Source organism: Pelagimonas varians (assembly GCF_003208435.1).
In the GTDB taxonomy this organism is placed as follows: Bacteria; Pseudomonadota; Alphaproteobacteria; order Rhodobacterales; family Rhodobacteraceae; genus Pelagimonas; species Pelagimonas varians.
In genome coordinates, this window is sequence record NZ_QKMF01000019.1 from 1 (window position 1) to 57,671 (window position 57,671).

Sequence of the window (57,671 nt, forward strand, 5' to 3'; positions counted from 1 at the left end):
TTTACATAGATTTGGTGCAAATCCCCAGTCGCTCAGCCACGCTCAACGACCTGCGCCACAGCGTCCTGCTAAAACTCATCTGTAGACCGAATTCCCTTGCTCATCTCCGCCTGTCCTTGGTTTCAAAATTACCAAGAAAACCGTATGCAGATCTAGGGGCACTTCACACAGATTTAGGTTTCCCTTAGGAACCAGCGCCGCCTGCCCCTCTTTTCACCGGTAGGTTCAGGGGAGCTGGTTAATTCACGTTCCCAGATTTAATCATGATGTTTGCTCTTGGTGTTCGTGTGTTCATTTTGAACTTTTCCTTAAAGAGGGTGAGCCTGTCCGCCATGTCTGAGTATAAAGTGCTTCCAAAGAGCTAGCCTTTACTGGGCTTCGGGTGCTGGGATTCCATACGTATGCAATCCCAGCTGCAGCTTGCAGTGTTTTTACACGAATTATTGCGTTTACCGCTAGGAGGAATGCCCTGTCCTTGATTCATTCCCGCATTACTTTGGATGGGGTGTAGCCTCCTCGCGAAATGGCACCTTTTGCAAGTAGATTCAGCAATCAGGCCAGATGGTCCGGCCATCTGTTTGGCAATATTAAGGGGCATCGTCCAGAAAAGGCAAAATTTCGAGTTTTGTTCCACTGAGAAGCCAAGTGTTGCAGTGTGTGGCCCTACGCGGCTTTTGCTATGTCGTGAGGCGTGCCGGTTGCTTCTGTTAACCAATCGCGAAGATTGGACCCGAACCCGTGCGGGCGTCCATACCGCATCTCTTCATGAGGTTGCTCATTGTCATGTCATAAATAACGCCTTTGCGGTTGCGGGGGAACTGGTATCCGACACGGACAATGGGATTGGCTTGTTCGATCACCGTTAGGGCCTCAGCGCTCAAGGGAACACGAAAATCCGAAGCCGGATCTTTGCGCTCCTTCCTCGCCTCGCCAGGAATGGTCCAAACATCGCCTTCAATTGGATCCATATGCGGGAAGCGAAATGGACATGACCGAACGGCTGTCAGAATTAGCAAGCGCAGGGCCAAGTGCGTCACGTTACTTTCACTCAAGCCCTGATTAAACTCGGGCACGTTTTGCCACAGTAGGGCGCAGGCAGATTGCCGGTTCATGGTCTTGCGGGTTGTATCGGAATTGTCGTGCCAAATCGGGCCAAGGTGTCGCGGATGTCGCGTTGGTCAATTTCGGAAACAGGAATTTTTCCCGGTTTGGGAAGGACATGCAGTTCCAGCTGCGAAAACCATCGGCCAGCCTTTCTGCCGTCCTTCAATTCGGCGATGCGCGGAAATCGTTGTAAGAATGGCAACAGGAACACAAATTCGCAGACCATATTCAGCATTGGGCACCCCCTTGCCCATGCAATTCTTGCATAGAAGGACGATAGGAAAATTGGCCGCCCTAGGTCGCAGGTTGTAAACTGACAGTCTCGGTTCAAGTCAGGAAGGAACTTTGACTAGGGTCAAATGTAGAAGCCTGAAAAATCGTTTCGCTTATTGGATTGTTGGTTGGCTCATGAGTTGCATGGTACAATGCCGGGAAGGTTGCGAACAAGGACGAGACTAATTTATTGAGATTAAACCGAAAAAGTCTGGTCATCAAATTCAAGAATTTCAACGCTGATCAATGTATCAATATGGCCAGTTGCCGTTTCGGTTATAGTCCAATTGGAATTAGCCGTCCGGACAATGGAGAATTTGTTGCTGTCAAACCCGGTCAGCTGATAGATGTCCGTACCGGTTTCTCCATTTATTCGATCGCTGCCATCGCCGCCGGCGAAGACAAATGTGTCCGCGCCCGCACCGCCGCGCAGGTGATCATCACCGTCGCCGCCGACAAGCGTGTCCTCACCGTCTCTGCCGATCAGAACGTTGTTCTGGTCGTTGCCGGTCAGGCGATCGGCGTGATCAGATCCATTGATACGCTCGAAACCCGAAATGACGTCGCCGGTTGCGTCTCCGCCATCGGCGGCCTGAAAGCCAAAGCTGTCGAAGTTGAGGTCAACGGTCACGCCTGTTGCGGATCCGGTGTATTGCAGCCAATCGACCCCAAGACCGCCGGATAGAGAATCCCCGCCCGCACCGCCGTGTAGGCGGTCACTGCCGCCTTTGCCAACAAGCGTGTCAAAGCCCGCGCCACCGACTAAGATATCGTTGGTGTCGTCTCCGATCAAGGTGACCCCGTCATTTTCTTCCGTCACCCCAAGGCTAATCCTTACGGTTGCTTGAATGTTTCCAACAAACCGAAGAGTGCCATCTTGGGCTCCAACAACAAGATCAAGATCACCGTCCCCGTCAATATCCGCAACTGTTGGCGTGTTGCGTCCGCCAATCGTTATCCCGTCAAACGGGTTGGTCCAGTCGACGGTGGTGTATACACCGTCGTCGTTTCGCCAACTAAGAAGCGTGTCACCATCGGCTACAATTAGGTCAAGATCGCCATCGCCATCGAGATCTGCAAAAGCAAGCGCGCTTTCAAAACCGGGGTCGATTCCATCAAAAGGGTTCGACCCAATCGGAAGGCTGGTGTAGATGCCGTTCCCGTCGTTCCGCCAACTCAAAAGCGTGCCAAAGTATTCGCCAACAACCAAGTCAAGATCGCCGTCGCCATCAAAATCCGTGAACACAGGTTTACTACGGTAGCCGACGTCAAAGCTTCCGAATGGATTCACCAACTCGGTTTGATTGTAAACACCATTGTCGTTGCGCCAGCTGCGCAGCTTGCCTAAATCGTCACCCACGACAAGATCAAGATCGCCGTCCCCATCAATGTCCGTAAACGTCGGGGCGCTTTCGCTGCCAACACCAATACCCGAGAATGGCGCGGCGTCGGCCTCATGGAATTTGAACCCGCCTGAGTTGTCTGTCACAGTGATAGTCAGGTCGCGGCTGGGCGTTGGAGTGTCGCTGACATTGGCATAGCCGAGCGCGCGGGCAGTGGCCTGCACTGCTGCAGTGGTAGCATTTGCGTTAAAGGTCACGGTAAAACCCGCGCCAGTTCCGCCCGATGTTTCGCCAATAACCAAGCCGTTGTAGCTAACTGTTTCGCTTGCAACCGATATGCCGCCTGTTTCAATCAGGGAAATCCGATCTTCGGCCAGCAGGCCCCGCACGGCGACGGTGCCGCCGTCAAAATTTCCTTCTGCATCGGTCACAACGATGGCAGCAGCCAGCGCAACCGGCGCGACGTTGACAGTATTTTCCGCGACCGTCAAAGACAGGGCGGGCGCACTGCTAATCTCAGCCGCGTCGTTTTGCGGGGTCACGTTGAGCGTTAGGTTTGTAACGGCCTCGGCTGCGTGGCCATCCCGCACTGTGACTGTCAAACTGCGGTTTGGCGTCGGGGTATCGCTGATATTAGAGTAACCGATGGCGCGGGCCACGGCCTGCACCCCAGCGGTCGAGGCGTTTTCGAAGAACGTCACCGCAAAACGCGCGCCGATGCCACCTGATGTTTGACCAATCTGAATTCCGTTAAAGCTGACGGTTTGGCCTGCGACCGATATGCCGCCCGTATCAATCAGGGAAATCCGGTCCTCGGCAAGCAAGCCTTCAACCGTAAATGTTCCGGCTATAAAGAAATCCTCAGCGTCCGTAATCACGATGTCTGAAATCAGCGCTACGGGCGCGGCGTTTACGGTGTTTTCTGTCACGGTAACGGCGGCTGGTGCGCCTGAAATGACCGGTGCTTCTTGTTGCTCTGTTACGCCAACTGTGATGACCACAGAGGATTCCAGATTCTCAATCAGGGGTAGGGTGCCGTCCTCTAGCCCTACCACGACATCAAGGTCGCCATCATTGTCGATATCGATGAAAACGGGTGCGTTGGCTTCGTCTAGCTCAACAGAGTCAAACGGGTTTGACCAATTTAACTGAGTGAATCTAAGTCCAGTGTGGATGCCTCTTTCATCGTCATATGCGTTTAGAAAGCTCTCAATACGGTTATCCGAAGAGACGTTCCCGCCGCCAATCACCAAATCGTCAAGTCCATCACCATTTAGGTCGGCAAAGGCAGGCATTGCCGCCTGATTTCCGGTTCGGGATTCGGCAACTACGCTTGTGAAGCCAGAGATGGTTTTGAACGGGTCCAGAAATCCGATTGTACGGTATTCGCCTTGATCAGGGAAATTTAGCCAGGTTTGCAGATGGCCGCTGTCTGACCCCACGATAAGATCAAGGTCACCATCACCGTCGATGTCGCCAAACGTAGGCGCACTGTTTGAGCCAACATCGATGCTGTTAAACGGGTTAATATACCAAACGGGTTCAGTGTAGACGTTGTTGTCATTTAGCCAAACGCGCAGTGTCCCATCAGCCGAACCCACAACAAGATCAATATCACCGTCATCGTCGATGTCTGCAAAGGCAGGGGTGCTGTTGCTGCCAACGTCGATGCCCTCGAACGGGTTCTCCAGATCAACTGATTTATAGTATAATGCTTCAAGTGCGTCTTTGAGACCAAGCAGGAAATCCAACGTGTCAGGAAGGTATTCGGTCCTGGTGTGGAACGGCTGCCCGATGACATCTTCGATCATTTCCTGCGGTAACGCTTCACCGGTTAGTGTTTGATACACGGTTAAATAAGTTAAGGCTGCCTTTCGATCGGAAAATATGACTTCGTTGATATCGGCATAAGGGCTGGGTGGATCAACCAGCAAGCTGAAGACGCCGTTGTTGTTTTCGTAGCTGTCGAGTGTGCCATCGCTGTTTCCTACCACAAGGTCAAGATCGCCATCACCATCAATGTCGGCAAAGGCTGGTATGCTCAGATTGCCGACATCAATACCAGAAAATGGTGAATCGTCTGCGTCCTAAGGAACAAGGAAAGGCCATCGCCGTCCGTTACTGTGATAGTCAGATCGCGCAGGGCGGTCGGCTGTCGCTTACATTGCCATATCCCAGCGCCGGCGTCGTGGCCTGCAAGGCAGCAGATGTGGCAGATCCGTTAAACGTCACAGAAAAATCCGCGCCAACGCCGCCCGAAGCCCTACCGATGTTCACACCATTGTAGAGGACTGTGTTGTCTACGACTGTGATACCGCCTGCGTCGCGCAACGACACGCGGTCTTCGGATAGCAAACCAGACACAGTCAATGTCCCGTCCGAAATGTTCCCTTCTGCATCCGTTACCAAAATATCTGCAGCCAGCGCCACGGGCGCTGCGTTTGCTGCATTTTCCTCTACAGTGATGGACGTTGGGGCATTTGCGAACTGAGGGCTATCGTTTTGGGGCGTTATATCCAGCGTGACCGTCGTGGTTGCGTGAAGCTGAGTTTTCTCAGTCACCCTAACCGTAAAATCCCGGCTTAGTGTAGGTGTGTCGCTGGAGTTGGAATACCCCAGCGCACGGGCTGTGGCCTGTACTGCCGCAGTACTGGCGTAGCTGCCAAAGGTCACCTGAAGGTCCGTGCCATTCCCGCCCGTGAAAGTTCCGATTTCCACTCCATTGAACTTGATTCTACTGCCCGAGACAGTGATGCCGCCTATTTCAAGCACCGACACCCGGTCTTCTACCAGCAGGCCCGACACGACCAAACCGCCGGTGGTGAAGTTGCCTTCTACATCAAGGACAATGGCGTCCGCGAAAATGGTTTCTGTTCTGGCGTTAACTTGGTTTTCTTCGACTGTTACGTTGCGAGTGGCGTAGATTTGCGGTGTGTTGACGTCGTAGGGGGGGAATGCACCTTGGGTGTTTTCGACCCAAAACGTTGGACTGTTCACCGAGCCGGCCGACGCAGCGACCACAAGGTCAAGATCGCCGTCACCATCTATATCCATGAACTGCGGCCGGCTGGCATACCCGACATCAATTTCGGAGAACGGGTTGGTCAGCTCTGCCAATTCATCCTGAATACGCTGAATTTCATCCGCCAGCCCGAAGGGGTCAGAAAGATCGAGCGAGGTATCCACATGCGGAGTGGGGTCTGCGTATGTTCTTAGGTAGCCGCCGTTTCCGTCATTCCGCCAAGTCGCCAGCGCCCCGGTTTGGTCCCCAACCACAAGATCAAGGTCGCCGTCCCCGTCAATATCCGCGAACACAGGCTTGCTGTTTGTACCGACATCAATACCGGCAAAGGGGTTAGATACGCCTGTCGAATTGTAGATGCCATTGTCATTTCGCCAACTAAGAATCGTGCCATCGGCTGACCCCATGACAAGATCAAGATCACCGTCTCCATCAATGTCCGCAAATGCGGGTGAACCTCCGTAGCCAACATTGATATGTGACAGCGAGGATCCGGTCGAATTATGTACTATGTAGGGGCTTGAAACGGATGTCGGTGATGTGGGCTCTTTAATGGCAATATACCCGAGTACCGGAAATATCTGGTTGAATGTCGGTAGCAATAAAATGGAAGAAATCTGTGGAGTGCACCTAAACCTAAACGGCGTCAAAAGTCATTCGAATTCGACCATTCAAGACCTTGCGGTCCATGATTGGTACAAACGCTGAGATGGCCCGGCACAAATGGACGGCGAGCCAAGATGTATCTGATGTTGAAGATAAAACTGTCAAATGAAGAAGAAATGCACCTTTTGGTCGCCAGCCGCATTAACGCGGCGCAGCGTCGCCTTGATCAGATCGCGCATGCGCGGATTGCCGTGTGATGTCGCCGACATATGCAAAGTTGGATACGTGGGATCGAAGAGGGTATCAACCACTGCACAAAACAACAGCGTTGAACAGATGACCATGCCAAAGATCCGAACGATGCAGGCACTTGCGGAGGCAATCTCGATCTCGCGTCCGACAATGGCGCGTTACTTTAAAGATGAAGACTATGCCCTTCTGTCTATGCAAAGAAGATCAAACAGGGTTTGGCCGAGGTCGGCTAATTCTATAATTTTCTGGCGGCAAGGCGGAATGGAAAATCGACAGGTCTGATTGGGGCGGTGATCCCGCATTTCTAAGATTTGTTCGATGCTAGCCTGCTACAAACAGTCGAAGTTGCGGCGCACGCTTCAGCTCTTGGGGCCGCTGGTGAGGATTCTCCTATTGGTTTTCGGATTCCTGTCCAGGCGACCACCAGCACAACGTGACGTTGTTGTGGCGGGCAATGCAAAAAGCGTCGGGGTCATGGTTGAGTATCCGTGTCCAAGCGGCGCGCTGTGATACACTCAACTCGGTGAAAATGGCTGCCGCTGCACATCATCCCGAAAAGGCACCTAAGGAACTTGCCAGCGCGGTAAAGCTGCCTGGGGCGAGAACATAGCCTTTCTTGGGATTGTCGCAAACGCATTGGTGCGGACTGGTTTGACATGAATTGGAACCCACAGCTTGATTCCCCTGAGTGGCACTCTGCGGTCATCTATTGCGCCGACCTGATGACTGCTTCGGGCACCTTGCGGTGCATCTGCAAATGGTCACAACGAGAACTGTGCGCTGTTCAATGGTGGCAGGCGCGCAACTTGGGGTGACGCAACATTAGCGACTTGCGCAATCCCGAAACATCTTCTGTTGCGGATGTGACTGGCTTCTTCAAGGCTCGATGCAAGTGACCAACAAGGGCATGGGCTGGGTCTGTTCCTTGGCACTTGCCTTTACTGCAAGCTCCAAGCAAGTCGACACTGCCAAGGGGTTTTTGAAATGGGCCAAGTCAAAGGAACACTTCGAAATGGTAAGTAACCCGAACAAAAAAAGGCGGCAGTCGAAACCGAGGTGCCCGCAGGCCGATCGGCGACCGATCTGGAACACCCAAGGCATTGTGCATATAGGTCTGAGCAATTTCAATGAGTTGGACCGAATTGTTGGTCTGCCGAAGTCATGGGCCCGATGATTGGTTTTGTCCCTGTAGAAGAGGTCAAAGCCTTTGATGCCGACCATACGGACACCTAGCACGATGCGCCCCGCACAGCATTCGGAGCCACGACCCCAGCCGTGAAACCGCGCCGCGCGGCGGGTTCAGGCCATTCACTGGGCAAACCTGTGACACCTTCCAATGAAACGGGGGGATCCTACGTCAGACGCTGCTGAGGCTTGCGCGCCTATCTGATCCTGATCGTGCCGGCTGGATCGAGAACAACTGCACATTCCCCAATTGGGTGGTCGATGCATCTTGGCAGCCACCGGACCCATGGAGTTCGAGCGTGGCAAAACTTTTGGCATCGATGATGCGGCCCCTGTGATCCGCGGAAATTTTCGCCGGTGAGTGATCGAGGAGGTGTTGTGCGACGACCTTGCCATCGAAGCCTCGGGTGCTCCCTCGGCGGGCTTGGGGCTTGCCGACTATATCGCCAGCGACGGCAAGGGATCGTTCTTTGGTGCGCGCCCAAAGGATGCGAAGACCGACGTTTCGCCCTTTGGGGAACCTGACTGCTGCAAACCGCACTGCGCGACACGTGAATAAAGTGCATCTTAGACGTGACCGATAGGTCTTGCGATCATTCCCATGTCAGGGGCATTTCCTCAATCCGTAATGATCATCGCAATGTTTTGAGTGGCGTGATATCCATGATGTCGGAAACGAAGGAAAAACCTATGACCAAACTCACCGGCGAATGCCTCTGTGGTGCCATCTCATTCGAAGCCGAAGGCGAGGTTCCCGTCATGGCAAATTGCCATTGCACAGCGTGCCGCCAGTCTACAGGCAGTGCCTATGCCTCCTTGATGTTCATGAAACAGGACGATGTGAAGATCACAGGCACACCGAAAACGTACCAACACAAATCGGATGCCGGAACAGTAATGACCAAACATTTCTGCGAAAACTGCGGCACACCGCTTTTCACGCAGAACTCAGCGCGTGAAGGTATGCTCGGTTTGCGCGCGGGTGTCATCAATGAACAACAAGAATTCACTCCCAAGGTGAATGTGTATGTTTCAAGTAAATTGGACTCGACCGTTTTGGACGAAGCGCTTCCTGCCTTCGAGAAAATGCCGGGCTAAACTCAAGGTGCCTCCTGAGACGTTTTGCTCCGGGGGCATTATCACTGCTGAAGACTGGTTGGGCCTTTTGGCCGTCATCGCAGGGGCACCACTGCACAGAGGCGTCTGTTGATTGGGCTGCATCGGGCGGATCAAATGCGGCGGTTTCTCCTCAAAAATCAAACAATTTGGCAATGCCGCTTATATTGAAGGGCAGCGTTATCTGCTTTCACAAAGTCCGCATACGCACTAGGCATCCCTATCTTCGTTTTGTCTGGAAAAATCATGGCGCAAAAAGCCACCATTTATAGAGTTGAACTTTCCGTTTCCGATATGGATCGTCACTATTATGAAACCCATAAACTGACCGTTGCCAAACATCCCTCGGAGACGGATGAGCGGTTGATGGTGCGCATTCTCGCTTTTGCGCTGAATGCACATGAGCATCTGGAGATGACAAAGGGCCTTTCTACAGATGACGAACCAGACATTTGGCAAAAGAGCCTGAGCGGCGAACTTGAGTTGTGGGTCGCCTTGGGGCTTCCAAGCGAGAAGGTGATGCGTCAGTCCTGCGGTAAAGCCAGCGAAGTGATTGTTTATCCCTACGGTGGCAGAACGGCCGAGGTGTGGTGGGACAAGATCAAAAACAGTACCACCCGGTTTGACAATCTTCAGGTGATAAACCTTCCCGAGAATGAAACCAGAGAGCTGGCAAAACTGGCAAGCCGTTCAATGAAGCTTCAGGTAAATATTCAGGACGGCGAAGTGATGGTCAGTGTCGACGACCGCATCGTTTACGTGACACCGGTCAAATGGAAAGACGCCGGGCATTGACGCTCGTCGCAATCGGGTATGGTTTGTGATCACGTGCGTCAGGTGTGCATAGCTTCGCTTTCGCCCAATGATTTGCAATCTTTGGCCAAGCAAAATCGATAGGTCGCCTTCTACGTCAAATTGTTCAACTTGGCGCTGGGCTTTTGGCTGGGTGAAGCACGTGCAAAGGGTCACTGCATCAGCAGACGTTCAGTGAGGCCTGTCTGTATCCGGATGGGACCAATGCTTTGGACCATGGGGATAAACTGTGTTGGCGCGCTCGCTTTATAACAGCGAGCCAAGACCGATCATCAAATACGATTGGCGGCACCTTGCAGCAGGCGCAGCGCTGTCTTGTCCGCAAAAATAAATCCTGCGGTCTTTCTAAGGTTCGGAAATCCACGTAACAATACCTCAGATGATCAACTCTGTCGTTTAAGGTGACCTCTTTCCATGAAACTAGATTTTAAAACGATCATTCGTGAACCGATGCTGCATTTTTTGGTTGTTGGGGCTGGTCTTTTTGCCTTGTTTGGCGCGCTCAATTCGGAAGAAGAGGCCCCGCCCAATCGGATCCTTATAACTTCGGGGCAAATAGAACAGCTCGAATCGGCCTTTACGCGGACATGGACACGCGCCCCAACCGCTCAGGAACGTGACCTGTTGATTTCCGAGCATATCCGTGACGAAGTCTTCTACCGCGAGGCACTGAATTTGGGGTTGGACATGGGCGACAGCGTGATCCGGCGCCGTTTGCGTCAGAAAATGGAATTTGTTCTGGAAGACGTTTCAGCAGCCACGCCGCCGCGAGAAGAAGACCTGAAAACTTTTTTGGATCAAAACCCGGAGCGGTTTCAGCTTGAGCCTCAAATCGCTTTTGAGCACGTTTATTTGAACCCGGACAAGCATTCGGACATTGAAACAGATGCCGCCGATATACTGGCGCGCCTGAATGCTGGCGAAGATGCCACCCAACTGGGCGATGTTCTTATGCTGCCTGCCAGCTATGATTTGCAGTCGGTTTCAATCTTTGACCGGGCGTTTGGAAATGGATTTTCAAACGGGCTTATGTCTGTATCGGAAGGGGCATGGGCAGGGCCTGTCCGGTCGGGATTCGGTTGGCATTTGGTTTTTGTGCGCAAAAAGGTCGAGGGGCGTTTGCCTGACTTGGCCGACATGCGCGAAAAGGTCGTGCAGGAATGGCAACATGACCGAAAGATAGCTTTGGAAGAAGAAACGTACCAAGCCTTGCTATCGCGGTATGAGGTTGTTTTCGAACCTTCTGTCGAGGCTTCTGATCCATGATATTGCGCCGGATTTTTCTATTCATTACGGTTTTAGGGGTTTGCGGTGCACTGCTAAGTGGCATGGCGCAGGCGGACGATTCACAACCCGGCTACCTCGAGTTTGCCGAGGTTTCCGAGGGCAGGTTCAATGTGATTTGGCGCAGCCCAAAGCTGTCGGCCAAGATGCCTGTGTTGCAGCTGGTTCTGCCGGAAAACATCGAAACCTTGACTCCTCCGGTGACCACAGATTTCCCAACGTCGGTGTTAGAGCGCCGCTTGGTCAAGGCCGAACCTGAGACGTTCTTGGGCAGCCGGATCGAGATCAGCGGGTTGCGTGACAGCAGAACAGACGTGCTTGTGCGGATCGCTTTTGCTAATGGGGTGGCAACGACGACGCTGCTACAACCATCTCAGCCGTGGATGATCGTTGAAGGCCCCAAGACAGCGGTCCAAATCACTTGGGACTATGCCGTCTTGGGGTTTGAACACATTCTGGCCGGCTTTGATCACCTTCTGTTTGTTTTGGCGCTTTTACTGATTGTGGGGCCAACCAAACGGTTGCTTTGGGCGATCACTGCATTCACCGCCGCGCATAGTATAACCCTTGCTGCGGCGACGCTTGGCCTGATCTGGGTTCCGGGACCGCCAGTTGAGGCGATTATCGCATTATCGATCTTGTTTTTGGCCGGCGAAATGCTGAAAATTCAACAGGGAAAGCCAAGCTTGACGGCCAGATCTCCTTGGCTGGTGGCCTTTACCTTCGGTCTCTTGCACGGTCTTGGGTTTGCGGGTGCACTTGCTGACGTTGGCCTGCCTGAACATGAAATTCCATTGGCTTTGCTGATGTTCAATGTCGGGGTTGAACTCGGGCAGCTGGCCTTTGTTTGCGTGGTTCTGGCGATTGTGTATTTGGCCAAAAAACTTCTGAGCAGTTGGCCGAAATGGACTGATCCGATTCCGGCCTATTGCATCGGTTCGATTTCGGCGTTTTGGCTGATTGAACGGGTCAGCGGGTTCTGGACCTAAAGCTTCGCAGGCTTTGTGCGACATGCAGACGGCTCACGTCATTTTAAGCGGCCTTGAGGCATGCTTGGTGCAGATTCATTTGAGGTCTGTGCCTAGGGTTCGATCCGGCTCCCGGAACTGGCTGAGAACATCGTGGATAAGCTCTTTGACCCCATCAATGACGACCGAACTGGTGCCGGATTTGGACACCAAATACATGTCCGACCGAAATTCCGTTGGCAGATCGATATCGCGATAGACTGTATCTGCCATCTGAATGACCTGAGCAGACTTTGGAACCAGCGCGAAGCCCAAGCCATGGTTCACAAAACTAATAACTGCGTGGGTCTGGCTTGCCTCCAATCGGGTATCGGGCGTGATTTTGCAGGCATAGAAAAGCGCGTTGAGCGTTTCTTTTAAGTACCCGCCGCGGTCCTTGGTAAAGGAAATGTAAGGCTCTCCATCAAAGTCCGAGATGGAAAGATCATTTTTTTCGGCCAAGGGGTGCGATTTCGGGATCGCCAAAACAAAGGGCTCATGGATGACTCTGGTGCGCTCTATTTCGCCGCGCGCGTTTTCCATTCTGGTGAGGCCCAAATCGATCCGCCCGGACCGCTGGGCCTGAATGACTTCGTACCCCATCATCTCAATCGGAGAGAGCGAAACCAAGGGCATTTCAACGGCCATTCTCTGGGCGATCAAGGGCATGAATTTGAACGCAGCCGAGGGCACAAACCCCAATGCAATATGTCCTGTTTCCCCTCGTTCAGCTTGCCGCGCATTCAAGACAGCATGCTCTGATCGTTGAATAATATCGACAGCGCTTTGATAAAAACTTTCTCCTGCAGAAGTTAGGCGCACACGCTTGTTACTCCTTTCCAGAAGCCGGAGATTGACCCTTTCCTCGAGGATTTTTATCTGACGGGACAAGGGCGGCTGGGTCATGTTCAGTCTGGCTGCGGCCCGTCGGAAACTAAGCTCTTCCGCCACTGCAACGAAGCATCTCATTTGGAAATATTCGAACTGTCCTTGGGCCATCTTGAGTCTCCTGACGCGGTGGCGATTTCCAAATGCGTGATACAAATTGTGTATCATTGCAATCCAAATTTGGAATTTACACGCCCCCCCTTTTTTCCAATTGTATCGGCAGGGGGCCAGCTTTCATCATCAGATTTTGCTTTGACAAGTGCTGGAACTCTATCATTTAGGGAGGATCAAATGACTCGTAAAACGCATCTATTTGTGGCGTCGGCGCTTGCATCAGCAGTCGCTTTCGGTGCGCAGGCCCAAGACAACTCTGTCACGGTCGTGCTGTCCGAAGAGCTTGAAATTGTGGAGCCTTGCTCGTCCACTAAATCCAACGTTGGCCGGGTTTTGTTTCAAAACATCTCGGAAACCGTAACCGAAATGGACCCGAAAACCGGACTGGAGCCACGTTTGGCCGAAAGCTGGGAAGATATGGGTAATGGCACTTGGCGCTTCTCGCTTCGTCAGGGCGTCACCTTTAGCGACGGCACGGTCATGGATGCCGAGGACGTTGCGCATTCCCTGGTTCGGATGAAATCACCCGATATTGCCTGCGAAATTGGTGCGAAGTTCTTTGGCGGCATCGACATCACATCCAATATCATCGACGCGCATACAATCGACGTCACCGCAGATCCGGCCCAGCCGATTTTGCCGATGCTGATGTCCACTGTAACGGTCACGCCGCAAGATGCGCCGCTTGATAGTTTCGTAGACCATCCAATCGGGACCGGTCCGTATACATTTGATGAATACGTTCGCGGTCAATCCATCACGCTGTCGGCCAACCCGACTTATTGGGGGGAACAGCCGACCGTTCAATCCGCAACATATGTGTTCCGCAGCGACAGTGCTGTACGGGCGGCTATGGTTGCAGCAGGTGAAGCCGACATCGCTCCGAATATCGCGCTTCAGGATGCTGTTAATCCGGCAATGGACTTTTCATACCCGAACTCGGAAACGGTCTTCCTTCGGATTGAACACGCGCAGGCCCCGCTTAATGACCGCCGTGTGCGCGAAGCGTTGAACCTTGCCGTCGATCGAGAGGCTTTTGTCGGCACGATCCTTGCCGATGGCACGCTGCTGGCAACTGGCATCACACCGCCGTCCACCATCGGTTATGACGCAGATTTGAAACCCTACGCCTATGATCCCGATCGCGCCCGTGCCTTGCTTGAAGAGGCCCGTGCGGACGGTGTTCCGGTTGATACCAACATTACCTTGATCGGCCGTACAAACAACTTTGCCAACGTTCTGGAAACGATGGAAGCGTTGTTGGCGATGTATCAGGAAATCGGCTTTACGATGACACTCGAGATGGTTGAAGTCGCCGAATGGCTGGAGCGCTACGCCAAGCCATTCCCGGAAAATCGCGGCCCTCAGTTGATCGAAGCGCAGCATGACAACGCCAATGGTGATCCTGTGTTCTCGATGTACTTCAAGTACCACTCCGAAGGTCAGCAGTCCGGCCTGACAGACCCCAAGGTTGACGCGATGATTGCCGAGGCAACAGCCGCAACCGGCGACGAACGTGCAGCCAAGTGGAGTGCGCTGTTCGGCTACCTTCATGAAGAGTCGATTGCCGACGTGATGTTGTTCCACATGGTTGGGTTCAGCCGTGTCAACGAACGTCTGGATTTCGCGCCGTCAATCCGCACCAACAGCGAACTTCAACTTTCGCAGATCAAATTCAAGTAATTTGACTTCTGGCGCAGGCAGCGAATTTGCCTGCGCCGCACCCCTTCAAAGGTCTGTTGCCATGCTGAATTTCTTGGGAAAACGCGCTGTCGCCAGTGCCATTTCTCTTGTCGGACTGGTCTTGTTGGTTTTTTTTCTAAGCCGACTGACCGGTGACCCGACAGGCCTTTATTTGCCGCTGGATGCCTCTGAGGAGGCACGCAACCAGTTTCGGGAAATCCACGGTCTTAACGACCCGTTGATCGTACAATTTTTCAGCTACATGGCTGACCTGATCCGCTTTGATTTTGGCGATTCAATCCGAAGATCGGAGCCGGCGATTGACGTTGTGATGCGCGGGTTCGCCTGGACCTTGCAGTTAACCTTTGTGACCATGTCACTTGTTGTGGTATTTGCGGTGATTTTCGGATCGCTGGCGGCCTTCAACGTCGGCGGGGTTTTTGACCGCATCGCAACGTTCTTTTCGTTGATCGGGGCAAGCGCACCAGACTTTTGGATCGCCATTGTCGCCATTGTGATCTTTTCCGTCAAACTGGGGTGGTTCCCGACGTCGGGCACCGGAACCGTTTGGCACTGGGTTATGCCGGTTTCGGTGCTGTTCATCCGGCCCTTCGGTCTTATTCTACAAATTGTGCGGGGGGCGATGATTACCGCGCTTGGGTCGGCCTATGTCAAAACCGCCCGCGCCAAAGGCATCAAGAACCGCCCAATTATTTTCGTCCACGCACTGCGCAATGCCTTGCTGCCTGTCATCACGGTGATTGGCGATCAGGCAGCGGCCTTGTTGAACGGAGCCGTGGTCATCGAATCCATATTTGGCTTTCCCGGCGTTGGAAAACTGATGATCGACTCGATCCTGCAACGTGACTTCACGGTGGTCATGGCTGCGATCATGGTTACGGCCATGGCGATTTTCGTCATGAATCTCCTGATCGACATACTCTATTCGATCCTAGATCCCCGCATCAGGTATTGACCCATGACACAGATCCAAAACCAAGACACTGACCTGCCAGATATCCCCAAAGCCCCCAATCCGGTTGGGCAAACGCTACAAATGCTCTGGAATGACAAATTCGCTTTTGTATCGGTTGTCTTTCTTTTGATTGTAGTGCTTTGCGCACTCTTCGGGCCGCTTCTGCTGGAAGACGTCGCAACCAAACAAAACCTGCGTGGGCGCAACGCACCACCATTCGATTTTTCGGCAAGCTGGCCCTATTGGCTGGGGGGTGACGCGCTGGGTCGGCCTTTGCTTGCGCGGATCATAGTGGCTGCGCAGAATACGATTTTCGTAGCCGCCGGCGCTGTGTTCTTCTCCCTCATTATCGGCACGGCTCTAGGGCTTGTTGCCGGGTATACCACCAAGACGTGGAGTCAGGTGATCATGCGTCTGGCGGACATCATCATGGCGTTTCCGTCGCTTCTACTTGCGGTGATCGTGTTGTTCATGTTGGATAGTTCGGTGTTCAATTTGGTGATTGTTTTGGCGATCACCCGCATACCTGTATATTTGCGCACGGCCCGTGCCGAGACATTGGAAGTTCGCGAACGCATGTTTGTCCAAGCCGCACAGGTTATGGGGGCTTCAACGCGCCGGATTATCTTTCGCCATATTTTGCCCGTTGTTTTCCCGACCTTGGTCACGATAGCCACGCTTGATTTTGCCTTTGTCATGTTGGCCGAATCCGCGCTGTCGTTTCTTGGCATTGGCATTCAACCACCCGAGATCACATGGGGACTGATGGTGTCGCTAGGGCGGCCTTATTTAACCACAGCTTGGGGGCTGTCTTTGTGGCCCGGCTTGGCAATCATTCTTACCACATTATCCCTGAATCTGGTCTCGAACTGGATGCGCACGGCGCTTGATCCTGCGCAGCGCTGGCGGCTCGAAAATGTGAGGAAGCAAAATGGGTGATCACCTTTTAGACGTCAAAAACCTCTCTGTTGATTTCCACACCACCCACGGCACTGTTCATGCGGTCCGAGATGTCAGCTGGCACCTTGAACGTGGCGAAACACTGGCAATTCTGGGCGAATCCGGATCTGGAAAATCTGTCTCCGCCTCGGCCATTTTGAACTTGATCGACATGCCCCCCGGCGAGATCACATCGGGTGAGATTTTGTTCGAGGGCAAGGATGTGTTGCTGATGTCAGCCGAGGACCGGCGACAACTGAACGGCCACCGGATTGCAATGATCTTCCAAGATCCCTTGAGCCATTTGAACCCTGTGTACTCTATCGGGTTTCAGATTGCTGAAACGATGACAGCGCATGGTGTGAACAAAGGGCAGACTCGGGAAAAAACGATCGAGCTGTTGGCGCGGGTGGGAATTCCAGACCCTGACACCAAGATCGATGCCTATCCTCACCAGTTTTCCGGCGGACAACGTCAACGCATCATGATTGCCATGGCTTTGGCGCTAAAACCGGACATTTTAATTGCCGATGAGCCGACAACTGCATTGGACGTGACGGTGCAGGCCCAAATCCTGACCTTGCTGGAAGAATTGCAAGAAGAGACGGGCATGGGGCTTTTGCTGATCACCCACGATCTTGGTGTGGTGGCCGAAGTGGCAGATCGCGTTGTGGTGATGAACGCCGGCCAAATCGTTGAAACCGGAACCGCCAGCGGCGTCTACCACAGCCCTCAACACCCATATACCAAAAAGCTGATTGCGGCGATTCCGGGCGAAGGCGATATGGCAGAACCTTTGGGGTCTGGAGCTGAGCCCATTCTTGAAATTTCGGGGCTGTCGAAACACTATGGTGCCTTCGTTGCGTTGGATGATGTCAGTCTGACCGTTTTGCCGGGCGAAACCGTTGCAATTGTTGGAGAGTCTGGCTCGGGAAAGTCGACCTTGGCCAAGACAATTTTGCGGCTGGAAGAGGCAACTGGCGGTCAAGCTTTGTTCCAAGGCCAAGACCTTATTCGCATGGATGCCAACGCGTTGTTCAAGGTCCGGCGGGACATTCAGATGGTGTTCCAAGACCCGACGCAATCGTTGAATCCCCGTATGTCGATCTTTGATATCATCGCAGAGGCATTTGTTATCCATCCGGAAATTTTGGCAAAACAACATTGGAAGGCGCGGGTGTGCGAGTTGTTGGAGCAGGTGGGGCTGAAAGCCGAACACATGTACCGTCACCCGCACCAGTTTTCCGGCGGTCAACGCCAGCGTATCGCGATTGCGCGCACGCTGGCGCTGGAACCAAAGCTTATTGTTTGCGACGAGGCGGTGTCAGCCCTTGATGTCTCGATCCAGGCGCAGGTTCTGGCCTTGTTGACCCAATTGCAAGACGATCTTGGGTTGAGCTTTCTTTTCATTGCACATGATCTGCCTTTGGTGCGCGATTTTGCCCATCGTGTGATCGTGATGCAAAGCGGGAAAATTGTTGAGCAAGGTCCGGTCGAACAGATCTTTGATGCCCCGCGTGAAAAATACACCCGCAGCTTGATCGCAGCCAGCCTTAGCCCGGATCCCGATGTTCAAGCGGTTCGCCGAACGGCATTGCGCAAGATGCAGGAGGCTGCAGTATGAGCCGCCCTCAGATCATGGTGATGTCCCCTGTTTTGCCAGCCGCCTTTCGCGTGCTGGAGGCAAAGTTTGATCTTTTACGGTGTGACGAAGCAACGGATCGTGAGGCCTTTTTGCGGGCGCATGGCAAGGACTGTCGCGCCGTCATCATTAAAGGCCACGACAGCTTTGGCCGACCGGAATTGCAGTTGATGCCAAAACTCGAAGTTGTGTCCTGTATGACAGCTGGATTTGAGGCAATTGACGCAAGCGCGCTTCATGCAGACGGAGTTTTGCTGAGCAATACGTCCTTTGCTCTCAAAGACGACGTGGCTGATACGGCGGTGATGTTGATCCTTGCGGCCACGCGCCAGCTTGTTTCTTGCGATGCTTATGTGCGGACCGGTGATTGGGGGCAAAATGGGCCATATCCGTTGTTGTCCAGTCTCACGGGGAAACGCGCGGGTATTCTTGGGCTTGGAGTGATCGGGCAAGAAATCGCAGCCCGGCTAAAACCGATGCGTCTAGAGGTCGGGTATTGTAGCCGCCGGAAAAGAGAGACTGACCTGACGTATTTTGCCGATCCTGAAGAACTGGCTGACTGGTCCGATATTTTGATTGTTGTTGTTCCGGGCGGATCTGAGACGCTCGATCTGGTCAATCACAATGTCCTTTCAAAACTGGGGCCCAATGGCACGCTGATCAATGTCGCACGCGGTAGTGTTGTTGATGAGACCGCGCTAATCGACTGTTTAAAAACGGGTAAATTGGGGGGAGCAGGTCTTGACGTCTATAAGAACGAACCCAATCCTGACCCTGCGCTGACGCGCCTTAAGACTGTCGTTCTCAATCCTCACCACGCAAGCGGCACGATCGAAACGCGCAATGCCATGTCGCACTTGGCAGTGGACAATCTCATCGCTCACTTTCAAGGCGCGCGGCTTCTCACGCCGGTCGATGGGCCGCGTCCCAAGTACAAGGCATCAACATGAAGCAGACACTTGCATACTTTCGATGGCCATTTGTGTTTACGGCCCTCGGATTGGTTTTGGCGTATTGGCTTGGCTATCACACGACCGGCACAATTTCCGGCGCGATGTCCTTCTTTTTGATTGGCTGCATTCTGGCTGTACTCGAAATCTCGTTGAGTTTCGATAATGCCATCGTCAACGCCAACATTCTCAAAACGATGGACCCCAAATGGCAGCACAGGTTTTTGACATGGGGCATTTTGATCGCGGTCTTCGGGATGCGGATCGTCTTCCCTTTGGCCATTGTTGTGTTGGCCGCCAAAATCGGCCCGATTTCCGCGATTGTTCTCGCGGCGACAGAGCCTCTGGAATATGGGCGGATCATGGATGACGCCCATATCGGGATTTCCGCTTTTGGTGGCACCTTCTTGATGATGGTTTCGCTGACCTACTTTATCGATCAATCCAAAGAGGTCGATTGGATCAAGTCAGTGGAATGCCGCTTGCGCAGTCTGGCCTCTATTCGCGGTTTGGAAATCGCCGTAGTCCTGTTTGCTGCACTGATGCTGGCCAGTGCATTGCCCCTCGGAAAAAGCGCGACGTTCCTGTTCGCGGCCGTCTGCGGTTTGGTGACCTTTTTGGCTGTAGAATTGGTGGCACACTTTCTCGACTCGGAAAAGGAAGTGAAAAGCGCGGCAGCCAAAGGTGGGTTCGGGGCCTTTTTGTATCTTGAGGTTCTTGACGCCAGCTTTTCGTTTGACGGTGTGATCGGAGCTTTTGCACTGACGCAAAATCTGTTTTTGATCGCGATTGGTCTTGGGATTGGCGCATTTTATGTCCGGTCGATGACAATTATGCTGGTTGAACGAAACACCCTGTCCGAATTTCGGTATCTCGAACATGGGGCATTCTATTCGGTGTTGGCACTTTCCATCATTATGTATGCCCAGTCCCTTTTGCATATCCCCGAGCTTTTTACCGGACTGATCGGCGCAGCGTTAATCAGTCTGTCCTTGTACTCTTCAATTAGACATAACAATGCCGAGCAAAATACATGACCACTCACGCCCAAGAACTAGATTCGCAACAACACAAAAAAGGAAACCCGATGTCCGAACACCCGCTCTCATCAGAAACCAGAGAACTTCTGGAAAAGGTTTCCGTCGCGACGCTTGCCACAGCTCTTTATAAACGTGGCCTGCGCAATCAGGTCATTCAGGATGTTCGTCCAGTTGCTCGAAAAGGCAAGAATATGGTCGGACCGGCCTTTACCCTGCGCTATATGCCGGCCCGAGAAGATCGCAATCAGTTGGTAGAGTTTCGCAACCCGATGCATCCGCAGCGTCATGCAGTTGAAACCTGCCCTGCTGGTCATGTGATGGTCATGGACAGCCGCAAGAGCGCCTATGCCGCCTCAGCTGGGGATATTTTGATTACACGCCTGATGATGCGCGGTGCCGCCGGGGTCGTGACCGACGGTGGATTTCGCGATGCGATGAACATCGGAGAGCTAGAGATGCCCTCGTATCACAGCCGGCCCTCTAGCCCGACCAACCTCACCACCAACGAAGCCATAGACATCAATGTCCCTATCGGCTGCGGAGATGCGCCGGTTTTCCCGGGCGACATTCTGGTGGGTGACGACGACAGTGTGATCGTTATTCCCGCGTATATGGCCGAAGAAGTTGCCAAGGAAGCCGTTGAAATGACCGCCTTTGAGGATTTTGCGCTGAGCAGGGTTCAATCAGGCGCATCAATCATTGGCCTGTACCCCGCGACCAAAGAAGAAAATCTCAAAGAATTTAATGAGTGGCGTGCCGAGAACGGTCGCTAACGGGCAGTTCTAATGGATCAAAGTGTTGCGAGCGCGAAACTTGGGCGTTGAGTTTCGCGCGAACACTCCGTTGGGTTCACGTATTGCACAGCCGCCCGTAGATGCCACAACAACCAGCCTAAAAAGGGCAGGATCAATTCGGGTGAGATTTTGACCGGCGAGTTGCACCTGTCGCTGAACGGGTAAACCTAGGCTCTAGGTCTGGTGCAAAACCGGACAAGGTCGCTGCCTTATCCCGGAAAACCAACCAATGTCAGTGTCGTTAGAAAGGGCAAATTACTTGCCTATCCTGCAAGCAGGCAGATCAGTTTCGCTGCGGTGGCGCTGTTATCTGGCGAGATGTAAACCAATCCCTCAATCCACACTCAAGAAACAAACAACCGCGCAGTTCTAGTGAACGCGCGGTTGCTCAGTATCAGTCTGCGGGCATTCAAGCGAACGGTTGAAACCGGGTTTGCTTAGACTGCCATGCAGGGTTTAGTAGTGAACCGAAAGTGGGTCCAAGGGTTTGCTCATGGGAGGCGCAAAGGTCGTCAGTGTAATTCCTTTCACTGCGGCTTTGTATTCTTCCATGGTTGGCGTCCGGCCAAGGATGGCAGACAGAACAACAACCGGTGTCGAGGCCAGCAAGGATTCACCGCTCTTCTCGGCTGAGTCTTCTACGACGCGGCCTTTGAACAAACGTGTGGACGTGGCCAAGACGGTATCGCCTTTTGCAGCCTTTTCCTGGTTCCCCATGCAAAGGTTACAACCGGGGCGCTCAAGGTACAGAATATTTTCATACTCGGTACGGGCCGTTGTTTTGGGGGCTGCATCGTCGAATTCAAACCCGGAATACTTTTGCAAGATACCCCAATCGCCTTCTTCTTTCAGCTCGTCGATGATGTTGTACGTCGGAGCTGCAACAACCAAAGGTGCTTTGAATTCAATTTTGGTGCCGTGCTCTTCCAGATTTTTCAACATCTGAGCCACGATTTTCAAGTCGCCTTTGTGAACCATACATGACCCGACAAAACCCAGATCAACGTGCTTTTCGCCCTTGTAGAAGGATACAGGGCGGATCGTGTCGTGGGTGTAGCGCTTGGAGACATCGATGTTGGCCACATCGGGGTCTGCAATCATTGGCTCGACGACTTGATCCAGATCCACAACGAATTCCGCAGCGTATTTGGCGTTCTGGTCAGGTGTCAGGGCTGGTTTTTCACCGGATTTGATTTCTGCAATCCGCTGATCCGCAATCTTGATCAAGGTGTGCAAGGTCTGGTTTTCATGCTCCATACCCTTGTCGATCATGATCTGGATACGGCTTTTGGCGATCTCAAGAGATTCAACCAAAGTGTCGTCTTCAGAGATACAGATGGACGCCTTGGCCTTCATTTCTGCGGACCAGTCGGTGAAAGTAAACGCTTGGTCAGCAATCAAAGTGCCAATGTGGACTTCGATCACACGGCCTTGGAAAATGTTATCACCAAATTCCTGTAGCATCTGCGCTTGGGTTGCATGAACCACATCGCGGAAATCCATGTGGTCTTTCAATGTGCCTTTGAAGGTCACTTTGACAGACTCAGGGATCGGCATGGTTGCCTCACCTGTCGCCAAAGCAAGCGCAACAGTGCCGGAGTCAGCCCCGAAGGCGACGCCTTTTGACATGCGGGTATGCGAGTCGCCGCCGATGATAACCGCCCAGTCATCAACCGTGATGTCATTCAGAACCTTGTGAATAACATCGGTCATGGCGTGGTAGACGCCTTTTGGATCGCGCGCGGTCACAAGGCCGAATTTGTTCATAAAGCTCATCAGCTTTGGAATGTTGGCTTCTGCCTTCAGATCCCAAACAGACGCTGTATGACAGCCGGACTGATAGGCCCCGTCAACTGTCGGGGAAATAACTGTCGCAGCCATCCCTTCCAGTTCCTGTGATGTCATCAAGCCGGTTGTATCTTGGGATCCGACAATATTGACCTTCACACGGACATCAGACCCTGCGTGCAGAACCTTGCCTTCAGCAACGCCAACGGCGTTTTTGTTAAAGATTTTCTCTACGGCAGTCAGGCCTTGGCCTTCGTGCGATACTTCTTTGGACGGTGCATAAACCACCGGAGGAACAACCCCGAGGACTTCTGCCGCGAGAGTTTGCAGCTTTTTGCCAAAGACAATCGCGTAAGAGCCACCGGCTTTGATGAACTCTACGTTTTGGGGAATGAAAGCCGAGGAAACGTCGACAAGCTCTTTGTCGCCATCTTCGTTATACAGCTTCTTTTCCTTGGTGTTGATTGTCAGAACGGTGCCTGTATCAACCGAGTATACTTTTTCAAGGATCGGGTCGCCATTGTTGCCCATGATCGGGTTGCCGTCAGCATCCAGCTTTTTGACCCAGTTCTTCAGGTCAAGGCCGATGCCGCCGGTCACGCCGACAGTGGTCAAAAAGATCGGGGACACGCCGTTTGTGCCGCCAACAACAGGAGCAAAGTTCACGAAAGGAACATAGGGGCTGGCTTGCTTGCCAGTCCAAAGTGCCACGTTGTTCACACCGGACATCCGCGAGGAACCAACACCCATTGTGCCTTTTTCAGCGATCAACATCACCCGTGCGTCCGGATGCTGTTTTTGCAGGTCTTGAATTTCGGCCTGAGCGGATTCGGAAATCATGCATTTTCCGTGCAGTTCACGGTCAGAGCGCGAATGCGCCTGATTGCCGGGAGACAGCAAATCGGTCGATACGTCACCTTCGGCGGCGATGTAGGTGACAACCTTAACTTCTTCGTCGATCTCGGGAAGCTTGGTAAAGAATTCGGCCTGCGAATAACTTTCAAGGATGTCCTTGGCAATTGCATTGCCAGCTTTGTAGGCTTCCGTCAGACGGTCGGTGTCAGCTTCGTACAAGAACACTTGGGTCTTGAGTACTTCGGCGGCGGGCAGGGCAACGGCGTCGCTGAGTGCCAGATCCAAGAGCACTTTGACGGACGGGCCGCCCTTCATGTGGGACAGCAGCTCAAACGCGTAGGTTGCGGAGATTTCTTCAACAACCGCGTTGCCCAGAATGATGTCTTTTAGAAATTCGGCTTTTGCTCCGGCGGCGCTGGTTGTGCCCGGAATGGTGTTGTAGATAAAGAACTGAAGCGACTCCGCCCGGTGAGCGTTGTCGACGTCTTTTATCTGCTCGATAATCTCACGTGTCAGGGCGTCGCCATCAATAGGCTTAGGATGTAAACCCTGCTCTTTCCGCGTTTCGATCTCATTTAGATAGTCTGTGTACAAGCTCATAGAGGCCTCGAAGATTAAGCGTTAAAAGAAGCTTAAACGCCGGGGCCAGTACAACGTCCAGACCTGCGTAAAGCCAACTGTATGCCGTCGTATACCGAGGGTGATGTGTTTGCAAGATTTTTGACGGCGGCATGATGTCTCACATGCGTGTACGCATCCATTTTTGACGTGGCGCGGTTGCGAATCTCACTTTCTGGACTTCGGCAATGATGGCAGACCGTATAGGCATCCGCTGTGCAATAACAGTCAACTTTGCCTTGTTTTATAATGTTGAAACGCTCTGGCTGATTTGAACACATCGATGCCAGTTGTTGTGGGGCAAGATGGTGCAGGCGCTCATTGTTTATCCGCAAAGAGGGAAGGGCGTTGGGGCTCCCGTTGACCTTTCTTTCGAAAGGGCTTTGTATCCCCAAAAGGCTTGCGACATGGTGGGCGAGCGGGGAGGCAGCATGGCGCATGCAACAGTTTTGGACGGCGATTTCGACTATATTATCGTGGGTGCGGGGACTGCTGGCTGCGTTCTGGCCAACCGCCTGAGTGAAGACCCAAAATGTCGGGTGCTGCTGCTTGAGGCTGGGGGTTCAGATAACTACCACTGGGTGCATATCCCGGTGGGATACCTGTACTGCATTGGCAATCCACGCACCGACTGGATGATGAAAACAGCCGAAGAGCCGGGCTTGAACGGCCGGTCACTGGTCTATCCGCGCGGCAAGGTTCTGGGCGGCTGCACCTCGGTCAACGGTATGATTTACATGCGCGGGCAGGCGGCGGATTATGATATCTGGCGTCAGATGGGCAATACCGGCTGGGGCTGGGATGATGTGTTGCCCTATTTTTTGAAGTCCGAAGATCATCACCAAGGTAACAGCGACATGCATCGCGGTGGCGGCGAATGGAAGGTCACCAAACAGCGGGTCGAATGGGAAATTCTGGGAGCCGTTCAGGAGGGGGCGAAAGAATTTGGCATCCAGCCACGGCCCGATTTCAATGATGGCAACAACGAAGGGTCCGGTTTCTTTGAGGTGAACCAAAAGGCGGGTGTGCGTTGGAATACGGCCAAGGCATTCCTGCGGCCGGCGCAAAAGCGCCCCAACCTGCGGGTTCTAACCCATGCCGAAACGGAAACTCTGGTGCTGGAGGGCACGCGAGTGACCGGTGTCCGATTTCGCCACAAGGGGCAGCTAAAGGTTGCCACTGCGCAGGCCGAAGTCTTGCTGGCGGCGGGCTCGATCAATTCTCCTAAAATCATGGAGCTGTCCGGCATTGGTCGGCCTGACGTTTTGTCCAAACACGGGATCGAAACCAAACACGCAAAAAGCGGCGTGGGTGAAAACCTTCAGGATCACTTGCAAATCAGAACCGTATACAAAGTCAAAAACGCCAAAACTTTGAATACCATGGCCAATAGTCTGATCGGCAAGGCCAAGATTGGTTTGCAATATGCAATGATGCAAACCGGCCCGATGTCGATGGCACCCAGTCAGTTCGGGATGTTCACCAAGTCCGATCCGGCTTTGGAAACACCGGATTTGGAATATCATGTACAGCCGCTTTCCACAGATAGATTGGGCGATCCGCTGCATCCGTTTCCCGCGATCACCATGTCCGTTTGTAACTTGCGTCCTGAAAGTGTGGGGGCCAGTCACATCCAAACCGCTGATGTCGAAACACAGCCCGATATCAAGCTTAATTACCTGTCCACAGAGCGAGACAAGGCCGTTGCGGTGAACTCTGTAAAACAAGCGCGCCAAGTCATGACCGCCAAAGCTTTGGCGCAATATGAGCCGGAGGAAATCCTTCCGGGACCATCCGTTCACAGTGAAGAGGATTTGTTGAAATCCGTTGGCGATATTGCCACCACAATTTTCCATCCCGTTGGCACCTGCAAAATGGGCAGTGATGAACACGCAGTTGTGGACACGCAATTGCGGGTGCACGGGCTACAGGGGTTGCGGGTGGTTGATGCGTCGATCATGCCGAAAATCGTGTCGGGCAACACGGCATCACCGGTTATCATGATCGCGGAAAAGGCGGCGGACATGATACGCGCCGCCGCCAAGTCCTAACTGCTTATTCAGTCCAGCGCACGCCGGTCAAATCCGTGGCTTGTGTCGGCTGATTGAGCCATAACCCCTCAAGGCGGGCATCTGCGACTGTTGGATAGGCCAGTTGAAACAGGTAGCCGTTCACATAATCCTCGGAGATGATGGTCTGCGCCTTTGCCATCAGATCGGCGCGGGCGGTTTCATCTGTTGTGCCGGTTAGCTCGGTCATCAAGGCTTGGAAATCAGCATTGTCATACTGGAAATAGTATTCGGGCCGCGCGTAGATCCCGATGTCAAAAGGTTCCGTGTGGCTGACAATGGTCAGGCCGAAATCCTTGCCACGGAACACTTCTTCCAGCCATTGGGCCCATTCCAAATTGCTGATTTCCGTCTGGATACCGACGTCGCGCAGTTGGGCAGCAATGATTTCACCGCCGCGGCGGGCGTAGGATGGAGGTGGCAATTTGAGCGTGGTGGTAAACCCGTCCGGCAGGCCTGCTTCGACAAGCAGGGCTTTGGCCTTTTCGGGATCATAATTCGAGTTGCCGGTCAGATCGACATAGGCTGGGTTATGCGGGGCGAAATGGGTGCCGATCGGGGTGCCCAGACCAAACATAGCCCCGTCGATGATATCTTGCCGGTTGATTGCATGGGCGATGGCCTTGCGGACAAGGACATTGTCGAGTGGCGGCAAGAGGTTGTTGGTTGAGAGAATTGTTTCACCTTCGGTCGATCCAACAAGCACCTGAAACCTTGGGTCTGCTTCAAACTGTGGCAGGTTTTCGGGGGCCGGATAGCCCGCAAACGCATCAATGTCTTGGGCCATCATCGCGGCAAAACCGGCGGTCGGGTCAGAGATAAACTTGAAAGTCGCCTCTGTCAGAGCGGGTTTTTCGCCCCAGTAGGCGTCATTCTGGGTCAGTTTAATGCTGTCGCCCTGTTTCCATTCGGCGAACTTGAAAGGACCGGTGCCAATCGGGGTCTGCTTAATGCCCTCAATGGATTCGGGCGCGACGATCACAGCATCCCCCCAAGCCATATTGAACAGAAAATTTCCGTCGGGCGCGGATAGGATGACTTCGACCACCATCGGGTCGACAACATTCACTTCGGCAATTCCGGCGAAAAGCGCCTTTTGGGCATTGGCGCTGTCTTCGGCGCGGGCCCGATCCAAGCTGAATTTGACATCGCCTGCGTTCATGCTGGTCCCGTCATGAAAAATCACGCCGCCTTGCAGGGTAAAGGTGTAGATCAAGCCGGTGTCACTGATTGTCCAGCTTTTGGCCAGGCCGGGCACCACGGCACCGGTTTCGGTGAAACGTGTCAGACCTTCGAAGACGTTTGAGTATAGAACGCTGTCGATGGCACCGGCGGCTGCAGATGTCGGATCCAAATGCGGTGGTTCTAGCTGAATGGCGATGGTCAGATCGGTTTGCTGGGCCTGTGCAGCGCCAGCTAGAAAGGTCGCAGCCAACAGGGCTTTGCGAAAATGTGTCATCATGGTCTCCCTACACTGCGCCAGTTTTTGGGCGCTTAACGGTGAGTGTTCCCGCGAAACGCGCGGTAATCAAGCCTCTGTCGCACAATCCACTCTGGTTCTGCATCGCAGCGACTGATACACCGTCGCGAAATATTCTTGCGTGGAGGATGCTGATATGAGCGCGACTGCAAAGAAACGGGCCCCGATGCCGGATGATATTCGGGCCCGCAAGGGGGGCGAACCGCTGGTCAGCCTGACCGCGTATACAACGCAGATGGCAGAACTGATGGACGCACATTGCGATTTCGTTCTGGTTGGCGACAGCGTTGGAATGGTGTTGCACGGCTTGCCTTCGACCTTGGGTGTGACGATGGAGATGATGATCATGCACGGGCAGGCCGTGGCGCGGGGATTGTCCAGCGCGATGATGGTCGTTGATATGCCTTTCGGATCATACGAAGAAAGCCCACAGCAAGCGTTTCGCAATGCAGCGCGGATCATGTCTGAAACCGGCGCGGCAGCGGTCAAACTTGAGGGCGGCGTGACAATGGCTGAAACCATCGCGTTTCTAGTGGCGCGCGGCATTCCGGTGATGGCGCATATCGGGCTGACTCCGCAATCGATCAACACATTAGGCGGGTACAAGGTACAAGGGCGCGGCGATGCTGGCGACGCTTTACTGGCAGACGCGCAGGCAGTTTCCGAGGCCGGGGCCTTTGCCGTGGTTTTGGAAAAAGTGCCCGCGACGCTGGCGGACACAGTGACAGCAGCGGTTGCGATTCCGACGATTGGAATCGGGGCATCGGCAGGCTGCGACGGGCAGATTTTGGTTGTGGACGACATGATTGGATTGTTCACAGCCTTCAAAGCGAAATTCGTCAAACGCTACGCAAATCTGGGTGCGGATGCAGAGGCGGCTTTTGCCGAATACGCCCGCGAGGTGCGCGCGCGCGAGTTTCCTGCGGTTGAGCATTTGTTTGCGGATACGTTGCCGGAGAAAAACAAATGATCCCGCCTATTGTCCGAACAAAGGCAGAGTTGCGCGCACAGGTTGCGAATTGGAAAGCAGCAGGTGAAACCGTGGGTGTTGTGCCAACGATGGGAGCGTTGCATCAGGGGCACCTGAGTCTTGTTCGCGCTGCTGAAGAGGCGTGTGATCGGGTGATTGTGACGATTTTTGTGAACCCCAAGCAGTTCAATAATCCGGAGGATTTGGAAAATTATCCCCGCACAGAGAATGAGGATGCGCAAAAGCTGTCCCATCACCGCGTGGATATGGTTTATGTTCCGGGGCCAGATGAAATTTATCCGGCTGGCTTTGCCACAAACATTTCAATTTCAGGGCTGACCGAAGTGCTGTGCGGGGCCCATCGGCCGGGCCATTTTGACGGTGTTGCGACGGTTGTGACCAAGCTTTTCACCCAGACCCGTGCCGATCAGGCGTTTTTTGGCGAAAAGGATTTCCAGCAATTGCAGGTGGTGACACGGTTGGCAGTTGATTTGGATTTGATGACCAAGGTTGTTGGATGCCCGACAATTCGGGAAGAAGATGGATTGGCAATGTCGTCGCGCAATCTCTTGTTGTCAGACCGTGCTCGTATCAAGGCACCTGTGCTCAGCGAAACCATGGAGGATATGGCAGATGGGTTGCGGGCGGGTCAAACGTTGGCCGAGTTGAAAGCTGATGCGGAAAAACGGATATTGGCGGCAGGCTTCAATAAGGTGGAATATCTTGACCTGCGCGCCTGCGATGACCTGAGCCTGCTTGAGACCCCGACGCGACCTGCGCGACTATTGGCGGCCGTCTGGTTGGCGGGCGTTAGGCTGATCGACAATATCGCAGTGTGAAAGGTGGGTGGGCTTGCCGTTGGCAAGCCGCTGTTTTGGCGAGGCCAAAAATCGCCCCACCCACCATCCCGCAACGCTAAGACAGCAGTAGTTTTTGCAAGCTGCGGGCCATGACTTTGGCGCTGTCCAGCATATCGCCAACCTCAATAAATTCGTCAGGCTTGTGGGCCATTTCCAGATCACCGGGGCCGTAGGCGATGCAATTCTTTAGCGTCCCGATCCGGTCTATATGCTTTTGGTCATAACTGCCGGGCGAGGCGACATAGTCGGGGTCCTGACCTAAAACATCTCGAATGGCTGCGCTGACTGTTTCCACAACAGGCGCATCTTTGGCTGTCATAGAAGGGATCACACGGTTGATTTCGCGCAATTCATAGTCAAACCCCGGGCGGTTGGTTTTCAGATCATCCAAAAGGCCGACAATTTCGGTCTGCGTGGCATCAATCCCTTCTTCGATCAAAAACCGCCGATCAATCACGATCCTGCAACTGTCAGGCACACAATGCGCAGGCAGGCCTGTGTAATCAGCGGGTTGTTCCGGCTGACCGCCGTGGATGGAATTGATGTTCATCGTTGATTGTCGTGCACCGTCGGGGATCACCGGCATATCTGTCCAACGCGCGGCCATGGCCGGGTACAATTTTTCCTCAAACGTATCCAGAACCGCCGCCATGTGTCGTACCGCGCAATCGCCCAGAAAGGGCATGCAGCCATGGGCAATTTCACCCTTGGTTTCGATTTCTGCCCACCATCCACCGCGATGGCCAAGGCAAATCCGATCGTGCCCCAACGGCTCCGGGATGATCACATGCTGCACACGTTTGGGGTCAAAATATCCCTGCTCGGCCAAATAGGCGACGCCGCCATAGCCGCCAGATTCTTCATCCGCGGTGCCGCTGATTTCGATAGCGCCCCTATAGTCCGGGTGCGCTTCGATAAAGGCTTCTGCTGCGATGATTGATGAGGCAAGCCCGCCTTTCATGTCGCAGGCACCGCGCCCATAAATCCGGCCATCTTCCAGCGCACCGCCAAAGGGATCGCGTGTCCAGCCGTGGCCGACTTCGACCACATCTGTGTGGGAATTAAAGTGGACGCAATCGCCGGAGGATGCCCCTTCGCGGCGGGCAACCATATTCCAGCGTGGATAGCGGTCACTGTCTCCGGGTGCCTCAAAGGCACGCACTAAAGTGCAAGAAAATCCTTTATTCTCCAGACGCTTGGATAAGTATTCGCATATGTCGCGATAGTTTTCTCCAGGCGGGTTCAAGGTCGGGATGCGGATCAATTCTTGGGTCAATGCGATCAAATCATCGCGCTTGCCGTCTATCCTGCTGCTGATCGCCTGAAAATCATTGTTGCTCATGTTGCCTCCGAAACCGGAGTGTTTACACGAAGTGCGGGTGATGCAACCCCTATGGCATTTGAAACAGGGGCGCAGGCCCGAGCGGGATCAATCCCAAGGACATTTGCCCGTTTTGCAGCGTCAATGGCAGGTCCAAAGTGTCGGTGCGCCCTTTGAGGCCTGCCACGATGGACAAGCCCTGAACCAGCTTTTCGGTGATGCTGCCCGGAAGATGTTGGTCCAGCCGCGCTTGTTCTAACGCGCTTTGCCAATTCACCGCCCTCAAGGTCAGCTTGCCCGAAGCCCGTCCGGTAGGGGCGATTGTCAAATCCCCGGCGAGATCCAGATCGAGCACAGCCAGCTTATAGGACATCAAGGACACATCGATATGTTCGGGTTGCGGGCGGCCGTCTTGCAATGCTGATGCGGTCCAGTCTTTGTCAAAGGTGATCACGGTATTGATTTGGGTGTTGTCGACGCGGCCCTCAGCCAGCGGGGTAAGTTTGCCTTCGGCGCGGGCTATTGAATCGGCAACAAATCCAAATTGATAGAGCTTTTCGTCCTGCCGCAGCAGCGCGGCCTTTGCATTGGCGATGGCGACGCCGTGCCAGTTCAAAACATCGGCTTCTGCGTTCAGCCGGTCAATTATCCCCTCGTCGGTGAACACAAGGCTGGCCCGCAACCCATCGCTGGTGATTTCATAGGTTTTTCCAGCGGCTGTGACCGTCTGAACCTCGGGGAAAATTACAATCTTGTGGTCCCGTTTGTAGGTCAGAGCAAAAATTTGGATGAAATCGGCCTCCCAAAGGGCGTTGGTGTTGGGGTTTGCCAAGGCAATATCGCTGATGGTGACGTCCAACCGGTTGGGAAAACCGCGAACGGCCAAATCACTGTAGCTCGCAACCCAACCATCAGCTTCGCGCGCGTTAAACCAGGCTTCTATATCGCCTTTGACGGTTTGCGCCGACCAAAACCACCAACTTGCCCAAGCTGATGCAGCCAGAACAACAACCAAGATCAGCCGTTTCATAGGTGCCCCCTTTTCCCGCCGCACATGATGGTGTTTACAGCGGTCATTCAACAAGGACCAGACCATGACACTTTGGGTATTCGGCTACGCGTCACTTTTATGGAATCCTGGGTTTGAGGTGGTGGAAAGCCAACCGGCACGCCTGACTGGCTATACGCGCAGTTTTTGCATGTACTCGATCCACCATCGCGGGACCGAAGACCTTCCCGGTCTCGTCTTGGCGCTGGATGAACATCCCGCTGCGGCCTGTGACGGGTTGGCATTGCGGGCAGCACCGGGGACTGAAGAGGCCGCGCTGGAATACTTGCGCGAACGGGAATTGGTCTCTGCCGCCTATCTAGAGCGGTTTTTGCAGGTGGATTTGCAAGATGGCCGCACAGCCGAAGCGGTTTCCTATGTGATTGATCGCGATCATGTCCAATACACCGGTGAATTGTCGTTGGAACGGCAGGCGCAAATCATTGCCAAGGCCGATGGCGGGCGCGGCCCGAATTGCGAATATCTTTACAATACTGCTGCACATTTGGACGAATTGGGTGTCCCTGATGCGGATTTGCATTGGTTGACGCAGCGGGTCAAAGACCTGCGTGCATAAGAGCTTGGCGAAACGTATCTAATTGATTAGGCTCTCGATAACACAACAAAGGCGTCAGGAGTCCGATGGACAAGCCCGACCTACAGGCCGAGCCGTATTTTTCGCAACCGATCCGCCAAGTCGTTCTTATGCTGGCGGTTTTGGGGCTATCCATTGCGGGCGCTTTTGTAGCGCTGCCGCGGGTGCTGCCGGTATTCGAATCCAACCCTGAGCTGAACGGCTTTATCTTCTTTGTCTTTGTTATTGGTGTGCTGGCCTGTTTCTGGCAGGTGGTGCAGCTGATGTATTCAGTGCGCTGGATCATGCAGTTTGCCAAACCTGGCGACCAAGGGATGCGCGCCAAAGCTCCATTGCTGTTGGCCCCCTTGGCGACCCTGCTGGGGCGTCACGATCGCCGGATGCAAATCAACACGGCCTCGACGCGGTCTATCCTTGATTCTGTTGCGACCCGGATTGACGAAGCACGTGAAATCACTCGCTACATCGTATCTTTGCTGATCTTCCTTGGCTTGTTGGGAACATTCTATGGGTTGGCGACCACCGTTCCGGCATTGGTCGATACGATTCGCGGCCTTGCCCCGCAAGAAGGCGAAGAAGGTGTTGCAGTTTTCAATCGCTTGATGACCGGTCTTGAAAGCCAATTGGGCGGGATGGGCGTTGCCTTTGCGTCGTCTCTTTTGGGACTAGCCTGTTCTTTGATTGTTGGCTTGCTTGAGCTGTTCGCGGGCCACGGTCAAAACCGGTTCTATCGGGAACTTGAAGAATGGCTAAGCTCGATCACCAAATTGGGCTTTTCATCGGGCGACGGCGAGGGGCCTGATTTAGGTGCCGCTGGCATCGTTTTGGACAAAATGGCGGACCAAATGGAACGCTTGCAATTGCTGTTTGCGCGGTCTGAACAGGGACGGGCGGATGTGGACAACCGATTGGCACAGCTGGCGGATTCGCTTGAACGTTTGACTGAGCGGATTGAGGCGACTGCGCCCACGGCAAACTCCATGGCGCGGATTGCCGAAGGCCAAGAGCTGCTTGCCGAGGCGATTAGGGAAAAAGAAAGCAGCGAAGGGCTGGACGCAGAAAGCCGGATGCGGCTTCGTTCCATCGACGTGCAAATGTTGCGGATTCTGGAAGAGATTGCGGCCGGCCGCCAAGAAAGCATGGCAGAGCTGCGCACGGATTTGGCGGCGCTGGGCCGCAAGTTGGGCCAAGCCACCCGTCCGCGTCAGGGCGAGGAGTAACCCATGGCCTTGTCCCGCCGTACCGGAGCCCGTCTTCAGGCCTCGATCTGGCCGGGATTTGTGGATGCAATGACTGGGCTTTTGTTGGTCCTGACCTTTGTGTTGTCGATCTTTATGGCGGTGCAATTTGTGCTGCGCGAAACGATCACCGGGCAAGAAACCGAACTGAATACCCTCGCATCTGAGGTTGCGGCGCTGGCTCAGGCCTTGGGTGTGCAAGAGCGCCAGAATACCGCGCTTACCAATGAGTTGGGTGAACTGCAGGCGTCTTTGAATACCAATCAAGCTCGTTTGTCGGAACAAGAACAGATCATTGCGTCCTTAACGGCCACACGCGATCGGCAAGCAGCGGATCTAGACGAGGCCAGCAGCAAAATCGTTTCCTTTGAAGAACAGGTCGCAGGGCTTTTGGCAGAGAAAGACGATCTGACGGTTGCTTTGGGAACGGCTCGGTCTGAAATCGATGCGCAGATCGAAACGGCCAAACTTGCGGCAGCGAAACGCGAGGCGCTTGAGGCTGTTTTGGCGGATCTTCAGGCCAAAGCAGCCGACCAAGAGACTGAAATCGGGTCTTTGACCTCGCAATTGGATGAAACGCAAAAAGCGCTGACAGACGAAGAAGCGCAGCGTCTTGCAGAAGCCAAGGCAGCAGAGTTGTTGCGCAATGAGCTTGAGAATGCCGGTGCCGAACTGACATCGATGTCCCTTGCATTGGAGGAAGAACGTAAACGCGCCGAGGAAACGTTGACGCTTTTGGCGGCTGCAAGAGAAGCTGAAGTGGGTTTGAATGCGCAACTGGCAGCGGCGCTGATAGCGGGCGAGACTCAAGCGATCAATTTGCAAGCGCAGTTAGATACTGCGGAAGCCGAGAAGCGCGCATTGGAGGCGACCCTTGCAGATGTCCGGGCCCAAGGCACGGATGTCAGCGACCGTTTGGTTGCCCTGCGGGCGGAATTGAACGCTGAGCAAGCGGCCCGCCAACAAGCCGAAGCGGCCTTGAGTGATGAGCAAAAAGCCCGGTCCGAAACCGATCGTGCATTGCAAGCGGCGCAGCAAAACAGCGGTGTAGCTGAAACTCGTTTGTCGGATTTGTCTGCACAGCTGGCCGCTGCTTTGGCCCAGCTGGATCAGGCGGACAGCCTGCGGGCCGAGTTAGACAGCTTAGAAGCCCGAAATTCCGATTTGGTAATGCAATTGTCTGCCGCAGAAGGGCAGGTTGTGGACGTCTCGGCAGCCTTGCAAGCCGCTGAAACAGATCGCCAAAATCTGGAAACTGCGGTGCAGGATGCGCAATCAAAATTTGCCGACGCGCAGGCAGGTCTGGATCGTCTCGATGCGCAAGCTGCGGAATTGGCGGCGCAACTGCAGGCCTCACAGGATCGCGGCGATATTGGCGATGCACGCTATGTCGAACTTCAGGGCAGGGCGGCAAAACTGCAGTCCGAATTGGACGCATCCCAAAAGCGGGCAGACGAACGGTTGGCCAGGATCGAAGCCTTGCAGGGTGAAAATGTGTCGCTTGCCGCGCAACTCTCATCGCTTAGCGGGCAGGCTGCAGGAGAGGCTGAACTTGTTGCGGCGCGCAATCGTGCGCTTCGGTTGCAGATAGAACTTGATGCTGCCCGAGCCCGCGATGCCAGCCGCGATTCGATGATTGCTCAATTGCGTCAGGCCGTGGCGGTCGCCGAGGCACGTGCACTTCAGCAAGACGACGACAGTCGATCTCTGGAAGAACGCTTGGCTGCGGCCTTGGCGGCCCGTCTCGAAGCGCAAGGATCCGTTGAAGACGTTCGCGCCAAACTGGTCGCCGCGTTGGCCGCTCAGAAATCTGCCGAAACAGATTTGGACGCGCAGCTGACAGAAGCGGAAGAGAAACAAGTTTTGTTGTCGGAAGCACGGGAAAAGCTCGCATTAAATGTTGAGCGTGCCAGCAAAGCTGAAAAACAGGCGGAGTTGCTGAACCAACAGGTGTCTGCCTTGCGTCAGCAATTGGGTGAACTGCAAGCCATTTTGGATGATGCTAAGGTGCGCGATATCCAAGCGCAGGTACAATTGCAAAATCTCGGGTCAGAGCTCAACGCTGCAATCGCAAGAGTCGCTTCTGAGGAACGTAAACGCCGCATACTTGAAGAGGCTGAGCGTAAGCGTCTGGAAGAAGAGAAGAAAGACTTAGAGAAATACCGGTCCGAATTCTTTGGACGTCTGCGCGATGTCATCGGTGCCCGCGAAGGCGTGCGGATCGAGGGCGACCGGTTCGTCTTTTCGTCTGAGGTGTTGTTCCCGCCGGGCGAAACAGAATTGTCAGCGCTCGGAAAGCGTGAAATCTCCAAAGTTGCCAATATCTTGCGAGCAATTTCTGATGACATTCCTGACGGGATCGATTGGGTGATCCGTGTAGATGGTCACACCGACAATGTACCTGTTCGCCCGGGTGCGGAGTTCACGGACAACTGGGAGCTAAGCCAAGCACGGGCCCTATCTGTGGTGCGAGTGTTGATAGATTCTTACGGGATTTCACCCAAGCGTCTAGCAGCAAACGGTTTTGGTGAATTCCAACCGATTAATCCAGAAAACTCTGCAGAAGCCCGGGCCCAAAATCGCCGGATCGAGTTGAAGCTGACAGAGCGCTAAACTTGCCTATTCGACAACAAGATGTGTGAACCGATGGGCAATTATTTTGCCCTTGCGGGTTAGCCAGATATTGCCAAGGTAGTCGCCGGTTGCCCAACCGTTTCCTGGGGCTTTGCGGCCAAAAGCCTGCATTTGTTGAATTTTGGGACTTTTCAAAATCATGTCATGGTCAAAAATAATGCCATCCGGTCCGCGCGCCGAGAATCGCAAAACATCACCATGCTCTGCGTAGGCAGCATTCATAAACATGACGATTGGTTGACTGTTGGCAATGCGTTCGGCAAGGGCTGTGCCATCTGACACGGCCTTAAGAGTTGGTACTTGATTTGAAAAACCAGCGGTCAGAAATCCGGTCTGCGTATATGGAATCGGAACTTCCCACATCGAGGCTGAATCCACTTTACACTGATCTAACGGGCCAGGTTGAAATGGATCGACAAGGTCGGTTCCTTGCAGAAGCTGAAAGTGTAGATGGGGGTGATTTGTCTGACCGGACAATCCTACCAATCCCAATGCATCGCCTCGGGAAACCTGGTCGCCTGGCTGGACTGCGATGGACCCCAATTTCATATGGCAATACCACGTTTGCCATCCATCTGAATGATCCAGCACAACTGCATTGCCACAGGCGTTTTGGTCTGTGACACCACGCATCAAGCGGTCGTCTTGCATCTCGTCACGCACGGCACGCACTGTGCCATTTGCAGCAGCGCGGATTTCGACTCCGTGCTCATAGGCGTCATAGCTGACGAGAGCAAAATCTGTCCCCTTATGCCCGTCGCGTGAATTGAAATTGCAGGCATGATCGGTTTGAACGTCGGGCTGTGTGTTGTGATCCACATAGTCGGATATATGGCAGCTGATTCCAATTTCACATTCAATAGGAAGACCCAAGCGAAGCTCCTCCGCTTGGGTATAAGTAGCACAGGCGGCAATTGCCCCGGCCAAGGCAAGGGCTGAAACACGCATCAGTCAGCTGTCAGCAAAGGTGGCTTCTTCTTGGTGCTGATTTTTGGTTTTTCGGGACCTTCGAGGTTCAAAACCAATTCTCCGTTCTTGACCGACACTTTCACAAGGCCGCCTTTGGTCAGCTTGCCGAACAGCAATTCTTCTGCCAGCGGCTTTTTGATGTACTCTTGAATGACCCGGCCCAGTGGACGCGCGCCCATTTTGTCATCGTAGCCTTTGTTCGCGAGCCATTCTGCTGCCGGGGTGGTCAATTCAATCGACACGCCGCGGTCCATCAGTTGTGCTTCGAGTTGAAGCACAAATTTTTCGACTACTTGTAGAATGACCCCCTTCGGCAAGGGTTGGAAGCTGATAACAGCGTCCAGCCGGTTGCGAAATTCCGGTGTAAACGTGCGCTCGATTGCAGCGGTGTCTTCGCCTTCACGGCGATCTCGGCCAAAGCCTATCGCGGATTTTGCTTGCTCGGTTGCGCCCGCGTTCGATGTCATAATCAAGATCACATTGCGGAAGTCCACTGTCCGACCATTGTGATCGGTCAAAGACCCATGATCCATCACTTGCAGCAAGATGTTGTACACATCTGGATGTGCTTTTTCCATTTCATCGAGCAAAAGTACACAGTGTGGATGCTGGTCGATCCCGTCTGTCAATTGACCTCCCTGATCAAACCCGACATAGCCAGGAGGGGCACCAATCAGCCGCGAAACGGCATGCTTTTCCATGTATTCAGACATGTCGAAACGCAGCAATTCCACGCCAAGGTTGTCAGCCAATTGCTTGGCCACCTCGGTCTTGCCAACACCGGTGGGGCCGGCAAAGAGATAGTTTCCGATGGGTTTTTCAGGCTCTCTCAGGCCTGCCCGCGCAAGCTTGATGGCCGATGACAAAGCGTCGATCGCCTTGTCTTGACCAAAAACCACACGCTTGAGGGTTTTTTCCAGATCCTTGAGCATTTCCGCATCGTCTTTAGAGACGTTTTTCGGCGGGATACGCGCAATTTTGGCAACCACGGCTTCAATTTCTTTTGCTCCGATGGTCTTGCGGCGTTTGCTTTCGGCAACCAGATGCTGGGCTGCACCGGCTTCGTCGATCACATCAATTGCTTTGTCGGGCAACTTACGGTCGTTGATATAACGCGCTGCCAGCTCAACAGCGGATTTGATTGCGTCGGCGGTGTATTTCACACTGTGATGTTCCTCGAAATAGGGTTTCAAACCCTTGAGGATCTTCACCGTATCTTCGACCGATGGCTCTTTCACATCGATTTTCTGGAACCGGCGGCTCAGCGCGCGGTCCTTTTCAAAGTGCTGACGGAATTCTTTGTATGTGGTTGATCCCATCGTGCGCAATTTGCCGCCCTGCAAAGCTGGTTTCAGCAGGTTCGACGCGTCCATAGCGCCGCCAGATGTAGCCCCAGCACCGATAACAGTATGGATTTCATCAATAAACAGGACCGCATCTGGGTGGTCTTCCAACTCGGTCACGACGGCTTTTAGACGCTCTTCGAAGTCACCGCGATACCGCGTGCCAGCCAGCAATGCACCCATATCAAGTGAATAGATGGTGGTTTTGGACAAAACTTCGGGTGTTTCACCAGAAACAATTTTGCGTGCAAGACCTTCGGCAATTGCGGTTTTTCCCACGCCGGGATCACCCACCAAAAGGGGGTTGTTCTTGCGGCGGCGGCACAGCACTTGAATGCAGCGTTCAACTTCTGAATCACGACCAATCAAGGGATCAATATCGCCCTCACCAGCTTTGACATTCAAGTCCACACAGTATTTGGCCAACGCGCTTTCTTTTTCGACGCTCGATTGCTGAGGCTCAACATGAGGGGCCTCATCTTCGTCCTCAGCGCCGGAAATCGGGCGGCTTTCGCCATAGGCTTGGTTCTTGGCAACCCCATGCGCAATAAAGTTCACCGCGTCATAACGGGTCATTTCTTGTTCTTGCAGGAAATAGGCGGCATTGGATTCGCGCTCAGCAAAGATGGCAACGAGAACATTCGCACCGGTTACTTCGGTTCGGCCCGATGATTGGACATGGATTGCTGCGCGCTGGATCACCCGCTGAAAGGCGGCGGTTGGTACGGCTTCGGACCCTTCGATGTCAGTGACCAGATTAGCAAGATCTTCATCGACAAATTCAACCAGTGTGGTGCGCAATTCATCGGTGTCGACGGAACAGGCCTTCATAACCCGCACCGCGTCCGGTTCATCAATCAGCGCCAACAATAAGTGTTCCAGAGTTGCGAATTCGTGACTGCGCGAATTGGCCAATGCCAAAGCCGCATGGATTGCCTGCTCAAGGGTATTCGAGAATGAAGGCACGGGTGTGCTCCTCTTGCTTATTCGCTGCCGTTGACTGGTAGCATGTCTTCTTAAAGTTAAAGTTTGGTCGATTACCGCCAAGCTTCAAGGTTTTTCTTCCTTCGGGCACGTCACTTTTATCGTCATTCCCGAAAACGGACGTTATTTCCGCTAAAAACGGTCCTTTCTGGCCCGTATTTCGGTGAACACCGCAACGTCGCTGTCGTCTTCCATCCCCAGGCTCTGTTTCAGGCCCGGATCAGAGGCGCGCAAGAAGGGGTTCGTGGCCAATTCCAATGACAAAGGAACCTGCGCTGTTGGTTGGCTTGCGGACCTTTGGGTTTCGATATCTTGAACACGAGAGATAAGATGCGCATTCGCAGGGTCAATAGACAGCGCGAATTTCGCGTTCGACAGTGTGTATTCATGGCCGGAATAAACCATGGTCTCGGGTGGGAGCGCTGCAAGCTTCGACAGGCTGTCCCACATCATTTCAGGCGTGCCTTCGAACAGGCGGCCGCACCCAAGCGCCATTAGGCTGTCAGCGGTGAATACAGCACCGGCTTTGGGGTAATGAAAGGCGACATGGCCGAGCGTATGCCCCGGAACAGCAATAACTTCGCAAAGCCCGTCGCCATTGCCGCCAGAAAAGCAGTCGGGCAAAGCGAAATCCAGTTTTGGAAGTTTGTCTTCCTCGGCTTTGGGGCCCATGACCATGCACCCATATTTGGCTTTCAGTTCGTCAACGGCTTGAACATGATCCCAATGGTGGTGTGTCAACATGATGACGCCGGGCGTCCAACCGCGCGCGGTTAGCGCGTCGATAATCGGGGCGGCCTCGGGGGCGTCAATGATCGCGACACCATCTGGACCATTGACCAGATAGGCATAATTATCATCGAGGCAGGGCACGGTAACGATATCAAGGGGCATGGTGTTTCCTCGCGGGCAATGACAAACTGATCCCAGAGTGACGCATCCGCCGAGGGGCTGCAATGCATCTGGACGTACAAGTTCTGCGAGATTTCTATTATCGAAGTGCGCTTGGGCGTGCTGCTCAGAAAATCATTCGCAATCAAGTATTGGCATTTTGGCCCGAAGCCAAAGGTCAGACTGTGGCTGGCTATGGCTTTGCGGTGCCATTGCTGAGGCCTTACTTGCCGACGGCGCGCCGTGTTGTTGGATTGATGCCAGCGCCGCAGGGGGTGATGCCCTGGCCTGCTGGTATGCAAAATGTCAGCGTGCTGAGCGAAGAAGCTTTGTGGCCTTTAGAGACGGGTCATGTCGATAGGCTCATTTTGATGCACGGACTTGAGACATCGCAAAACCCTGCCGAAGTTCTAGAAGAATCCTACAGGGTTTTGGGGCCCGGTGGAAAAGCATTGTTTGTGGTGCCAAATCGCACAGGCCTTTGGGCGCGGGCCGATAAGACGCCTTTTGGCTATGGGCGGCCCTATACCTCTGGCCAATTGGAGGCGCAGTTGAAGAGGCATGACTTTATGCCAGAGGCACATGTGTCGGTGCTGTACCAACCGCCATCAAACCGGCGGTTCTGGATGAAAACCGGATCGTTTTGGGAGCAGACAGGCCGAGCCATTCCAGCGGTTATGGCTGGCGGTGTTATTATGGTCGTCGCATCCAAGCGCCACCCGCCTCGTCACAAGGGCTTGGGCGAAGCCGCGCGCGTCCTCAATCCGCTTGATGTTCTTACCCCCAAGCCTGGAAAAGTAGCAGGCCCAGCCTAATACGGCAGACGTCTGGATGGCTACTGAAACGACTTTTTGAGTCGAAGGCGAACTTCGGCTTGCTGACTATGTGTTTTCGGAGCCTCGAAAATGCGGGTTTCCACCGCGCCAAAGAGGATTTTTCACCCCAAAGACGGCACAGGCAAGGTGTGGCCAGCAGGGTTCTGAACGGTCGAAAAATCGGCGTTTGGGGGGGATTCTCTCTAAAATATCGAAAATAGATGCATGTTGAAGGCGCGCACAAAGTCGCACTTTGAGCCAAGTGTCTGATTTGTATGAATTTAGCCCTAAAGGTAAATATGCCTTAGTATGTTGCTAGGTGCGAATAGCTCTGTTACATCCGCGTCGATTTATGTGTCTTGGTGCAAACCAAGAGCTCGAACTGCCCTCGGATGCGCCGGATTCCCGCCGCGTCACGGGGGCTGAATATCGAAAGGGTGGACGTGTCAGAATCTGCATCGATTTCCTCCGGCATTGCCGTGCGCTATGCCACCGCCATCTTCGAGATTGTTAAGGAGACGAATGATCTCCCCAAACTCGAAGCTAACCTGAATGAACTTTCGGCTGCGCTGGATAACAGTGCCGACCTTCGCGATTTGATTTCGTCGCCGGTCTACAGCCGCGAAGCGCAAGGTCAGGCTGTGGCGGCAATTGCCAACCAGATGGGCCTTATTCCGGCCGTCACCAACGCGCTGGGCTTGATGTCCGAAAAGCGCCGTCTGTTTGTTCTGCCGCATTTGATCGCCAAGCTGCGTGACATGCTGGCCGATGAAAAAGGCGAAGTGACTGCAGATGTTGCATCAGCAACTGCGCTGTCCGACGCACAGGCTTCCAAACTTGCCGAAACGCTTTCCGCAAGCGTTGGCAAAGACGTTAAGATCAAAGCGACCGTTGATGAAAGCCTCATTGGCGGTCTTGTCGTTAAGGTGGGCTCGAAGATGATCGACACGTCGATCCGCTCCAAGCTCAACTCCCTCCAGAATGCAATGAAAGAGGTCGGATAAATGGGTATCCAAGCAGCAGAAATTTCTGCGATCCTAAAGGACCAGATCAAAAACTTTGGCCAAGATGCCGAAGTTGCTGAGGTTGGTCGTGTGCTTTCCGTGGGGGACGGTATTGCCCGTGTCCACGGCCTTGATAACATCCAGGCCGGCGAGATGGTCGAATTCCCTGGTGGTATCATGGGTATGGCCCTGAACCTCGAAACCGACAACGTCGGTATCGTTATCTTCGGGTCCGACCGTGACATCAAAGAAGGCGACACAGTTAAGCGTACGAACTCCATCGTGGATGTTCCTGCCGGTGACGAACTTCTTGGTCGCGTAGTTGACGGTCTGGGTAACCCGATCGATGGCAAAGGCCCAATCGGTACATCTGAGCGCCGCATCGCGGACCAGAAAGCACCTGGCATTATCCCGCGGAAATCGGTTCACGAACCGATGGCGACTGGCCTCAAAGCCGTTGACGCGATGATCCCGATCGGTCGTGGCCAGCGCGAGCTGATCATTGGTGACCGTCAGACAGGCAAAACTGCCGTTGCTCTTGACGCGATCTTGAACCAGCAGTCTTACAACGACGCAGCTGGCGACGACGAAAACAAGAAACTGTACTGTATTTACGTTGCGATCGGCCAAAAGCGTTCGACCGTTGCCCAGTTGGTTAAAAAGCTCGAAGAATCCGGCGCGATTGAATATTCGATCGTTGTTGCTGCGACGGCTTCTGACCCAGCGCCTATGCAGTTCTTGGCACCCTACGCCGCGACCGCGATGGCCGAGCACTTCCGTGACAATGGCCGCCACGCTTTGATCATCTATGATGACCTTTCCAAGCAGGCTGTTTCTTATCGCCAGATGTCCTTGCTTCTGCGTCGCCCACCAGGCCGCGAAGCTTACCCTGGTGACGTATTCTATCTCCATTCGCGCCTTCTGGAACGTTCGGCCAAGCTGAACGAAGACAATGGCTCGGGTTCGTTGACCGCTCTGCCGATCATCGAAACCCAAGGTGGTGACGTTTCCGCGTTTATTCCTACCAACGTGATTTCGATCACCGACGGTCAGATCTTCTTGGAAACCGAACTGTTCTACCAAGGTATCCGTCCTGCTGTGAACACCGGTCTGTCGGTTTCGCGCGTTGGCTCCTCGGCTCAGACCAAAGCGATGTCTTCGGTTGCCGGTCCGGTTAAACTGGGTCTTGCCCAGTACCGCGAAATGGCTGCCTTTGCGCAGTTCGGTTCCGACCTTGACGCCGCAACCCAGCAGCTGCTGGCACGTGGTGCGCGTCTGACCGAGCTGATGAAGCAGGCACAGTATTCGCCGCTGACCAACGCCGAAATCGTCATCGTGATCTTTGCAGGTACCAACGGTTACCTCGACAAAGTCGACGTGAAAGACGTGGGTCGTTATGAGGCTGGATTGCTTACGCACCTGCGTGGCAAAAACGCTGATTTGCTGGCAGACATCACCGAAAATGACCGCAAGGTTAAAGGTGAGCTGGCGGACAAGGTCAAAGCTGCGCTGGATGCTTTCGCCGCTGACTTCTCGTAAGGGGGAGAACAGATGCCGAATCTCAAGGATCTAAAAACCAGGATCGAGTCGGTCAAATCGACCCGCAAGATCACCAAGGCTATGCAGATGGTCGCGGCAGCAAAACTGCGCCGCGCCCAGGAATCTGCAGAAGCTGCGCGGCCCTACGCCGCGCGCTTCAATGCCGTAATGGGATCGCTGGCTGCCGGTGTTGGCACCAGTGATAGCGCACCGCGCCTTTTGGCCGGTACGGGCAAGGATGATGTACAGCTGCTGGTGGTCATGACCTCCGAACGCGGTTTGTGCGGGGGCTTTAACAGCTCGATCGTCAAATTGGCTCGGACGCGCATCCAGTTGCTGCTTGGCCAAGGTAAAACAGTGAAAATTCTCACTGTTGGCAAAAAAGGCCGCGAACAGCTGAAACGTGATTACGCCGCGAATTTCGTTGGCCACGTTGACCTGTCCGATGTCAAACGTCTTGGCTACAACAACGCTCAGGATATCGCCCGCGATGTTTTGGCACGTTTTGATGCTGACGAATTTGATGTGGCGACGCTCTTCTTCTCGAAGTTCGAGTCCGTCATCAGCCAAGACCCAACTGCGCTGCAGATCATCCCGGCCGCTTATGAATGCACCGGAAGCGATGATGGTGCGTCGACGCTCTATGACTATGAGCCCGACGAAGAAGCCATTCTTGCTGACCTGCTGCCACGTGGTGTGGCGACACAGATCTTCTCAGGCTTGCTTGAGAATGGTGCCTCGGAACAGGGCGCCCGGATGTCGGCCATGGACAACGCAACACGGAACGCTGGGGACATGATCGATAGTCTCACCATCCAGTACAACCGTTCGCGTCAGGCCGTCATCACGAACGAACTGATCGAAATTATTTCGGGCGCCGAGGCGCTCTAAGAACCGGAGTAGAAACATGGCTAACGCACAAGGCAAAATCACGCAGGTGATTGGCGCCGTTGTTGACGTTCAGTTCGGCGACCAACTGCCGGAGATCCTGAACGCCCTGAACACGACCAACAATGGCAAGAAACTGGTTCTGGAAGTATCCCAGCACCTCGGCGAAGGTACAGTTCGCTGCATCGCTATGGACGCGACCGAAGGTCTCGTTCGTGGTCAAGCAGTAGAAGATACTGGCGGCCCAATTACAGTTCCGGTTGGCGAAGCCACCCTGGGCCGTATTTTGAACGTTATCGGCGAGCCCGTTGACGAAAAAGGCGATGTTGGCGCGACTGAATTCCGCTCCATCCACCAGCCTGCTCCTGAATTCGAAGACCAGGCGACAGAAGCCGAAGTTCTCGTAACAGGTATCAAAGTTATCGACCTTCTGGCTCCATACGCCAAGGGTGGTAAAATTGGTCTGTTCGGCGGTGCCGGCGTGGGCAAAACCGTTCTGATCATGGAACTGATCAACAACATCGCAAAAGTGCACTCGGGTCTGTCCGTGTTCGCTGGTGTTGGTGAGCGGACTCGTGAAGGTAACGATCTGTACTACGAAATGATCGAATCCAGCGTTATCACCCCTGATAACCTGACCGATTCGAAAATTGCTCTGGTCTACGGCCAGATGAACGAGCCTCCCGGTGCGCGTATGCGTATTGCTCTGACAGGTCTGACCCTGGCGGAACAGTTCCGTGATGCGACTGGTACAGACGTTCTGTTCTTTGTGGACAACATCTTCCGCTTTACCCAAGCGGGCTCCGAAGTTTCGGCTCTGCTCGGCCGTATTCCTTCGGCGGTTGGCTACCAGCCAACTCTGGCCACCGACATGGGTGCGATGCAGGAACGTATTACGTCGACAAAGAACGGCTCGATCACATCGATCCAAGCTGTTTATGTTCCGGCGGATGACCTTACCGACCCTGCACCTGCAACAACCTTTGCGCACCTTGACGCTCAGACGGTTTTGAACCGTGCGATCTCCGAACTGGGTATTTACCCGGCGGTTGACCCGCTCGATTCCTCGTCGCGCCTGATGGATCCGCAAATCGTTGGTCAGGAACACTATGATGTTGCCCGTGACGTTCAGGGTATCTTGCAGCGCTACAAGTCGCTTCAGGACATCATCGCGATCCTCGGCATGGACGAACTGTCAGAAGAAGACAAACTGACCGTTGCCCGTGCGCGTAAGATCCAGCGTTTCCTTTCGCAGCCGTTCGACGTTGCGAAGGTCTTCACTGGCTCTGACGGTGTTCAGGTTCCTCTGGAAGATACCATCAGCTCGTTCAAGGCTGTTGTGGCTGGTGAATATGACCACCTGCCAGAAGGTGCCTTCTATATGGTTGGCGGCATCGACGAAGTGCTGGCCAAAGCCGAGAAGCTGGCTGCGGAAGCTGCCTAATTCCATCCTGTTTGGGGAAGCGTTCGCCGCTTCCCCGGCATAAAAGGAGATACACATGGCAGACACGATGCAATTCGATCTGGTCAGCCCCGAACGTAGCCTGCTCACTGCGCAGGTCACTTCGGTGCAGATTCCGGGTGCCGATGGCGACCTGACCGCGATGCCGAACCACGCTCCGCTGATCACCACCCTACGCCCTGGTATCCTGACTGTGGATACTGACAAAGGTGTTCAGGAATTTGTGGTCACTGGTGGCTTTGCCGAAATCGGCGAAAGCCTGTCGGTTCTGGCTGAACAGGCGCTGCCAAAGGCAGACGTTGATCAGGCGACCTATGACGCATTGGTGGATGAAGCTCAGGCTTCTTACACCCATACAAAAGAAGCTGGTGCTTCCGTGGATGACGCAGCCAAGCTGCTGAACGACATGGTCGCGCTTGCCGGGTCTATTGGCCTGACAGCAAAGCAGCCTGCTCTGTAAGAGCGGCGTTTAGCGCACGAACAAAAGCCCCGGTTGCATCACTGCAGCCGGGGCTTTTTGTTTGGGCGGTTCCCCGCAGCGCATCGACCAAATTCTGGCGTGGTTTTGACGGCGCATCAAACCTTCGGGTCATCAAAAAACAGGCGGGACCCAAAAGATCCCGCCTGTCTAAAATGTCTTTATCTTACTTCTTGCGGATGGGGCGTGCGTCGCCGCCTTTGCGAGGTGGCCCTAAACGTTTGCTGGCCGAGGCCGCACCGGGTTTGCCTTTGCCCTTAGGTTTGCCGTCTGGCTTCCCTCCAGGACCCTTAGAAAACGGTTTACCACCGGGTTTACGGTCCGATTTTTCGTAGGGCTTTGCGTCTTTGCGCGGCCCCTTGTCGAAATCTCTCTTCGGCCCGCTCGGTTTCTTGAACTCAGTTTCTCCGGCGTCGGCTTTGCCACCCCAAACAGCTTTACCGCTGGATTTTACATGTGGTTTTTCGCGCGGGGCGTCATCGTCACGGCGCGGTTTGTAGTCCGACTTGGGTTTCGCAGGGCGATCGTCATAATCGCGCTTTGGCTTGCCTTTGTATTCGCCGCGGGGCGCAGAATCGTTGCCACCGCGATATGGCTTGCCACCACCGGGTTTCGGACCGCGTGGACCGCCGCGTTCAAGGTCGGGTGCCTTGTCCAATTTGCGGATGGTCATGCCTTCTTCAAGCTCGCCACCATCGCCAACTTTGTCCAGGAATCCGGCGACCGAAGGCTGGGCCAATTCGACAAAGGTTTCTTTTTGCTGAACGCGGATCGCTCCGATGGAATCTTTAGTGATGTCTCCGGCACGGCACACCAATGGCAGCAACCAACGCGCTTCAGCGCGGTCATTGCGGCCCACAGAGATGGAGAACCAAGTGCTTGGGCCGAAGGGGCCGCGTTCTTGACGCTCTTTGCGCTCGGGGCGGGCGCTTGGGTCGGACAGCTCTTCGGGGGCGGACTGACGCGATTGATACAGCTTGAGATAGGCCGCCGCGATCCGCTCTGGCGAATGTTCTTCCACCAGTTTGGCTGCAAATTCCTTTTGACCGTCAGTGATGTCTTCGGTCCACACCGGGTCTGTCAACAGACGCTCTTCGTCCTTTTTCAGGATGTCTTCGGCGCTGGGGGCAGAAACCCACTCAGCGTTGATTTTTGCCCATTTGAACAGGCGTTCGGCTTTCTTCTCGATTTTTGGTGTCACGACAACTGCCGAGATACCTTTTTGACCAGCCCGGCCCGTCCGGCCGGACCGGTGAAGCAGGGCTTCGGTGTTGGTCGGCAGATCGGCGTGAATCACTAACTCAAGTTTGGGCAGATCGATGCCACGGGCGGCAACGTCAGTCGCCACACAGACACGTGCACGGCCGTCACGCATGGCTTGTAGCGCGTGTGTCCGTTCGTTCTGGCTCAGTTCACCTGACAGGCTCACCACGGCAAACCCACGGTTAGAGAAACGTGCAGTCAGGCGGTTTACAGCAGCGCGCGTGTTGGCGAAAACAATCGCCTTTTCAGCTTCATGGAAGCGCAAGATGTTGATAATCGCATGCTCTGCGTCTTTTTGAGCGGCGCGAACAGCCTGATAGGTGATGTCGGCGTGTTGCTGTTTGCCAGAAACAGTCGAAATACGCTCGGCATTGTTCTGAAAGTTCTGGGCCAGCTTCGCAATCATCGGGGAAACAGTGGCCGAGAACATCAATGTCCGGCGCGATTCTGGTGCTTCGCCCAGCATGTATTCCAGGTCTTCGCGGAACCCAAGGTCAAGCATTTCGTCGGCTTCATCCAGAACAACTGCTTTGAGCTGATCCATGACCAAAGAGCCGCGCTCGATGTGATCTCGCAGACGGCCCGGCGTCCCTACAACGATATGTGCCCCACGTGACAAAGCCCGGCGTTCTTCGCGCATGTCCATGCCCCCAACACAGGACGCGATCCAAGCTCCGGTTTTGGCGTAAAGCCATGTTAATTCGCGCTTAACCTGCAAAGCAAGTTCCCGCGTCGGCGCAATGACCAAGGCAACGGGTGCGTCGGCACGCCCCATATTGACAGCATCACCCAGCAAAGTGGGGGCAATAGCCAAACCAAAACCTACAGTTTTACCAGATCCTGTTTGGGCCGAAACCAGAAGGTCCCGATCAACATGCTCAGGGTTGGAACAGGCGGTTTGAACGTCTGTAAGGGTGTCATAACCGCGTTCGGTTAAGGCGTCTTGCAATGGGGCAATCATCAGGGATTCTTTCAGCGGAGGAGGGGGCTAAGGGCTGGCCTATACAGATCAAAGGTGAAGAAGTATATGCCAAAAGCGTCACAGGCCGAATGACAAAGCAATCAGCTGGTTTCTTTGGCATTCCCTTTGCGTCGGGAAGGACGATATACCCCCTACACGATAAAAGCGGTTTCCCCAATAGGAAAGAGAAGAACGGACATGCGTAAATATGTAGGCTCGCTCATTGGGGTGGATCAGGGCAATGAGGAAGTGTTTTCGGACTTTGCATCTGGCGGTGACATGTGGACAGGCCACGGTGCGCGCGAGAGACGTAAGAAAGTTATATTTTCAGAACCTTTTCGCAGCACTCCGACGGTCCAAGTGGCCTTGTCTTTGTGGGACGTGGATCAAGGGGCGAATGTGCGGGCTGATATCGGAACGGATAAAGTCACTGAAAAGGGCTTCGAGATGGTATTCCGCACATGGTCCGATACACGGGTCGCACGTGTACGGCTTAGCTGGACGGCGATCGGGGAAGTGTCCTCAGAGGATGATTGGGATCTGTACTAAGGCCGTGTTGGCGGCATCTGCTGTCTGACAGATGCGCCAAAGACCACGGGAATTTCACAAATCTTACGATCCGTGTATCACCCCCCAAATTGGCCATTTTTTTGGTTCAGATTAAGCTGCGGCTAAAGAATTGCGCAGCCATGGAAAGCCGAGCTCTAGTTTAAGATCAGCTGACTGCTGTCCTGTACGGTTTCCAGATGCTCCATGATTAGCGTGATCTCGGCCGGTTCCAATCGTCCGTGACCGGATTCCAAGAATGTTTGCACTGGCATTTTGCTGCCCTCGCCAACCAATCCGTCGCCGGTTACAATCACTTTCTGCTCGAGAAACTCACTTGCATCTGGAACGTGGCAGCTGCCACATTTTGTTTCAAACAAAGTTTGGGCATCGGAGCCTTGAGCCTGAGCAGGGCCAAAGCTGGCGGCACAAACGAGTGCGGCCAGAGCAGTCTTGAGCATTCGGGTCTCCAGCATAGTGCAACTCCTTGTCAAAAAACCAAAGAGGGCAAGCGATCAGCCTCTTTGGTTTTAAGTATCGGGCCTTGCAGCGCATGCAAATTGACGCTGGTCAGTTTGAACCCACATTTTTGCGCTTTTGAAAAGAAAGCGGAAGTGGCTTACAAAATACCTTCGTAGATCGGCCCCAAAACGTCTGTTTCAAACAGGGATGATACAGAGGTGCCGTTCCAGATGTTCAGGATCGATTGGGCAAACAGAGGGGCCGTGGGCAAGACGCGGATATTGGAAGCGTTCTTGATGGCATCCGTTGGCTGGATCGAATCCGTCAATACCAGCGTTTTGAGAACCGAGCTGGTCACCCTTTCAACTGCAGGGCCGGACATAACACCATGCGAAATATAGGCGTGGACTTCGGTTGCGCCATGCTCAAGGATCACTTCGGCAGCTTTGCAAAGTGTGCCAGCGGTGTCGCACATGTCGTCGACAATGATACACTTTTTGCCTTCGACGTTGCCGATCACGGTCATTTCCGCAATTTCACCGGGTTTTTCACGGCGTTTGTCGACAATCGACAGGGGCGCATTGATCCGTTTTGCCAATTCGCGGGCACGGGCAACGCCGCCGACGTCGGGCGACACAACCATGACGTCCTCGAGATCGCCGTCAAATTGCTTGAGGATATCCAGTGCAAAGATCGGCGAGGCATACAAGTTGTCGACTGGAATATCAAAAAAGCCCTGAATCTGGGCTGCGTGCAGGTCCATGGTCAAAACCCGTTCGATACCGGCTTCGGCGATCATATTGGCGACCAGCTTGGCGGTGATCGGTGTGCGCGCTTTGGTCCGGCGATCCTGACGGGCGTAGCCAAAGTAAGGCATAACAGCTGTGATACGCGCAGCAGAGGACCGGCGCAGCGCGTCGGCCATAACCAGCAATTCCATTAGGTTATCATTTGCAGGGTTCGACGTGCTTTGCATGATATACATGTCTTCGCCGCGGACGTTTTCGAAAACTTCGACGAAGACTTCGCCGTCGTTAAAACGTTCGATGCGAGCATCGACCAGATTGACGCTCATGCCGCGATATAGCGACATGCGGCGAGCAACCGCTTCGCCAAGCGGGCGGTTGGCATTACCTGAGATGATTTTGGGTTCAACGACGGTGGGCATGGGCATAGCTCCGGAGGATGACGGATTCGTGACGTTGCGGTCGCCTTAACATGTGCCTAGCATTGGTGCCAGTAACACCAGCAGGAGAAGAGCATTGGCTCATATCGACTACTATTTCACGACTCTGTCACCGTTTGCCTATTTGGCCGGCATGCGGCTAGAGGAAGTCGCAGCCAAACATGGTGCATCGATTACCTACAAACCTCTTGATATCATGGCGCTATTTTCCAGAACCGGAGGCACAGCCCCAAAGGATCGCCATCCTAACCGGATGGAATATCGCATGCAGGAACTACAGCGCGGTGGGAAAAAAGCCGGTTTGCCGATCAATTTAAAGCCAATGTTTTGGCCAACAAATCCGGCACCTTCGTCTTATGCGATCATCGCAGCACAAAATGCGGGTGGTGGTGACATGGGGGCGCTCGTCCATAGCGTGCTTCGGGCGTGCCAGTACGAAGAAAAAGACATCGCCCAAGACGACGTGATCAAGGCCTGTCTGGAAGCCGCCGGTTTCGATCCAAAACTGGCGGACAGCGGTTTGTTGGCGGGTGCGGAAACCTATGGCCGGAATCTGGAAGAGGCGATTGCAAACGGTGTGTTCGGGTCGCCTTTCTATATTCTCGATGATGGCCAGCGGTTCTTTGGACAAGATCGGATTGATGACCTTGATGCCTATCTGGCAGGCGACCTTTGAGCGACACTAACGTGAGACGGTTCGGTTCAGGGCCGGGCCGTGCCTTGATGTTACATTGCTCGCTTGCGCACGGTGGCGTTTGGAAACCGGTTGTCGCCCCATTGGCGGACCGGTTGACATGCATCGCACCGGATATGCCCGGCCATGGGCGCAGTGCCCCTTGGGACGGGATCGGCGAGGTCCATGATGCTGTTACAGACAGTACGCGCGGTTTGCTGGATCGTCCTTGCCATATTGTTGGCCATAGTTTTGGGGCCACGGTCGCCATACGTTTGGCGATAGAACGCCCTGATATGGTCTTGTCGCTGACCTTGATAGAACCGGTCATCGTGGCCATTGCACGTGGCACAGGCGTGTTTGAGGCGTATCGGGCGCAGCTCAAGGACTATCTGGAGGCGAACGATCGTCAGGACTGGCGGGCCATGGCGCTGGCTTTTCATGCGGCTTGGGGCGGCGGCAAGCCGTGGGCAGCAGTTTCAAAGGCGACGCAAGACAGCATGATTGATTTGATGCCCATGATTGGAGCATCCGAAGGCTGCCTGACCGAAGACTCATGTAATTTGTTGGGCCACGGTCGGCTTGAGAGGCTGACCATGCCGATCACACTTTTGAGGGGCAGTGAGACTCAGGACGTTGTGCGCGTGACCCATCAAAAGCTACAAGAGCGCCTGCCGCACGCGGTTGAGGCTGTGGTTGATGGGGCAGGTCATATGTTGCCCATCACGCATCCTGACGCAGTAACGCAGGCCATTGCGGCACATCTGGGCGCAGTTGTGCAAGCTTAGATAATAGGGGGGCGGCGCGCCTCCCTATTTCTTTTTGCCCACTTTCGGTTCTGTTCCGGCTTTGATCCGCGCCAAATTCTCGCGGTGGCGCCAATAGATCAGGGCCGTCAGGCAAAAGCCCATCAGCAACAGATCTGTGCGCGCCATGAAGAACATCCAAACCGTCGTCGACATGGCAGCAACCAGCGCCCCAACCGACGATATCCGGCTGATTGCAAAAGCAAAGGCCCAAGTCGCACAGCACAGCAAACCGACGGGCCAGCTGATGGCCAGAACAACACCCAAATAGGTCGCAACGCCTTTGCCGCCCTTGAATTTTAGCCACACGGGATAGCAATGCCCGGCAAAGGCCGCGAGGCCAGCGATTTGCATGGCCGCCACGTCGCCGGTCACGAATTTCGCGATCAAAACAGCGATGGCCCCCTTGGACGAATCCAAAACCAGTGTGGCCAGTGCGGCGGGTTTATTCCCGGTGCGCAACACATTGGTTGCGCCGATGTTGCCAGACCCGATTTTGCGCAGGTCACCCAGCCCGAACAGGCGGGTAATGACGATGCCAAATGGCACCGACCCCAGAAGATAGCCAATCAACGCCCAAAGCACGATGGTGGTTGGATCGGTGTTAAACATCGCTGTTCCTAACGCTTATGCCTCAAAGACGCGGGTGCCGTTGACCCATGTTCCCAACACCTTGCCCTGAAGTCGGGCGCTATCAAAGGGGGTGTTTTTGGATTTCGATTTCAGTTTGAAGCGGTCTAGTACAAACGGCTTGTCTGCATCGAACATAACCAGATCCGCCGGAGCGCCTTTGGAAACCCGCCCTGAAGCCAGACCAAGGCGTTTGGCCGGATTAAGCGACAAGGCCCGAAACAGGGTGGGCAGTTCCAATTCGCCCGAATGGTACAAGCGCAGCAAAACCGGCAGCATGGTTTCAAGGCCGACAGCGCCGCTGGCTGCTTCTTCATAAGGCAGGCGTTTGCTTTCTTCGTCTTGCGGCGTGTGGAATGACCCGATGATATCGATCAAACCGTCCCGCACTGCGGCCACCATGGCCATGCGGTCTTCTTCGGCGCGCAAGGGCGGCTTGACCTTAAAGAAGGTGCGGTAGTCTGCGACATCTAATTCGTTCAGTGTCAGGTGGTGCATAGAGGTGCCAGCCGTTACATCAAACCCGTTGGCCTTGGCCCGCTCAAGCGGCGGCAGGGTGCGCGAAGCGGTGATTGCATCGGCGTGATAGCGTACGCCGGTCATTTCGACCAATGCGATATCGCGGTCCAAGCCCATCCGTTCGGCCATAGGCGACACGCCCGGCAAACCGCGCAGCGTCGCGAATTTGCCCGAACTTACGGCCGCACCTTTGGACAAAGTCGGTTCTTGGGGGTGGCCCATGACCAACGCGCCCAATGATCGTGCATAAGACATGGCGCGGGCCAATACCTTGGTGTTGGCGACGACATGATCGCAATCGGTAAAGGCCACGGCCCCGGCGTCCATCAGCAGGCCAAATTCTGTCATCTCGCGACCTTCACGGCCTTTCGTCAACGCAGCCATCGGCAGGACATTGACCGGAGCAGCTTCGTTGGCGCGGCGGCGGATGAATTCCAACACTTCGGGCATGTCTATGCAGGGTGTTGTATCGGGGCGGGTCACAATGGTTGTCACCCCGCCAGCGGCGGCGGCCTGACCAGCAGTGCCGTAGCTTTCTTTGTGGCGCTCGCCGGGTTCGCCAACTTTTACACCGATATCAACGATGCCCGGAGCCAGACACTTGCCGCCCGCATCAATGACCTCGGCCTCGATGCCTTGGGGGGTAGGGCTGTCAAACCGGTCTACGATCACCCCGTTGTCAATCAGCAAAGCCCCGGGCGCGGCACTATTTGCTTCGGGGTCAATCAGGCGGGCGTTGATAAAAAGGGTCTTGGTCATTCGGTCTCTCCCGAGGCGGAACGTGCGGCGTTGATTTGATTGATTGTCGCTTGGGTATCGGCCTGAAACTTGATCAGATGTTTGTCACCGCTTGTGGTGATCAGTTGCACAGCCGATCCAATTGATTTGACCTGTGCCAGATCCGACAGATGCACCCGGCGTTCAGCGGGGCCGGACAAGATACCTTTGTCCATGGTCCATTTGTGCCCCAACTCTTCGTCCTGCAGATACCAGCCGCGCAGGGCAACGGCAAAGGCTCCGCCAATCAGGCCGGTCCAATAGTGCGGATTTCCCATCATCCAAATGACGCCAGTGCCAAGGGCCATGGCCACAACGCCCATGTTGAGATGGGTGCGCAGGTACGTCTTTTTGTCGGGTGAAAATGTGATCATAGGAGAAGCGCCGCCAAAATAAGAACGATGAGAACAGCTACACCCGCCAGTGCCAATTTGAAGTAGGGCGAGCCACCGTTTGCCGATTGTGGTGATGGGCCTTGGCCCAGTAAACCCTTGGCAGATGCACTGCCCAGCTTGGGGCCGGAAGCTTTGCCTGTTGCTTCGCTATAGCTGCCGATCAAGCGCAACTGCGGAGCAATCCTAAGAGTTTGTGACGTGTTGTCGAAGGCCTGCGCAGGCAAGACCACCAAATGGCCGGTCAGAGCATCCAAACGGGCTTGGTCGGCTTTGAATTCAGCACCCGAAGCGTTGTGGGCTTCGGTCAGGTATCGCGACAGGCGCATCTGATCAAGGTCACGGATATTGACGACGTCAACAAATCCGTTGCGCAAAGATGTAGCCCCAAGCGCGTATTTCAACGGCCATTCACCGGTACCGGCTTGAACGGTAAAGCGTTCTACGGCTTCGCCGGGCAAATCGAGCTGAAAAACCAAAAGAGTCCCGCGGTCCGATCCGTTGATCTCAATCTGCATCAGGCCATGATCTCCTTTGGGTTGGCGCGCAGGTTGCGTGCCAAAAGATCCATCACGGCCATTCGCACAGCCACGCCCATTTCGACCTGATCTTGGATCACAGAGCGGTTGATGTCATCTGCCAAAGTGCCGTCAATTTCCACGCCGCGGTTCATCGGACCGGGGTGCATGACGATGGCATCTGGTTTCGCCACTGCCAGTTTTTCAGCATCCAGCCCGTAGCGATGATAGTATTCGCGTTCGGACGGGATAAATCCACCGTCCATGCGTTCGCGCTGCAGACGCAGCATCATAACGACATCGACATCTTCCAGACCTTTGCGCATGTCATCGTAGACTTCGACACCAAAGTGTTCGATCCCCGATGGGATGAGCGTCGACGGGCCAACCAGACGGATGCGGTTTTCCATCTTGTGCAGCAGCAAGATGTTGGAACGCGCAACGCGCGAATGGGCGATATCGCCGCAAATCGCGATGTTCAGCCGGTGGAGACGGCCTTTGGCGCGGCGGATGGTCAGGGCGTCCAAAAGGGCTTGGGTTGGATGTTCGTGCTTGCCATCACCTGCGTTCAGAACTGCGCAGTTCACCTTTTGCGACAAAAGGTCCACCGCACCCGAATGAGGGTGCCGAACAACCAACAAGTCAGGGTGCATGGCGTTCAGCGTCATGGCCGTGTCGATCAGGGTTTCTCCCTTTTTGATCGAACTTGCTTGCATTGCCATATTCATGACGTCGGCACCAAGGCGCTTTCCGGCAATCTCGAAGCTCGACTGGGTGCGGGTCGAATTTTCGAAAAACATATTGATTTGGGTGAGGCCAGCAAGGGCGCGGGCATGTTTGTCACGGCTTCTGTTGAAGGTGACATATTGATCCGCCAGATCAAGGATCGTGGTGATTTCATCGGGACGCAGAGGTTCGATGCCGAGAAGGTGACGCTGGTCGAAACGCATAAGGAAGCTCCTGCCGAGTTTGAGCCTTCATAGAAAGCGAGGGCTGCCAAGGCAAGGGCAGGGCGGGGGGGATAGACCTCGGAAACACTGTGGCATTCGGCCCACCCGCCCTCCCCCGAACGCCACAGTGTTTCTTGGCGTTCCCTCTGCCGCCGGAGCGGAGTAGGGTGTGCAACGATGGATTCGGCGATAGATTGGCATATGGCGCGCGCCTTGCTGGAATGGCAGGTGGAACTGGGGGTGGACGAGGCGATCTTGTCCAGTCCGGTGGATCGTTTTGCCGCCGAACAAGAAGCCCGCTCAAAGGCAGAAGCGGCCAAAGCGCAAGCGCTGCCCGGCAAAGCGCCAGTCAGGGTGGTTGAGCCAAAGATTGACCCGATCGAAGAGGCTGTTAATGCCGCTTTGGCCGCGCCGGATTTGCCATCCTTGCAGCAAGCGATGGCGCAGTACCCGCATTGCCCGTTGAAAAGAGGCGCGCGCAATTTGGTCTTCGCGGACGGTGTTCCGGGCGCAAAAGTGATGCTGATCGGTGAAGCTCCGGGCCGCGAAGAAGACATGCAAGGCAAGCCGTTTGTAGGGCGCACGGGACAGCTCTTGGACCGCATGCTTGCAGCGATTGATTTGTCGCGGTCAAAGGACGTTTATATCACCAATGTCCTGCCTTGGCGTCCGCCACAAAACCGAGAACCAAAACCCGAAGAGATCGCAATGATGTTGCCATTTTTGCAGCGACATATTGCTTTGGCAAAGCCGGATATCTTGGTGATTGTTGGGAACATTTCCTGTCAGGCTTTGCTGGGCAAACGTGGCATCAGCCGATTGCGTGGCCAATGGGCCAAAGCAGAAGGTCTTCCTGCTATTCCGATGTTCCATCCTGCGTATTTGCTGCGAAACCCTGCTGCCAAACGCGAAAGCTGGGCCGACCTGTTGGAAGTGCGCGCAAAACTGGACGGTGTTTCATGATTGTCGAGCCCGTTGTTTTGCTGGCTTTTGTGCCGGTTGGGCTTGCTTTGAATATAACCCCGGGGGCGGATATGATGTTTTGCCTCGCCCAAGGTTTGCGAGGGGGCGCGCGGCCGGGTTGGGCGGCGTCTGTCGGGGTTTCTTG

General features: G+C 54.3%; 48 protein-coding genes (1 of these 48 running past the window's edge). 29 read left to right on the plus strand and 19 right to left on the minus strand.

What is annotated here, in order from left to right:
* Positions 1-707: 707 nt before the first annotated feature.
* The 3 genes from C8N36_RS24275 to C8N36_RS19525 all read right to left on the minus strand — a co-directional run bounded on the left by C8N36_RS24275 (position 708) and on the right by C8N36_RS19525 (position 6,392).
* Positions 708-1,112 (minus strand): site-specific integrase, encoded by a 405-nt coding sequence (locus tag C8N36_RS24275; RefSeq protein WP_170125927.1) that lies wholly within the window; start codon positions 1,110-1,112, stop codon positions 708-710.
* Between the two features lie 461 nt (positions 1,113-1,573).
* Positions 1,574-4,780, minus strand: a complete 3,207-nt coding sequence (locus tag C8N36_RS19520) for an FG-GAP-like repeat-containing protein (protein ID WP_342769586.1) — start codon at positions 4,778-4,780, stop codon at positions 1,574-1,576.
* Between the two features lie 70 nt (positions 4,781-4,850).
* Positions 4,851-6,392 carry an FG-GAP-like repeat-containing protein gene (locus C8N36_RS19525; RefSeq protein ID WP_306456925.1) on the minus strand — a complete coding sequence of 514 codons (1,542 nt, stop codon included), beginning with the start codon at positions 6,390-6,392 and terminating at the stop codon, positions 4,851-4,853.
* A gap of 1,769 nt (positions 6,393-8,161) precedes the next feature.
* Between C8N36_RS19525 and C8N36_RS19540 the strand changes: the two genes are divergently transcribed.
* The 5 genes from C8N36_RS19540 (at position 8,162) to C8N36_RS19560 (ending at position 11,987) form a co-directional block, all read left to right on the plus strand.
* Complete coding sequence (locus C8N36_RS19540; protein ID WP_170125928.1) at positions 8,162-8,344, plus strand: hypothetical protein; 183 nt, start codon at positions 8,162-8,164, stop codon at positions 8,342-8,344.
* Between the two features lie 131 nt (positions 8,345-8,475).
* Positions 8,476-8,883 (plus strand): GFA family protein, encoded by a 408-nt coding sequence (locus tag C8N36_RS19545; RefSeq protein WP_170125929.1) that lies wholly within the window; start codon positions 8,476-8,478, stop codon positions 8,881-8,883.
* A 264-nt stretch (positions 8,884-9,147) separates the two neighbouring features.
* Positions 9,148-9,696 carry a YaeQ family protein gene (locus tag C8N36_RS19550; RefSeq protein ID WP_097806404.1) on the plus strand — a complete coding sequence of 183 codons (549 nt, stop codon included), beginning with the start codon at positions 9,148-9,150 and terminating at the stop codon, positions 9,694-9,696.
* 432 nt (positions 9,697-10,128) lie between these two features.
* Positions 10,129-10,980 (plus strand): peptidyl-prolyl cis-trans isomerase, encoded by an 852-nt coding sequence (locus tag C8N36_RS19555; RefSeq protein ID WP_097806405.1) that lies wholly within the window; start codon positions 10,129-10,131, stop codon positions 10,978-10,980.
* Positions 10,977-11,987, plus strand: a complete 1,011-nt coding sequence (locus C8N36_RS19560) for a HupE/UreJ family protein (RefSeq protein ID WP_211318265.1) — start codon at positions 10,977-10,979, stop codon at positions 11,985-11,987. Before C8N36_RS19555 ends, C8N36_RS19560 begins: the two co-directional genes overlap by 4 nt.
* A 75-nt stretch (positions 11,988-12,062) precedes the next feature.
* On the opposite strand, the gene C8N36_RS19565 is transcribed toward C8N36_RS19560, so the two are convergent.
* The gene (locus C8N36_RS19565) at positions 12,063-13,061 is read right to left on the minus strand and encodes a LysR family transcriptional regulator (protein WP_097806406.1); all 999 of its coding nucleotides are present in this window, start codon (positions 13,059-13,061) and stop codon (positions 12,063-12,065) included.
* 123 nt (positions 13,062-13,184) lie between these two features.
* Here C8N36_RS19565 and C8N36_RS19570 point away from each other — a divergent pair, with 123 nt between their 5' ends.
* The 7 genes from C8N36_RS19570 (at position 13,185) to C8N36_RS19600 (ending at position 21,010) form a co-directional block, all read left to right on the plus strand.
* Complete coding sequence (locus C8N36_RS19570) at positions 13,185-14,690, plus strand: ABC transporter substrate-binding protein (protein ID WP_097806407.1); 1,506 nt, start codon at positions 13,185-13,187, stop codon at positions 14,688-14,690.
* 61 nt (positions 14,691-14,751) lie between these two features.
* Positions 14,752-15,666: an ABC transporter permease gene (locus tag C8N36_RS19575; protein WP_097806485.1), complete on the plus strand. Its 915-nt coding sequence runs from the start codon at positions 14,752-14,754 to the stop codon at positions 15,664-15,666.
* Positions 15,667-15,669: 3 nt separating this feature from the next.
* Positions 15,670-16,605: an ABC transporter permease gene (locus C8N36_RS19580; RefSeq protein WP_097806408.1), complete on the plus strand. Its 936-nt coding sequence runs from the start codon at positions 15,670-15,672 to the stop codon at positions 16,603-16,605.
* A complete protein-coding gene (locus C8N36_RS19585) occupies positions 16,598-18,229 on the plus strand; it encodes an ABC transporter ATP-binding protein (protein ID WP_097806409.1) in 1,632 nt (543 codons plus the stop codon). Before C8N36_RS19580 ends, C8N36_RS19585 begins: the two co-directional genes overlap by 8 nt.
* Complete coding sequence (locus C8N36_RS19590; RefSeq protein WP_097806410.1) at positions 18,226-19,197, plus strand: 2-hydroxyacid dehydrogenase; 972 nt, start codon at positions 18,226-18,228, stop codon at positions 19,195-19,197. Before C8N36_RS19585 ends, C8N36_RS19590 begins: the two co-directional genes overlap by 4 nt.
* Positions 19,194-20,234: a DUF475 domain-containing protein gene (locus C8N36_RS19595; RefSeq protein WP_097806411.1), complete on the plus strand. Its 1,041-nt coding sequence runs from the start codon at positions 19,194-19,196 to the stop codon at positions 20,232-20,234. Before C8N36_RS19590 ends, C8N36_RS19595 begins: the two co-directional genes overlap by 4 nt.
* Before the next feature lie 50 nt (positions 20,235-20,284).
* Entirely contained in the window at positions 20,285-21,010 is a 726-nt protein-coding gene (locus C8N36_RS19600) for a ribonuclease activity regulator RraA (RefSeq protein WP_097806486.1), read from the plus strand.
* Positions 21,011-21,487: 477 nt separating this feature from the next.
* On the opposite strand, the gene C8N36_RS19605 is transcribed toward C8N36_RS19600, so the two are convergent.
* Positions 21,488-24,274, minus strand: coding sequence for a bifunctional aconitate hydratase 2/2-methylisocitrate dehydratase (locus C8N36_RS19605; protein ID WP_097806412.1), 2,787 nt, complete (start codon positions 24,272-24,274; stop codon positions 21,488-21,490).
* 449 nt (positions 24,275-24,723) lie between these two features.
* On the opposite strand from C8N36_RS19605, the gene C8N36_RS19610 reads away from it, so the two are divergent.
* Positions 24,724-26,343 carry a GMC family oxidoreductase gene (locus tag C8N36_RS19610; protein ID WP_097806487.1) on the plus strand — a complete coding sequence of 540 codons (1,620 nt, stop codon included), beginning with the start codon at positions 24,724-24,726 and terminating at the stop codon, positions 26,341-26,343.
* 4 nt (positions 26,344-26,347) lie between these two features.
* On the opposite strand, the gene C8N36_RS19615 is transcribed toward C8N36_RS19610, so the two are convergent.
* On the minus strand, positions 26,348-27,820 hold the full coding sequence (locus C8N36_RS19615) for an ABC transporter substrate-binding protein (RefSeq protein ID WP_097806488.1): 1,473 nt from the start codon (positions 27,818-27,820) through the stop codon (positions 26,348-26,350).
* A gap of 157 nt (positions 27,821-27,977) precedes the next feature.
* On the opposite strand from C8N36_RS19615, the gene panB reads away from it, so the two are divergent.
* Together panB and panC are read left to right on the plus strand one after the other, a co-directional pair.
* Entirely contained in the window at positions 27,978-28,811 is an 834-nt protein-coding gene (gene panB / locus C8N36_RS19620; protein ID WP_097806413.1) for a 3-methyl-2-oxobutanoate hydroxymethyltransferase, read from the plus strand.
* Positions 28,808-29,650, plus strand: coding sequence for a pantoate--beta-alanine ligase (gene panC, locus C8N36_RS19625; protein ID WP_097806414.1), 843 nt, complete (start codon positions 28,808-28,810; stop codon positions 29,648-29,650). The genes panB and panC overlap by 4 nt, the downstream gene beginning before the upstream one ends.
* Before the next feature lie 76 nt (positions 29,651-29,726).
* On the opposite strand, the gene C8N36_RS19630 is transcribed toward panC, so the two are convergent.
* Both C8N36_RS19630 and C8N36_RS19635 read right to left on the minus strand, forming a co-directional pair.
* Positions 29,727-31,013: an acetylornithine deacetylase/succinyl-diaminopimelate desuccinylase family protein gene (locus C8N36_RS19630; protein ID WP_097806415.1), complete on the minus strand. Its 1,287-nt coding sequence runs from the start codon at positions 31,011-31,013 to the stop codon at positions 29,727-29,729.
* Positions 31,014-31,062: 49 nt separating this feature from the next.
* A complete protein-coding gene (locus C8N36_RS19635) occupies positions 31,063-32,022 on the minus strand; it encodes a DUF2125 domain-containing protein (RefSeq protein ID WP_170125931.1) in 960 nt (319 codons plus the stop codon).
* 64 nt (positions 32,023-32,086) lie between these two features.
* On the opposite strand from C8N36_RS19635, the gene C8N36_RS19640 reads away from it, so the two are divergent.
* The 3 genes from C8N36_RS19640 (at position 32,087) to C8N36_RS19650 (ending at position 36,486) form a co-directional block, all read left to right on the plus strand.
* On the plus strand, positions 32,087-32,617 hold the full coding sequence (locus tag C8N36_RS19640) for a gamma-glutamylcyclotransferase (protein ID WP_097806417.1): 531 nt from the start codon (positions 32,087-32,089) through the stop codon (positions 32,615-32,617).
* A 65-nt stretch (positions 32,618-32,682) separates the two neighbouring features.
* Entirely contained in the window at positions 32,683-33,855 is a 1,173-nt protein-coding gene (locus tag C8N36_RS19645; protein WP_097806418.1) for a biopolymer transporter ExbB, read from the plus strand.
* Between the two features lie 3 nt (positions 33,856-33,858).
* Complete coding sequence (locus C8N36_RS19650; RefSeq protein WP_097806419.1) at positions 33,859-36,486, plus strand: peptidoglycan -binding protein; 2,628 nt, start codon at positions 33,859-33,861, stop codon at positions 36,484-36,486.
* Between the two features lie 6 nt (positions 36,487-36,492).
* On the opposite strand, the gene C8N36_RS19655 is transcribed toward C8N36_RS19650, so the two are convergent.
* From C8N36_RS19655 to gloB, 3 genes are all read right to left on the minus strand, one after another.
* Positions 36,493-37,455: a M23 family metallopeptidase gene (locus C8N36_RS19655; RefSeq protein WP_097806420.1), complete on the minus strand. Its 963-nt coding sequence runs from the start codon at positions 37,453-37,455 to the stop codon at positions 36,493-36,495.
* Positions 37,455-39,785 (minus strand): ATP-dependent Clp protease ATP-binding subunit ClpA, encoded by a 2,331-nt coding sequence (gene clpA, locus C8N36_RS19660; protein ID WP_097806421.1) that lies wholly within the window; start codon positions 39,783-39,785, stop codon positions 37,455-37,457. Before clpA ends, C8N36_RS19655 begins: the two co-directional genes overlap by 1 nt.
* Before the next feature lie 150 nt (positions 39,786-39,935).
* Positions 39,936-40,697, minus strand: a complete 762-nt coding sequence (gloB, locus tag C8N36_RS19665; protein ID WP_097806422.1) for a hydroxyacylglutathione hydrolase — start codon at positions 40,695-40,697, stop codon at positions 39,936-39,938.
* Between the two features lie 62 nt (positions 40,698-40,759).
* Between gloB and C8N36_RS19670 the strand changes: the two genes are divergently transcribed.
* The 6 genes from C8N36_RS19670 to C8N36_RS19695 all read left to right on the plus strand — a co-directional run bounded on the left by C8N36_RS19670 (position 40,760) and on the right by C8N36_RS19695 (position 46,862).
* Positions 40,760-41,509, plus strand: a complete 750-nt coding sequence (locus C8N36_RS19670; RefSeq protein WP_097806423.1) for a class I SAM-dependent methyltransferase — start codon at positions 40,760-40,762, stop codon at positions 41,507-41,509.
* 437 nt (positions 41,510-41,946) lie between these two features.
* Positions 41,947-42,513, plus strand: a complete 567-nt coding sequence (locus C8N36_RS19675) for a F0F1 ATP synthase subunit delta (protein ID WP_097806489.1) — start codon at positions 41,947-41,949, stop codon at positions 42,511-42,513.
* Positions 42,514-44,052: a F0F1 ATP synthase subunit alpha gene (gene atpA, locus C8N36_RS19680; RefSeq protein ID WP_097806424.1), complete on the plus strand. Its 1,539-nt coding sequence runs from the start codon at positions 42,514-42,516 to the stop codon at positions 44,050-44,052.
* A 12-nt stretch (positions 44,053-44,064) separates the two neighbouring features.
* Positions 44,065-44,943 (plus strand): F0F1 ATP synthase subunit gamma, encoded by an 879-nt coding sequence (locus C8N36_RS19685; protein WP_097806425.1) that lies wholly within the window; start codon positions 44,065-44,067, stop codon positions 44,941-44,943.
* Between the two features lie 16 nt (positions 44,944-44,959).
* Positions 44,960-46,384, plus strand: a complete 1,425-nt coding sequence (gene atpD / locus C8N36_RS19690) for a F0F1 ATP synthase subunit beta (RefSeq protein ID WP_097806426.1) — start codon at positions 44,960-44,962, stop codon at positions 46,382-46,384.
* A gap of 55 nt (positions 46,385-46,439) precedes the next feature.
* Positions 46,440-46,862 carry a F0F1 ATP synthase subunit epsilon gene (locus C8N36_RS19695; protein ID WP_097806427.1) on the plus strand — a complete coding sequence of 141 codons (423 nt, stop codon included), beginning with the start codon at positions 46,440-46,442 and terminating at the stop codon, positions 46,860-46,862.
* 184 nt (positions 46,863-47,046) lie between these two features.
* Here the strand turns inward: C8N36_RS19695 and C8N36_RS19700 are convergent, their stop codons facing one another.
* Positions 47,047-49,104 carry a DEAD/DEAH box helicase gene (locus tag C8N36_RS19700; protein WP_097806428.1) on the minus strand — a complete coding sequence of 686 codons (2,058 nt, stop codon included), beginning with the start codon at positions 49,102-49,104 and terminating at the stop codon, positions 47,047-47,049.
* Between the two features lie 198 nt (positions 49,105-49,302).
* Between C8N36_RS19700 and C8N36_RS19705 the strand changes: the two genes are divergently transcribed.
* Positions 49,303-49,653, plus strand: coding sequence for an H-type lectin domain-containing protein (locus tag C8N36_RS19705; RefSeq protein ID WP_097806429.1), 351 nt, complete (start codon positions 49,303-49,305; stop codon positions 49,651-49,653).
* 155 nt (positions 49,654-49,808) lie between these two features.
* Here the strand turns inward: C8N36_RS19705 and C8N36_RS19710 are convergent, their stop codons facing one another.
* Both C8N36_RS19710 and C8N36_RS19715 read right to left on the minus strand, forming a co-directional pair.
* Complete coding sequence (locus tag C8N36_RS19710) at positions 49,809-50,126, minus strand: hypothetical protein (protein WP_097806430.1); 318 nt, start codon at positions 50,124-50,126, stop codon at positions 49,809-49,811.
* A gap of 143 nt (positions 50,127-50,269) precedes the next feature.
* Complete coding sequence (locus tag C8N36_RS19715) at positions 50,270-51,280, minus strand: ribose-phosphate pyrophosphokinase (protein WP_097806431.1); 1,011 nt, start codon at positions 51,278-51,280, stop codon at positions 50,270-50,272.
* 94 nt (positions 51,281-51,374) lie between these two features.
* Here C8N36_RS19715 and C8N36_RS19720 point away from each other — a divergent pair, with 94 nt between their 5' ends.
* Both C8N36_RS19720 and C8N36_RS19725 read left to right on the plus strand, forming a co-directional pair.
* Positions 51,375-51,974, plus strand: a complete 600-nt coding sequence (locus C8N36_RS19720; RefSeq protein WP_097806432.1) for a 2-hydroxychromene-2-carboxylate isomerase — start codon at positions 51,375-51,377, stop codon at positions 51,972-51,974.
* Positions 51,971-52,759, plus strand: a complete 789-nt coding sequence (locus C8N36_RS19725) for an alpha/beta fold hydrolase (RefSeq protein ID WP_146227672.1) — start codon at positions 51,971-51,973, stop codon at positions 52,757-52,759. The genes C8N36_RS19720 and C8N36_RS19725 overlap by 4 nt, the downstream gene beginning before the upstream one ends.
* Positions 52,760-52,783: 24 nt before the next feature.
* On the opposite strand, the gene plsY is transcribed toward C8N36_RS19725, so the two are convergent.
* From plsY to C8N36_RS19750, 5 genes are read right to left on the minus strand one after another with little or no spacing between them, the layout of a single operon-like run.
* Positions 52,784-53,389 (minus strand): glycerol-3-phosphate 1-O-acyltransferase PlsY, encoded by a 606-nt coding sequence (gene plsY, locus C8N36_RS19730; protein ID WP_097806434.1) that lies wholly within the window; start codon positions 53,387-53,389, stop codon positions 52,784-52,786.
* 15 nt (positions 53,390-53,404) lie between these two features.
* Positions 53,405-54,685 (minus strand): dihydroorotase, encoded by a 1,281-nt coding sequence (pyrC, locus tag C8N36_RS19735; protein ID WP_097806435.1) that lies wholly within the window; start codon positions 54,683-54,685, stop codon positions 53,405-53,407.
* Positions 54,682-55,077, minus strand: a complete 396-nt coding sequence (locus C8N36_RS19740) for a hypothetical protein (protein ID WP_097806436.1) — start codon at positions 55,075-55,077, stop codon at positions 54,682-54,684. Before C8N36_RS19740 ends, pyrC begins: the two co-directional genes overlap by 4 nt.
* On the minus strand, positions 55,074-55,613 hold the full coding sequence (locus C8N36_RS19745; RefSeq protein ID WP_097806437.1) for an aspartate carbamoyltransferase catalytic subunit: 540 nt from the start codon (positions 55,611-55,613) through the stop codon (positions 55,074-55,076). Before C8N36_RS19745 ends, C8N36_RS19740 begins: the two co-directional genes overlap by 4 nt.
* Positions 55,613-56,563: an aspartate carbamoyltransferase catalytic subunit gene (locus C8N36_RS19750; RefSeq protein WP_097806438.1), complete on the minus strand. Its 951-nt coding sequence runs from the start codon at positions 56,561-56,563 to the stop codon at positions 55,613-55,615. The genes C8N36_RS19745 and C8N36_RS19750 overlap by 1 nt, the downstream gene beginning before the upstream one ends.
* A gap of 177 nt (positions 56,564-56,740) precedes the next feature.
* On the opposite strand from C8N36_RS19750, the gene C8N36_RS19755 reads away from it, so the two are divergent.
* Both C8N36_RS19755 and C8N36_RS19760 read left to right on the plus strand, forming a co-directional pair.
* Positions 56,741-57,526, plus strand: coding sequence for a uracil-DNA glycosylase (locus C8N36_RS19755; protein ID WP_097806439.1), 786 nt, complete (start codon positions 56,741-56,743; stop codon positions 57,524-57,526).
* Positions 57,523-57,671: the beginning of a LysE family translocator gene (locus C8N36_RS19760; protein WP_097806440.1), read on the plus strand. The gene runs 472 nt beyond the window's last position; the window shows 149 of its 621 coding nt (coding positions 1-149); its start codon is at positions 57,523-57,525; its stop codon lies beyond the right edge, outside the window. The genes C8N36_RS19755 and C8N36_RS19760 overlap by 4 nt, the downstream gene beginning before the upstream one ends.

Coding starts and splice junctions, on each gene's coding strand:
- C8N36_RS24275 (WP_170125927.1), bottom strand. CDS start 1,112: ATGAACCGGCAATCTGCCTGCGCCCTACTGTGGCAAAACGTGCCCGAG.
- C8N36_RS19545 (WP_170125929.1), top strand. CDS start 8,476: ATGACCAAACTCACCGGCGAATGCCTCTGTGGTGCCATCTCATTCGAA.
- C8N36_RS19550 (WP_097806404.1), top strand. CDS start 9,148: ATGGCGCAAAAAGCCACCATTTATAGAGTTGAACTTTCCGTTTCCGAT.
- C8N36_RS19555 (WP_097806405.1), top strand. CDS start 10,129: ATGAAACTAGATTTTAAAACGATCATTCGTGAACCGATGCTGCATTTT.
- C8N36_RS19560 (WP_211318265.1), top strand. CDS start 10,977: ATGATATTGCGCCGGATTTTTCTATTCATTACGGTTTTAGGGGTTTGC.
- C8N36_RS19565 (WP_097806406.1), bottom strand. CDS start 13,061: ATGATACACAATTTGTATCACGCATTTGGAAATCGCCACCGCGTCAGG.
- C8N36_RS19570 (WP_097806407.1), top strand. CDS start 13,185: ATGACTCGTAAAACGCATCTATTTGTGGCGTCGGCGCTTGCATCAGCA.
- C8N36_RS19575 (WP_097806485.1), top strand. CDS start 14,752: ATGCTGAATTTCTTGGGAAAACGCGCTGTCGCCAGTGCCATTTCTCTT.
- C8N36_RS19580 (WP_097806408.1), top strand. CDS start 15,670: ATGACACAGATCCAAAACCAAGACACTGACCTGCCAGATATCCCCAAA.
- C8N36_RS19585 (WP_097806409.1), top strand. CDS start 16,598: ATGGGTGATCACCTTTTAGACGTCAAAAACCTCTCTGTTGATTTCCAC.
- C8N36_RS19590 (WP_097806410.1), top strand. CDS start 18,226: ATGAGCCGCCCTCAGATCATGGTGATGTCCCCTGTTTTGCCAGCCGCC.
- C8N36_RS19595 (WP_097806411.1), top strand. CDS start 19,194: ATGAAGCAGACACTTGCATACTTTCGATGGCCATTTGTGTTTACGGCC.
- C8N36_RS19600 (WP_097806486.1), top strand. CDS start 20,285: ATGTCCGAACACCCGCTCTCATCAGAAACCAGAGAACTTCTGGAAAAG.
- C8N36_RS19605 (WP_097806412.1), bottom strand. CDS start 24,274: ATGAGCTTGTACACAGACTATCTAAATGAGATCGAAACGCGGAAAGAG.
- C8N36_RS19610 (WP_097806487.1), top strand. CDS start 24,724: ATGGCGCATGCAACAGTTTTGGACGGCGATTTCGACTATATTATCGTG.
- C8N36_RS19615 (WP_097806488.1), bottom strand. CDS start 27,820: ATGACACATTTTCGCAAAGCCCTGTTGGCTGCGACCTTTCTAGCTGGC.
- panB (WP_097806413.1), top strand. CDS start 27,978: ATGAGCGCGACTGCAAAGAAACGGGCCCCGATGCCGGATGATATTCGG.
- panC (WP_097806414.1), top strand. CDS start 28,808: ATGATCCCGCCTATTGTCCGAACAAAGGCAGAGTTGCGCGCACAGGTT.
- C8N36_RS19630 (WP_097806415.1), bottom strand. CDS start 31,013: ATGAGCAACAATGATTTTCAGGCGATCAGCAGCAGGATAGACGGCAAG.
- C8N36_RS19635 (WP_170125931.1), bottom strand. CDS start 32,022: ATGAAACGGCTGATCTTGGTTGTTGTTCTGGCTGCATCAGCTTGGGCA.
- C8N36_RS19640 (WP_097806417.1), top strand. CDS start 32,087: ATGACACTTTGGGTATTCGGCTACGCGTCACTTTTATGGAATCCTGGG.
- C8N36_RS19645 (WP_097806418.1), top strand. CDS start 32,683: ATGGACAAGCCCGACCTACAGGCCGAGCCGTATTTTTCGCAACCGATC.
- C8N36_RS19650 (WP_097806419.1), top strand. CDS start 33,859: ATGGCCTTGTCCCGCCGTACCGGAGCCCGTCTTCAGGCCTCGATCTGG.
- C8N36_RS19655 (WP_097806420.1), bottom strand. CDS start 37,455: ATGCGTGTTTCAGCCCTTGCCTTGGCCGGGGCAATTGCCGCCTGTGCT.
- gloB (WP_097806422.1), bottom strand. CDS start 40,697: ATGCCCCTTGATATCGTTACCGTGCCCTGCCTCGATGATAATTATGCC.
- C8N36_RS19670 (WP_097806423.1), top strand. CDS start 40,760: ATGCATCTGGACGTACAAGTTCTGCGAGATTTCTATTATCGAAGTGCG.
- atpA (WP_097806424.1), top strand. CDS start 42,514: ATGGGTATCCAAGCAGCAGAAATTTCTGCGATCCTAAAGGACCAGATC.
- C8N36_RS19685 (WP_097806425.1), top strand. CDS start 44,065: ATGCCGAATCTCAAGGATCTAAAAACCAGGATCGAGTCGGTCAAATCG.
- atpD (WP_097806426.1), top strand. CDS start 44,960: ATGGCTAACGCACAAGGCAAAATCACGCAGGTGATTGGCGCCGTTGTT.
- C8N36_RS19695 (WP_097806427.1), top strand. CDS start 46,440: ATGGCAGACACGATGCAATTCGATCTGGTCAGCCCCGAACGTAGCCTG.
- C8N36_RS19700 (WP_097806428.1), bottom strand. CDS start 49,104: ATGATTGCCCCATTGCAAGACGCCTTAACCGAACGCGGTTATGACACC.
- C8N36_RS19705 (WP_097806429.1), top strand. CDS start 49,303: ATGCGTAAATATGTAGGCTCGCTCATTGGGGTGGATCAGGGCAATGAG.
- C8N36_RS19710 (WP_097806430.1), bottom strand. CDS start 50,126: ATGCTGGAGACCCGAATGCTCAAGACTGCTCTGGCCGCACTCGTTTGT.
- C8N36_RS19715 (WP_097806431.1), bottom strand. CDS start 51,280: ATGCCCACCGTCGTTGAACCCAAAATCATCTCAGGTAATGCCAACCGC.
- plsY (WP_097806434.1), bottom strand. CDS start 53,389: ATGTTTAACACCGATCCAACCACCATCGTGCTTTGGGCGTTGATTGGC.
- pyrC (WP_097806435.1), bottom strand. CDS start 54,685: ATGACCAAGACCCTTTTTATCAACGCCCGCCTGATTGACCCCGAAGCA.
- C8N36_RS19740 (WP_097806436.1), bottom strand. CDS start 55,077: ATGATCACATTTTCACCCGACAAAAAGACGTACCTGCGCACCCATCTC.
- C8N36_RS19745 (WP_097806437.1), bottom strand. CDS start 55,613: ATGCAGATTGAGATCAACGGATCGGACCGCGGGACTCTTTTGGTTTTT.
- C8N36_RS19750 (WP_097806438.1), bottom strand. CDS start 56,563: ATGCGTTTCGACCAGCGTCACCTTCTCGGCATCGAACCTCTGCGTCCC.
- C8N36_RS19755 (WP_097806439.1), top strand. CDS start 56,741: ATGGATTCGGCGATAGATTGGCATATGGCGCGCGCCTTGCTGGAATGG.